Raw genomic sequence first — 56481 nt, forward strand, 5'->3', positions numbered from 1 at the left:
CTCCATCCCCGCACCCCGCCACCCAGTCGGCAAGAAACGCAATAAAAAGGACACACTCAAGCGCGACGGAGCACAGCAGCAACCTTAAAGATCAAGCTTAGAGGCCGCGCGAATAGGTGGGGCGGCGTCGCGTGCCGATGGCTCTCGCCTGGCGGCGTTGTCGTCGGTCGACGACGTCCCCCAGCCTGGCGGCTGGGTGGGGGTCCCCCCGGCCGAAGGCTGGGGGAGTGCCCCCACCGCCTTGCCAGACTCGGCCCTCGACACGCTCCTTCCTCCACCCCACCTATCCGCGCGGCCTCCTATTCGTTCGCTCACCCGCGCATGCTGCCATACGTTCGTGACGTGACGACGACGCCCCACATACGGCCGGCGACCCCCGCCGACGCGCCTGCCATCGCCCGCATCCACATCACCTCGCGGGAGGCGACCATGCCGTACCTCCCGCCCCGCAAGCGCAGTGACGCCGAAGTGCATTGGTGGGTGGAGAACATCGTGCTCAAGGAGTGCCGCGTCTGGCTCGCCGAGCGGGACAGGCAGGCCCTCGGCTTCGCGGCGCTGGAGGACGGCGAGCTGCTCGACCAGCTCTATCTGCTCCCGGACGCCCGCCGCCAGGGCATCGGCACGCTGCTGCTGGACGGGGTCAAGCGGCACAGCCCGGACGGGCTGTCCCTGCACGTGTTCCGGCAGAACACCGATGCCCGCGCCTTCTACGAAAGCCACGGCTTCACCGTCACCGAGACCAATGACGGCAGCGCCAACATGGAGAACCTCCCCCAGCTGACCTACCGCTGGACGCCGTCCTCCCAGACCTGAACGCGCACCTCGTCGCCCACTGCGATCGTGCTGGCCCGCAGCACCGTCGCCTTGGTCGCGAAGCTCACCTTTCCGTCGTACTCCGGCTCCTGCCGGTAGCAGGCCAGCGTACGGATCGGCTCTGGGCGCACCGAGTAGCCCAGCCGTGCCGTGCCGAGCGTCATGTGGCGGAAGCGGTCCTCGGTGTGGGCGTCGGGTCGCGCTGCCGCGGAAGGAGCCGTCGGCCTCGTCCACGACCATGAAGGTGCGGTCGTGGGCCAGTCCGGTCTCGGTGACCTCGGCGCTGGCCGCGCTGACACCTGCGACGCCTTTGACCGGACTTCTTGAGCGCAAGCCCGGGCGTTCACGCCCGGGTTGGCTCATCCGTGACACGGAGCCGTAGCGGCGGAGGTCGCTTCTCCGTCTGGTCGGTCCCGTTGTGGTGTCGGTTTGTCAGTGTTGGGTTGTAGTCTTTCAATGTGGCGCTGACCTGCGATCACTCTGACTTGTGGGCTGTGTTGGCGGTTGCGGGTTGTGGCTTTGCCAGGACTGTCGGGGCGGGATGTGGGGGGGCAGTGTCGGAGGACGTCGAGGACGTCGTTGCCGCTGGAGCCCGGGTTGTTCCGCCGGCCGTTGCTGCGCGCCTGGCGTCGATGCAGGCCCGGAAGGACGCAGGCCTGGTTGGGCGGACGGCAGTTGTGCCGGTTTGGCTCAGCCGCACGGATCACGTGCGGGCGCATGAGGCGTGCCACGCTGCGGCCGGCCTGTGGAACCAGACGGTGTCGTGGCTACGTGGTGAATGGACCGAGGGTGCCCAGCCGGGTAAGGAGGACGTACGACGGTTCGTCACCTCACTGCGCTCTGACCAGAGGCCGTTCCACGCGCATACGGCGCAGGCGGTGGCGTACGACGTGTGGGACGCCGTCGCGACCTCCCGGGCGAACCGTGCACAGGGTTTGAAGGCCAGGGCACCGTGGCGGGAGAAGCAGTACCGCCCGTTGTCGCTCAGCGCCGGCTTCGGGTGGCGTGTCACGCCGAAGGGCCGACTGGCCCTGTCGCTGGGCCGGGGCCGCGACCGGATTGTGCTGGCGCTGCCGCAGGTCACCTCACGCGACGGCAGGCCGGTGGGCCCCGCGTCCTGGGGCGAGATCCGCCTGTGCTGGGACCGGAACGCCAGGTCCTGGGCGCTGCATATTGCGTACTCCACCCCGGGTGACGCACTCCCTGGACCGGCGGCCGACCGGCCGACGGTGACGGTGGCGATCGACGAAGGCGTCATCAACCCGATGACGCTCGCCGCGCCTCTGCCTGACGGCAGCATGTCGGTGCTGGTCATCAACGGCCGCGCTGGGCGCGCAGCCAAGCGTCAGCGGAACAAGACGGTCGCGAAACTCACCTCTCGGATGGCCCGCTGCAAGAACGGCTCCCGCAAACACCGCAGGCTGCTCGCGGCGAAGAAGAAAGTGGAGGCGAAGACGGAGCGTCGCCTGCACGACTTCGACCACCAGGTCACCGCGAAAGCTGAGAAGTTCACCCGCGGGATCCATGCCACGTGGACGAAGCACCGCCGGGAGGTATCCGGCCCGGACACGATCGTCGGGGTGCGTCTGGTCGCGGGGGACGTGGGCGGCATCGAGCGGAACGCCAACAAGAAGCGGCGGGCTTCACGCTCGACGCGGCAGCAGCTGTCGCAGTGGTCCCGCGGCCGGCAGGAAGACTTCCTGCAGTACAAGACCGGACTGGTACTCGAGCACATCAACGAGGCGTACTCCTCCCAGACCTGTCCGGTGTGTAACCACCGCACGAAGGTCCGCGGGCGCGAGTACGTCTGCAGGAACACCACCTGCGGTTTCCGGCTGCACCGGGACGCAGTGGGCGGCGTCAACATTCAGACGCTTGCCGTCAACGACGGGCGATTCCGTCCGGACCCCGACCTCCGCGTGGAGGTCATGTATCGCCGAGCCCAACCCGGCTGGAGTCCGCTCCAGCGGACACTGCACGCCTACCACCAGGACGTCCTCGGACGCGCCGGCTGGGAAGCATGCAGGGAAGCACGGCGTAGCGCCCAGAACCGGGCCACCCGCGGCACGACCGCGGGCGTAGCTGTCGTCCCTGCACCACGGGACAGCACTGACCAGACAGCCGGCACCACCACCCTCGCGGGTGCTGGCCGGACACCCGTCCACGCCGCCTAACCAGTCAGCGCAAGACAGAAGCCCCGGCCAGGCCGGGGAGGTTCACGGGGTAGTACGTCAGGCCATCGCGGCAGACATGACAGTGACCGTACCGAAGGAAGCGTCGGTGACCAACAGCACACGTACCGACCAGTAACGTAATCGACCCGGCGGCCATAAAGTGTCGGCCGTACGCTCCCCACCCTCGAACCGACCTGGGAGATCGCATGCGTTCCGCGAAGGACTTCTTCCGACCACTGGCCGTGGGGGCTCCGGACCCCGTACGCGAGGTGCCGTTCCGGCCGTCGCGGATGATCCACTTCTTCGACCCGAGCAACGAGAAGATGGCGGCGAAGGTCCCCTCCATCGCGGCGAAGGTGGACGTCCTGCTCGGTAATCTGGAGGACGCCGTCTCGGCCGACCGCAAGGAGGCCGCGCGCGAGGGCCTGGTGCGGATCGCCAAGGCCACCGACTTCGGCGAGACGCAGCTGTGGACGCGGATCAACAGCCTGGACTCGCCGTGGGCGCTGGACGACCTGCTGACGCTGGTCACCGAGATCGGGGACAAGCTGGACGTCGTGATGGTGCCCAAGGTGGAGGGCGCCGAGGACATCCACTACGTGGACCGGCTCCTCGCCCAGCTCGAGGCGAAGGCCCGCATCGACCGCCCCATCCTGGTCCACGCGATCCTGGAGACAGCCGGGGGAGTGGTGAACGTCGAGGAGATCGCCGGGGCCAGCCCCCGCATGCAGGGAATCTCCCTCGGCCCCGCCGACCTCGCGGCCAGCCGGCGTATGAAGACCACCCGCGTCGGCGGCGGGCACCCGGGCTACCTGGTCCGCGAGGACCCCAAGGACCCCGATATGGAACTGCCGCGGCTGACCTACCAGCAGGACCTGTGGCACTACACGATCGCCCGGATGGTCGATGCCTGCGCCGCCCACGGGATCCTGCCCTACTACGGCCCCTTCGGGGACATCAAGGACACCCTGGCCTGCGAGGACCAGTTCCGCAACGCCTTCCTCCTGGGGTGCGTGGGCGCCTGGAGCCTGCACCCGGTGCAGATCGACATCGCCAAGAAGGTCTTCTCGCCGGACCCCGCCGAGGTCGCGTGGGCCCGCAGGGTGATCGACGCCATGGGCGACGGCACCGGCGCGGTGATGATCGACGGCAAGATGCAGGACGACGCCACCTTCAAGCAGTGCCGGGTGGTCGCCGAGCTGGCGGACGCACTTTCCGCCCGCGACCCCGAGCTGGCCGAGGCGTACGAAGCCGCGTACAAGGAGCAGAGCTGACATGACCGACGCCAACGCCATCCTCCGGCCCCGCCGGTCCGTGCTCTACATGCCCGGCGCCAACGAGCGCGCCCTGGAGAAGGCCAAGACCATCCCCACCGACGCGCTGATCCTCGACCTGGAGGACTCCGTCGCCCCCGACGCCAAGGGCGACGCCCGCAAGCGCGTCGCGGCCGCGGCCGCCTCCGGCGAGTACGGCTACCGCGAGGTGACCATCCGGGTGAACTCCCCCGGCACCCCCTGGCACGACGATGACCTGCGGGCCGCCGCCGAGGCCGGGCCGGACGCCGTGGTGGTCCCCAAGGTGGACTCGCCGGAGACGGTGCACGCCGTCGAGCGCGCCCTCGAAGCCGCCGGAGCCCCGGACCGTACCGCGATCTGGGCCATGGTGGAGACCCCGCAGGCCATGCTGGACGCCCGCGCGATCGCGGCGGCCAGCCGGCGGCTCACCGTCCTGGTCATGGGCACCAACGACCTCGCCAAGGAGCTGCACGCCGAGCACGTCCCGGGCCGGGCCCCGCTGCTCACCGGGCTGTCCCTCGCCCTCCTGGCCGCCCGGGCGAACGGGAAGGTGATCCTGGACGGGGTCTACAACGACGTCACCGACCTGACCGGCTTCGAGGCGGAGTGCGTACAGGGCCGGCAGTTCGGCTTCGACGGCAAGACACTGATCCACCCCAAGCAGGTGGAGATCTGCAACAACGCCTTCGCGCCGTCGGAGGAGGAAGTCGACAAGGCCGGCCGCATCATCGCCGCCTTCGAGGAGGCCCAGGCGGAGGGCCGGGGCGTCGTCACGGTCGACGGAAAGATGATCGAGAACCTCCATGTGGAGGACGCTCGCCGTGTCCTCGCACTTGCCGCGGCTGTTGCCGGGAGGTAACGCCCAGTAGGACGAACGATACAAAGAATCGGCCCCACGCCCGTCGCGCGGGGCCTTTCTTGTGTTGGTTCTGTCCAGATGCTCCATGAAGTGGGGTCGGAGTCTGTGCGGAGTCGACGCCGATTTTTGAGGCGCATCGCTCGTAAGGTCGATGTCATGACCGTTTTGGACGAAGTGCCGGCCGAGCCCGCAGCCGAGGCGAACGACGCCCGTGGCCGGGTGGCAGAACTGCACGCCATCCGCGAGCAGGTCCGGCGTGGACCCAGCGACCGTGCCACCGAGGCCCAGAAGGCCAAGGGCAAGCTGACGGCTCGTGAGCGTATCGACCTGCTCATCGACGAGGGTTCGTTCAACGAGGTCGAGCCGCTGCGCCGGCACCGCGCCACCGGCTTCGGCCTGGAGGCGAAGAAGCCGTACACCGACGGAGTGATCACCGGCTGGGGCACCGTCCACGGCCGCACCGTCTTCGTATACGCACACGACTTCCGGATCTTCGGCGGCGCGCTGGGCGAGGCCCACGCCACCAAGATCCACAAGATCATGGACATGGCCATCTCGGCCGGTGCCCCCCTGGTCTCGCTCAACGACGGCGCCGGCGCCCGTATCCAGGAGGGCGTCTCCGCGCTCGCCGGCTACGGGGGCATCTTCCAGCGCAACACCCGCGCCTCCGGTGTCATCCCGCAGATCAGCGTGATGCTCGGCCCATGCGCGGGCGGCGCGGCCTACAGCCCGGCGCTGACCGACTTCGTCTTCATGGTCCGCGAGACCTCGCAGATGTTCATCACCGGTCCGGACGTCGTCCAGGCCGTCACCGGCGAGAAGATCTCCCAGAACGGCCTCGGCGGCGCCGACGTCCACTCCGAGGTCTCCGGCGTCTCGCACTTCGCGTACGACGACGAGCAGACCTGCATCGAAGAGGTCCGCTACCTGCTGTCGATGCTCCCGCAGAACAACCGGGAGAACCCGCCCGCCGCCCCCACGTCCGACCCCGCCGACCGGCGCGGCGACGTGCTGCTGGACCTGGTCCCGGCGGACGGCAACCGCTCCTACGACATGCACAAGGTGATCGAGGAGCTCGTCGACGACGCCGACTACCTGGAGATCCACGAGCGCTGGGCGACCAACATCATCGTCGCCCTGGCCCGCCTCGACGGCCAGGTCGTCGGCATCATCGCCAACCAGCCCGCCTCACTCGCCGGTGTTCTCGACATCGAGGCCAGCGAGAAGGCCGCCCGCTTCGTGCAGATGTGCGACGCCTTCAACATCCCGCTCGTCACTCTTCTGGACGTCCCCGGCTTCCTTCCGGGCGTCGACCAGGAGCACGGTGGCATCATCCGGCACGGCGCCAAGCTGCTGTACGCGTACTGCAACGCCACCGTGCCCCGGATCTCGCTGATCCTGCGGAAGGCCTACGGAGGTGCGTACATCGTCATGGACAGCCAGTCCATCGGTGCCGACCTCACCTACGCCTGGCCCACCAACGAGATCGCGGTGATGGGCGCCGAGGGCGCCGCCAACGTCATTTTCCGCAAGCAGATCGCCGAGGCCGACGACCCCGACGCCATGCGGATCGCGATGGTCAAGGAATACAAGAGCGAGCTCATGCACCCTTACTACGCCGCTGAGCGCGGCCTGGTGGATGACGTGATCGACCCGGCGGAGACCCGAGAGGTCCTCATCCGCTCGCTCGCGATGCTGCGCACCAAGCACGCCGACCTGCCGTCGCGCAAGCACGGCAACCCGCCCCAGTAAGGGAGAACGACCACTGTGAGCACCCCTACTGACAGCACGTTCGTCCGTGTCGAGAAGGGCCAGGCCAGCGACGAGGAGCTGGCGGCCCTGACCGCCGTCCTGCTGGCCCGCGCGGCGGCGACCGGCCAGGACACCGAGGACTACGTCAAGCCGCGCTCCGTGGCCGGCTGGCGTCGGCTGGAGCGGCAGTCCGGCTTCGCCGCCCCGCACAGCTGGCGCAGCTGACCATCACCACAGCAGCGCGAAGGCCCCGCACACGGTGTGCGGGGCCTTTCGCGTCGTACCGCCGGGGCGCTAGCGCAGCCGCGCCATCAGCGCGTGCTCGACCAGCGTGATCAGCGCGCTCTTCGCCTCGCCGCGGTGGCGGGCGTCGGTGATGATGATCGGCGCCTCGGGCCCGATCTGCAGGGCCTCGCGGACCTCTTCGGGCTTGTAGGGCTGCTGGCCGTCGAAGCCGTTGAGGGCGATGACGAACGGCAGGCCGCTGTTCTCGAAGTAGTCGACAGCCGGGAAGCAGTCGGCGAGCCGCCGGGTGTCTACGAGCACGACCGCGCCGATCGCGCCACGCACCAGGTCGTCCCACATGAACCAGAAACGGTCCTGGCCCGGGGTACCGAACAGGTAGAGGATCAGGTCCTCGTCGAGCGTGATACGGCCGAAGTCCATGGCCACGGTGGTCGTGGTCTTGTCCGGCGCGTGCGTCAGGTCGTCGATACCGGCAGACGCCGACGTCATCACGGCTTCGGTGCGCAGCGGGTTGATCTCCGATACGGCACCGACGAACGTGGTCTTGCCCACGCCGAAGCCGCCCGCCACCACAATCTTCGCGGAGGTGGTTGAGCGAGCTGGAGGACCGCTAGAGCTTGCGAAGTCCACTGAGCACCCTTTCGAGCAGTGTCACGTCTGGCTGGCCGCCCGAGGCTTCGTCGCCACCGGGCTGGTGGATAGTGACGAGGCCGGCCTCGGCCAGGTCGGCGACGAGGATTCGGGCAACGCCGAGGGGGATGGAGAGGAGCGCGGAGATCTCCGCGACCGACTTGATCTCCCGGCAGAGGATGCAGATCCGCTGGTGCTCCGGCAACTGCCCCCGCAGTTGCACCGGTTCGGCCGTGGTGCTGACCAGTGCCTCGATGGCGAGCTGGTAGCGCGGCCGGGTCCGGCCACCGGTCATGGCGTACGGCCGTACCAGCGGCTGCTGGTCGGAACCGAGCGGTGTGGGGCGGCCCGCCCGGGACGACCCGACCCGTGAGGTGGGAGGAGTCGACTGCGGAGGCGGGGCCTGCGGAGGCTGATACGGCTGGATTCTCGGCTGCCGGTGTTGTGGCTGGCGTGGCTGGGCACCAGGAGCACCGGGGACGGACTCCTGGCTGGGAGCCGAGGGGAAGTTGAACCGCTTGTAGGGCGGCTGCTGTTGCGGGTTGCCGTACTCATCTCCGCCTGGGGGCGTTGCCACGGTTCCTCCTCCAGCTGGGTCGACGCGTCTGAGCACCCTATGGGTACTCAGACACGTCCGCATGCCTGTCCGTTAGTTGAGCAGGCTGCCCTGCAATTCAGCGCGCAGATCGGGGGTGAGTACGGACCCTGCCCGGTCGACGAGCAGAGCCATCTCGTAGCCCACGAGGCCGATGTCGCACTCGGGGTGTGCGAGCACGGCCAGTGACGAACCGTCGGAGACGGACATGATGAAGAGGAAGCCACGTTCCATCTCCACGACTGTCTGGTTGACGCTGCCGCCCTCGAAGATGCGGGAGGCGCCGGCGGTCAGCGAGGTCAGGCCCGAGGCGACCGCGGCGAGCTGGTCGGCCCGGTCCCTCGGGAAGCCCTCGGACATCGCGAGAAGCAGGCCGTCGGCAGAGACCACAACCGTGTGGGACACCCCGGGGGTGTTGTCCACAAAGTTGGTGATCAACCAGTTCAGGTTCTGTGCCGCCTGGCTCATCGGACTCAACTAACGCTCCTGGTGATTGGGGCCGAAGCCCTGGCCGTTCGTGTCAGTTCCCGCAGTGCGTCCCTGCTGGACGCCGCGCCGCAGATTGCTCAGCCGGCCACGGACGTCCTCCGGGTTACGAGAGACCTGGGGGCCGCTCTGCGGAGTCTGCTGGGCGGTGCCCGGGACCAGGTTGGCCTTGGGGACCCGCCGGGGCAGGCCGGAGGGGGTGACCCCGCCGGCCTTGGGCTCACGGGCCTGTTCGGCCCGCTGCCAGTTCTGGTCGTTCGTCGAACGCCACGCCGAGGTGTCGTCCTGCACCTGCGCCGGGACGGCCGTCGTCGCCTCCTCGGGCTGCGTCCAGCCGCTGCGGTCACGACGCGGCAGGCCGGCGTCGGTCAGCGAGTTGGACACGCTCGAGGTGGGTCCCGGTCGCTCGAAGCCTATGCTCTCCGGGGCCCCAAAGGGGGCGCTGGGGGAGGAATCAGCGGCCTGCGGCTGGTAGGGCTGCTGCGGCGTCTCCCCCCGCGGCTGCTCCTGGTAGCCGTAGCCGTTGGACTCGTAGGGCTGGGTCTGCGGCTGGGGCTGGGGCTGCGGGTCGGCGTACGGCTGCTGGACCTGCGGTGTCGGCTGCGGCCAGTCGTCCTGGTACGCGGCGGCCGCGGGCTCCTCGTAGGCTTGCGGGGCGGCGTACGGCTGCTCGCTGTAGGAGTGCTCGCTGAAGCCGTTACCCTCGTAGCCGCCCGAGGCGTGGGCCTGCGGCTCGTAGGGCTGGTCGAACGACTGGCCGTACGGGGGCTCCTCCGGCTCGCGCTCGCCGGTGGCGGCCTCCAGCTGGGCGCGGCGCTCCTCGCGCATCAGGGAGCGGCCCACGGGGTCCAGGGCACGGGCGTCGTCCGGTACCTGGATGGCGTCGTAGCGGGAGTCGTCGAAGCCGAGCTCGGCGGCGGTCGGCCCGTAGGAGGCGAACTCCTGCGTCGAGTCGTGCTGGGGGACGATCTGGGAGACCGTGAAGTCGTCCTCGCCCTCGGGGAAGCCGACCTCCTCGCCGCCGCCACCGTGGGTGATCGGCTCGGGGAGCATGACCAGCGAGGTGGTGCCGGCCTGCTCGCCGGAGGGGCGGAGCTGGACGCGGATGTCGTGCCGGTCGGCGAGGCGGCCGACCACGAACAGGCCCATGCGCTTGGAGATCGAGGCGTCCACGGTCGGCGGGTCGGCCAGCTTGTGGTTGATGTCCGCGAAGTCCTCGGCGGTGAGGCCGATGCCCTTGTCGTGGATCTCGACCATTACCCGGCCGTCGGGCAGCCGGGTCGCGGTGACCCGGACCTTGGTCTGCGGGGAGGAGAAGGTGGTGGCGTTCTCCAGCAGCTCGGCCAGCAGGTGGACCATGTCGGTCACGGCTGTGCCGTGGATCTCGGTCTCCGGAATGCCGACCAGTTCGATGCGCTCGTAGCTCTCCACCTCGGAGGCCGCCGCGCGGAGCACGTCGACCAGCGGGACCGGCTGGTTCCAGCGGCGACCGGGCTCCTCGCCGGCGAGGACCAGGAGGTTCTCGCCGTTGCGCCGCATGCGGGTGGCGAGGTGGTCCATCTTGAAGAGGTTCTCGAGCTGGTCCGGGTCCGCCTCGTTGTTCTCCAGCTCGGTGATCAGGGTGAGCTGGCGCTGGATGAGGCCCTGGTTACGACGCGAGAGGTTGGTGAAGATCGCGTTGACGTTGCCCCGCAGCAGAGCCTGCTCGGCGGCGAGCCGGACGGCCTCGCGGTGCACCTGGTCGAAGGCGCGGGCGACCTCGCCGATCTCGTCCTGGGAGTTGATCGGGATGGCCTGGATGCGGGTGTCGACCCGGCCGGGCTCCGTACGCGAGAGCTGGTCGACCAGTGCGGGCAGGCGCTGTTCGGCGATGTCGAAGGCGGCGTTGCGCAGGCGGCGCATGCTGTTGCTCATCGAGCGGGCCATCATGGCGGCCACGATGAAGGCGATGATCAGCGCGACCAGCACGACGGCCGAGTTGACGATGGCGTCGGTGCGGGCGCTGTTCGCGATGTCCTGCGAGTCGTTGTAGGCCGCGTCGGCCAGGTCCTTCTGGATGTTGCGGTAGGCGTCGAAGCCGAGGGTCGAGGCGGCGAACCAGGACTCGGCGGTGACGCCCTGGGCCTTGAGGGCGCTGGGCGATGCGCCGGAGGCGATGAGCGTGATCATCTTCGTGATGCTCGGCGGGGCGACGAAGGTCTGGCCCGCGGCGGCGGCCTGCTCGGCGGCCTGCTTGGCCTGCGCGGTGCCCTTCTTCGTGGCCGCGGCCTCTTCGGTCGTCAGCCGCTGCAGGTCGGCGGGGGTGCCGCCGCCCTGGTACTCCTGGATCGCGATCTGCTGCAGATAGGCGTACGAGGCGAAGGAGGTCAGCTGGGTGCCGAGTTCAACCTTGGAGAGCTTGCTGCGGTCCTCGACCAGGAGGTGCGTGCCGATCGCGCGGGTCAGCGACTCGGCGGCCTGGGTGAGCGAGATGGCGTAGAGGGTGCGGCCGTAGGCGGCGATGTTCGTGGTGCCGAAGCCGAGTTCGTTGGCCAGCTCCATCAGAGGGTGCTGGACGGCGACGTAACCCTCTTCGGTCTGTACGCCGGACACCTTGTTGGTGAAGGCGACGGCCCGCAGCGGGGCCAGCTTCTTCTCACCGTCCCGGACGGCCTGGATACGGCGCTTGAGGCTGGCGGTGTTCGGCATCTGCGCGACGGCCTTGTCGAAGGTCACCTTGGCTGCGTCGGTCGCCGCGCGGACCTGGGTCACCGTCGTGTTCTTGGTGTCGCCCTGCAGCAGGGGAACCACGGTGAGGTCGCGCTCGTTGTTCAGCGCGTTGCCGTACGTGGCCGCTGTGCGGACCACCTCGGCCGTACGGACCGCGTCATCGGCCAGTTGCCAGGTCTGCACCGAGCTCTGTACACGGAAGCCGCCGAAGACCAGGGCGACGAGCACGGGGATGAGGAGGATGGCGTTCAGGCGCGTGGCCACCCGCCAGTTGCGCATGGCAAAGCGGCTGCCCGGATCGCCCGGCGCCTCACTGACCGGCTCGGACGCTGCGGCAGGGGCCGTCGTCCCGTATCGCGCAGGCGGGGTGAAGTTGCCGCGCGGATGGTCCGCGGGGCCCGGCTCTGCTCGCCTTGTGTTCCTCACTCGACCAACAACCTCTCGGCGACGGCACTGATGGGGCCGTTACTACTGTCGGGTTCCACGAATTCCAGCACGTCATGGGGGTGCTCTACAAACCTCGTACAGGAAGTCCCACGTGCGGAAATCGCGCTTTGCAAAACGGGCATAAGGGTAAAGCAATGGCAAATTGAGCAGCGATAAGTGCTCTGTGAAACCGACCGGGCGCAGCTTGTGTTCATGGCCGGGTTGATTCTCTGTCGAAACGTTATGAACACAAGGACCGGCCGTGTCAAAAGACACAGCCGGTCCGTGCCACAACTGGCAAACTGGAGTGCTTACTTGAGGCGAGCGAGCAGCGCGTGCTCCACGAGCGTGATCAACGCGCTCTTCGCCTCGGCACGGTGCCGGGCGTCCGTGGTGATGATCGGGGCGTCGGGACCGATCTGCAGGGCCTCGCGCACCTCCTCCGGACGATAGGGCTGGTGTCCGTCGAAGCCGTTGAGGGCGATGACGAACGGCAGGCCGCTGTTCTCGAAGTAGTCGACCGCCGGAAAGCAGTCGGCGAGACGGCGGGTGTCGACCAGCACCACGGCGCCGATGGCACCGCGCACCAGGTCGTCCCACATGAACCAGAAACGGTCCTGACCCGGCGTACCGAACAGGTACAGGATCAGGTCGTCGTCCAGCGTGATACGGCCGAAGTCCATGGCCACCGTGGTGGTGGTCTTGTCCGCGACATGGCTCAGGTCGTCGATCCCGGCCGACGCGGAGGTCATCACGGCCTCCGTGCGCAGCGGGCTGATCTCCGAGACCGCGCCCACGAACGTGGTCTTGCCCACGCCGAAGCCGCCCGCCACCACGATCTTGGCCGAGGTGGTGGAACGAGCCGCAGGCGGACCACCGTACGCCGCCTGCTGCCCGGGCCTAGAGCTTGCGAAGTCCACTGAGCACCCTTTCGAGCAAGGTCACATCGGGCTGTCCGCCGGCCTCGCTGCTGCTCGGCTGGTGGATGGAGACCATTCCGGCCTCCGCCAGGTCGGCCACCAGAATCCGGGCCACGCCGAGCGGAATTGCCAGCAGCGCCGAGATCTCCGCGACCGACTTGAGCTCGCGGCACAGATGGCAGATGCGCTGGTGCTCGGGGAGCAGCCCTTGGTACGCACCCGGGTCGGCGGAAGTGCTGACCAGCGCCTCGATGGCGAGCTGGTAGCGCGGCCGGGTGCGGCCACCGGTCATGGCGTACGGCCGCACCAGCGGCTGGTCGCCTTCGCCCCCGTACGGCGCATGGTGGGGCGCGCCGTACGGGCCGGGCGAGGCGGGCGGCGGTGTCATCAGGGTCCTCCGGATCGAGCGGAAGCGGTCGCGAATCGTCGGGCAGTACGTGCTGGTGGTACGTCAGGCTTGCTCAGCCCATCAGGCTGCCTTGCAGTTCTGCGCGCAGGTCGGGGGTGAGAACGGCGCCCGCCCGGTCGACGAGCAGGGCCATCTCGTAGCCCACGAGGCCGATGTCGCACTCCGGGTGTGCGAGCACGGCCAGCGAGGAACCGTCGGAGACGGACATCAGGAGAAGGAAGCCGCGCTCCATCTCGACCACGGTCTGGTTGACGCTGCCGCCCTCGAAGATCCGCGAGGCCCCCGCGGTCAGCGAGGTCAGACCGGAGGCGACGGCGGCCAGCTGGTCGGCGCGGTCACGGGGGAAGCCCTCGGACATCGCCAGCAGCAGGCCGTCGGCGGAGACCACGACGGTGTGGGACACCCCGGGGGTGTTGTCCACGAAGTTCGTGATCAACCAGTTCAGATTCTGTGCCGCCTGGCTCATGGTGCTCAACTAACGCTCCTGCTGGTGAGTGTTGCCGCCCCACTGACTATCGGGGGCACGGTCGCCGGGGCCAGGTGTGGCCTGACGTCCTTGCTGGATACCGCGTCGGAGGTTGGTGAGGCGTCCGCGCACGTCGTCGGGCGCCCGCGAGACCTGCGGACCACCCTGGGGGGCCTGCTGGGGAGCGGCGCCCCCCGGGACCAGGTTGGCACGCGGCACGCGGCGCGGCAGACCGGACGGGGTGATCCCGCCGGCCGACGGTTCGCGGACCTGCTCGGCGCGCTGCCAGACCTCGTCGTTCGGCGTAGGACGCCAGGCCGGGGTCTCGCGGCGCGGGGGCTGCGTGGGCTGGTAATGCTGCTGGTTGTTCGGCTGACCGTTGTGGCTCTGATTCTGGTTCTGGTACTGCGGTGCCGAAGTACCGGGGCGCTGCAGCGGCTGGGTGTGCTGCTGGGGCTGAGCCTGCTGCGTCGGCTGGGGCTGCGGCGGCTGCTCAGCGCGGGTCCGCTGCGGCGGCGCCTGCTGGGGCCGGGACTGCTGGGGTCGCTGCCGGCTCTGCGCCGGGGCGGCCGGCTGTCCCCCAGCCTGGCGGCTGGGAGGTGCCCCCAGCTGGGGCGCGGGGGCGATCGGGCCGCTCTCCACGTGTACCTGCTGCATCCGCTCGACCCGGCCGCTGCGGAACCAGTCCGACTCCAGCGCCTCGAATATCGGGCTGCGCTCGTCACCGCGCATCGGCGCCGGCGGCAGGGCCATCGGCTCCGCCACGGGCGGCAGTTGGGGCTCCACGCCACGGTTCGGCTGGGGCCGCTGCTGCTGCTGCGGGGCAGGGGCTGGGGCCGGAGTCGGCGCCTGCGGCATCGGGGCGGGGGCCGGACGGCCGCCGCTGCCCGGCTGCTGGAACACATCGCTGCGGGTGAAGCCGCCCTGGCCCTGACCGCCCTGCTGCGGCCGGCCCTGCGGGATGGTGCCGAAGTCCGGGAGCGGGGCCGGACCCGACTGCGCCGCCGAAGCGGGCGCGGGCACGGGAGCCGGACGCGGGCCGCTGCCCGGACCGCGCGTCTGCGGGCCGGTGGTACCCCCGCCGTAGGCAGGGGGCGTGTGCGGAAGGCTGTCGAAGTCCGGGCGCTCGAAGGCCTGTGTGGACTCGACGTCCTCGTGACCACGCGCCCGGTCGGCCGCGGCCGACACCGGCTGCGGGGCGTTGCCGCCGCGCTGGGGCTGCTGGGGTGCGGTGCGGCCGTTGTCCTGGCCGGAGTCCGCCCAGCTCGGGTTCGTACGCTGCGGAGCGTGCCGCCCACCGGAACCGCCGGGGCCGGGCGCCGGACGGGACCCCGCAGGACGGCCCTGCGGCGAACCGGGGCCTCCCGGGCCGGAGTTGAGAGCGGGGCGCGGCTCGGAAGCCGGCACCTGACCGCGCTGCGGCGGACGGCCGACCTGGCCGTTGCCGGGACCGGCGCCCATACCCGCGGCGACCGGGCCACCGGAACCACCGGGCATGCCGGGCTGCTGACCACGGCCGGCCGTACCGGGCTTGGTCTTGCCGCCACCCTGCGTGACGTCCACCGGCAGCATGACGAGCGCCGTGGTGCCGCCGGAGTCGGACGGGCGGAGCTGGATCCGGATGCCGTGGCGCAGGGACAGCCGGCCGACCACGAACAGGCCCATGCGGCGGGAGACGGAGACGTCCACCGTCGGCGGGTTGGCCAGCCGCTCGTTGATGTCGGCCAGGTCCTCCGGGGACAGGCCGATGCCGGTGTCGTGGATCTCGATCAGTACGCGGCCGTCGGGCAGCGCGTGACCGGTGACTCGCACCTTGGTCTGCGGGGAGGAGAACGACGTGGCGTTCTCCAGCAGCTCGGCGAGCAGGTGGACGAGGTCGTTGACGATGCGGCCGGTGACCTCGGCGCCGGGCACCGAGGTCAGCTCGATGCGCTCGTACTGCTCCACCTCGGAGGCCGCGGCGCGAAGCACGTCGACCAGCGGGACCGGCCGCGTCCAGCGGCGGCCCGGCTCCTCGCCGGCGAGGACCAGGAGGTTTTCACCGTTCCGGCGCATACGGGTCGCGAGGTGGTCCAGCTTGAAGAGCGAGGACAGCTGGTCCGGGTCGGCCTCGCGGGACTCGAGCTCGGAGATCAGGCTCAGCTGGCGCTGGATGAGGCCCTGGCTGCGGCGCGAGAGGTTGGTGAACATCGCGTTGACGTTGCCTCGCAGCAGCGCCTGCTCGGCGGCCAGTCGGACCGCCTCACGGTGGACCTCGTCGAAGGCGCGGGCCACCTGGCCGATCTCGTCGCGGCTGGTGATACCGATCGACTCGACCGAGGTGTCCACGTCCTGCGGATCGGACTCCGACAGGTGCTTGACCAGCTCGGGCAGCCGCTTCTGCGCGACGTCCAGCGCACCTTCCTGCAGCCGGCGCAGCGAGCGGATCATGGAGCGGGCCACCACAAAGGCGCCGACGACCGAGATGCCCAGCACCAGCAGGATGATGGCGCCGTTGAGGTACGCCTCCTGCGAGGCCGCGTTCTGCAGCTTCAGACCCTGCTGGGTCATGTCGTTGAGCAGCTGGGCTTCGATCTTCTGCATCGTCTCCAGCTTGGTCCGGGCGTTGTCGTCCCAGTCCAGGTAGGAGCCGTCGATGTTCTTGATGCCCACTTCGGTCGCCGCGACGCGGTCCTGCTGGTCGTCGACGGCCTTGATCGTGTTGTTCTTCGCGGGGTCCAGGGGCGACATCAGGTCCGTGTAGGCGGCGTCGCCGTAGATCTGCCGGAACTGGTTGAGCGCGGTCGCCTCGGCCGAGTTGACGTCGTTGAGGTAGCGCCAGTCGTTGGGCTGGAGGTTGTTGCCGTTGGCGAGGGCGGCACTGATCACGGCGCGCTGGATGGAGTCGTACTCCTTGGCCGCCGAGAAGGCGGCCAGCGCGCGGGTGCTCTGGATCATTTCCGAGTTGCCGGAAGCCTGGGCCATCTCGGAGGAGAGGTTGAGCAGCTGGGTGATCAGGTCGTCGTACTGGGCGACCGTCTGCGAGATGTAGTTCGGGTCGGTGTAGGCGGTCGCGCGGATGTCCTTGAGCGTACCGAGCTGCTTGTCGATCGCGACCAGCGAGGCGCTCACACCGGTGAGGTCCTGTGGGATGCCCTTGTTGCTGGCGGCGATGAAGGCAGTCTTCGCCCGATCGGTCGCCTCCTGCGTGGAGATGACCGCGTCGTTCTTGGGGTTGCGGTTCTGGCCGCTCAGCGGTCCGGCAGAGCTGTCGCGCTCTTCCTGCATCGCGGCGGCCAGCTTGGTCGCCTGCTCGGTGAGATCGGTCAGCGTCTGCACATTGCCGAGCTGGGTGACGTTGTCCAGCGAGTTCTGGATGCGCAGGGCACCCAGAGACGTCGCCGCGACGACCGGCAGCGCGAGCAGCGACACCAGACGGGTGCTGATGCGCCAGTTGCGCATGGCGATGCGCGAGCTGTGCTTGGGGCCCGTACCCGTGCCGCGGAGCGGGCCCGCGCTGGGTTGCGCGCCCGTGGTCCCGGCTTCTGCGGTTTCGTTCGTCCGGCGCGGCGATGGGCCGTGATCGGTCCCACCGCGCTGCTCCGGGTCGCCGCCCGCAGCGCCGTCATCCCTCTTGAAACGTCCCTGCACTAGCGTCGCAACCTCTGGACCAGGCGTCCCCCGCGCGGGCGGCAGGACGGTGTCGAGTTCGGGAGCCCCACCCTCCCCGGCGGGTGCCCTGTTCGCCGCCGCTGGGTGGCCGAACGCGCCCCCTGCGCGCCGGATGATGCGGCGGTCCGGGGAATTCCAGCACAGTGCCTGATCCTGCAACAAGGCTCGAGCCAGATTGAACGGAATGTGTGACTCAGCGCATTGGACGGGTCACCCGTTGTCGGTGACGCTACCGGGGATAGTCGGCTAATTCGGACGTTATTCCCGCGAGTCGCGAGGGGGGTTCGAGGGCCCCTTCGCCACCTCTCGTGGGTGAAGAATCCACTAAAGTCCCGGATGCCGGATTGGATGACCTTGATCCACTGTCCGACTCGGTTGATTTGTCCATGTCCTGGTGAGGAATATCACAGCCCGTCGGTCGTCTTGGGCGCCGAGTGGTGGGAATGGGCGCCACTAACCTGATCGCTTTACACCGTGTTGCAAGCCGTCAATCGGCGCGATAGTGCGCCCTGAATACCCGAGGTTCAGACCGGCCCATGAAGACGACCATGCTGATGCGTCCCATAGCCAACCCGCGCCGCACCACCCTGGCCCACCTGAAGGACGCGGAGCCGCTGCTCGAGGCCGAGCCGGCCACGGACGCGGAAGCGGTGGAGGTACGTCCACTGCCTCAGCAGACGGCGAACCCCCGCCGTACGACGCTCGTCAACCTGCCGGGTCAGGGCTGAGCCGCCGCAGGTTCGCCGGCTCGCGCGCCCGCGTCAAATAGGCTGGGGCTTCCATCTCCGGTCACCCCAGTGAGGGAAAGCGTGCGCATCGCCAGGTTCTCCATCGACGGCAATGTCGCCTTCGGCGCGGTCGAGGGCACGGACTCCGTGCCCGACGGCCTCGTCCTCGACATCATCAAGGGCGTCCCGTTCGCCGAATTCGAGCTCTCCGGTACGAAGGTCCCGCTGAGCAAGGTCCGGCTGCTGCCGCCCGTACTGCCAAGCAAGGTCGTGGCCATCGGCCGCAACTACGCCGAGCACGCCGCGGAGCTGGGCAACGAGGTGCCGCCCTCGCCCTGGGCGTTCTTCAAGCCGTCCACATCCGTGGTCGGCCCGGGCGACCCGATCGTGTACCCCACGTTCTCCAGCGAGGTGCACCACGAGGCCGAGCTGGCCGTGGTCATCGGCCGCATGTGCCGCGAGGTCCCGCGCGAACGCGTCAAGGACGTCATCCTCGGCTACACCTGCGGCAACGACGTCACCGCCCGCGACACCCAGCGGGCCGAGAAGCAGTGGGCACGGGCCAAGGGCTTCGACTCCTCCTGCCCGCTCGGCCCCTGGATCGAGACCGGCGTGGACCCCTCGGACCTGGCGATCACCGCGACCGTCAACGGCGAGCTGCGGCAGGCCGGCCGCACCAGCCAGATGATCAACTCCATCGAGGACCTGATCGTCAACATCACCGAGGCGATGACCCTGCTCCCGGGTGACGTCATTCTCACCGGTACCCCGGCCGGGGTCGGACCGCTCAACGTCGGCGACGAGGTCGCCGTCACCATCGAAGGCATCGGCACTCTCACCAACAAGGTGATCAAGCGTGGCTAGCGCAGCAGTTTCCCCCGGTTCCCCCGTACGCGTACGTTTCTGTCCCTCGCCGACCGGCAACCCCCACGTGGGCATGGTGCGCACCGCCCTGTTCAACTGGGCCTTCGCCCGCCACCACAAGGGCACCCTGGTCTTCCGCATCGAGGACACCGACGCGGCCCGCGACACCGAGGAGTCGTACAACCAGCTCCTCGACGCGATGCGCTGGCTCGGCCTCGACTGGGACGAGGGCCCCGAGGTCGGCGGCCCCCACGCGCCGTACCGCCAGTCGCAGCGTATGGACATCTACGCGGACGTCGCCCGCAAGCTCCAGGACGCCGGCCACGCCTACAAGTGCTACTGCACCACCGAGGAGCTCGACGCCCGCCGCGACGCCGCCCGCGCCGCCGGCCGTCCGTCCGGCTACGACGGCCACTGCCGGGACCTCACCCCCGAGCAGATCGGCGCGTACGAGGCCGAGGGCCGCACCTCCATCGTCCGCTTCCGGATGCCCGACGAGCCGATCACCTTCACCGACCTGGTGCGTGGCGAGCTGACCTTCACCCCCGACAACGTGCCCGACTACGGCATCGTCCGGGCCAACGGCGCCCCCCTCTACACCCTGGTCAACCCGGTCGACGACGCGCTCATGGAGATCACCCACGTGCTGCGCGGCGAGGACCTGCTGTCCTCCACCCCGCGCCAGATCGCCCTGTACGCGGCCCTCGCCGAGATCGGCGTCGGCAACGGGCGGGTGCCCGAGTTCGGCCACCTGCCGTACGTCATGGGCGAGGGCAACAAGAAGCTGTCCAAGCGCGACCCGCAGTCCTCGCTCAACCTCTACCGCGAGCGCGGCTTCCTGCCCCACGGTCTGCTGAACTATCTCGCCTTGCTGGGCTGGTCGTTCTCCGCCGACCAGGACATCTTCACGATGGACGAGATGGTCGCCGCGTTCGACATCAAGGACGTCAACGCCAACCCGGCCCGCTTCGACCTCAAGAAGGCCGAGGCGATCAACGCCGACCACATCCGCCGGCTCGACCTCAAGGCCTTCATCGAGGCCTGCGACCCCTGGCTCAAGCCCCCGCACGCCCCCTGGGCGCCCGAGGACTTCGACCAGGCGGGGTGGGAGGCCATCGCCCCGCACGCCCAGACCCGCCTGACGGTGCTGTCCGACATCACGGCCAACGTCGACTTCCTCTTCCTGCCCGAGCCGGTCGAGGACGAGGCCTCCTGGCAGAAGGCGATGAAGGAGGGCGCCGCGGACCTGCTCCGCACGGCCCGGGAGAACCTCGCCGCCGCAGACTGGAACGCGGAGTCGCTCAAGGAGGCCGTCCTGGCCGCCGGCGAGGCCCACGGCCTCAAGCTCGGCAAGGCCCAGGCCCCGGTCCGCGTCGCCGTCACAGGCCGCACCGTCGGCCTGCCGCTCTTCGAGTCCCTCGAGGTACTCGGCCGCGAGCGCACCCTGGCCCGCATCGACGCCGCCCTCGCGAAGCTCGGCGGCTGACGGCGGTGCCGATCCGCGCCGTGTTCTGGGACATCGACGACACGATCTTCGACTACACCGGGGCCGAGCGCGACGGCGCGCTGGCGCACTTCAGGGCCGAGGGCCTGCTCGACGGGTACGAATCCGCCGAGCAGGCCCTCGGCCTCTGGCGCGAGGTGATGGAGTTTCACTACGGCCGTTTCATCGCCGGCGAGCTGACCTTCGCCGAGCAGCGCCGCGAGCGGGCCCGGGACTTCCTGGGCCGCCGCTCCATGGGCGACGCCGAGGCGGACGCGTGGTTCGCCGGCTACCGCTCGCACTTCGAGGCGTCCGCCGCGACGGCCTTCCCGGACGTCCTGCCGGCCCTGAACGCGCTGACCCCCGGCTACCGGCACGGCGTGCTCTCGAACTCCAGCGTGGCCCAGCAGGAACCCAAGCTCCGCCGGCTCGGCCTCCGCGACCGCTTCGAGTGCCTGCTCTGCTCCGACGAACTCGGCCACGCCAAACCCTCCCCCCGGGCCTTCCTCGCCGCCTGCGACGCGCTCGGGCTGCCGCCGCGCGAGGTGGCGTACGTAGGTGACAAACCCGACACCGACGCCCGCGGCGCCGACGCGGCCGGCCTCTTCGGCGTCTGGCTGGACCGGGCGGGCCGGGCGCCCGCCCCGCCCGACCTGCGGCGTATCACGGACCTGGGGCAACTGCCCGCGCTCCTGACGGCCGATACCCGTTTTGGAGCCCCGTCTCCGATCGGGTAATGTTCTTCCTGCGCCGCCCGAGCGGGCCAAAAGGCCGGACCGGGAAGCGTAACCAAAGGAAACCCCCCAGAGTGGGGGTTGAGTTTTGGTGGGGTATGGTGTAATTGGCAGCACGACTGATTCTGGTTCAGTTAGTCTAGGTTCGAGTCCTGGTACCCCAGCGCATCGCTTTCGCAGTGCAAGCCCCCGTTGTGTAGCGGCCTAGCACGCCGCCCTCTCAAGGCGGTAGCGCCGGTTCGAATCCGGTCGGGGGTACTGGTCCCGTACGGGACTTCGCTAGGGCCCCCGTTGTGTAGCGGCCTAGCACGCCGCCCTCTCAAGGCGGTAGCGCCGGTTCGAATCCGGTCGGGGGTACTTGACACACCATGGGGTATGGTGTAATTGGCAGCACGAGTGATTCTGGTTCATTTAGTCTAGGTTCGAGTCCTGGTACCCCAGCACAGCATCTGTAGTACAGCTCAGCTAGCCCCCGTTGTGTAGCGGCCTAGCACGCCGCCCTCTCAAGGCGGTAGCGCCGGTTCGAATCCGGTCGGGGGTACGCAACAAGTAGGGCCCGACGCCACTGGCGCCGGGCCCTTCCTGCTATTCGCCCTTCTTGCCCTCTCCGAAGCGCCGGTTCGACTCCTCGGCCTCGGCCAGGCGCCGCAGGCTCAGCAGCACGGGTTCGTAGAGCACCGTCAGCATCACGGCGGCCTCGACCTTCTCCAGCGGGGTCGCGTACTCCTCGATCAAGTCCAGGTCGTGGACGGACAGTTGGCGGGAGATGTGGGCGTAAGCGGTCAAATACTGGACGTCGCAGGGGTATCCGAGCCGCGTCAGGGCGGCGACCGCGGAGACCAGCATCCGGTAGGCGGGGGAGAGGGCGGCGACGGCGCGGCTGAAGCCCCAGTCCAACTCTTCTAGCAGGCGGTCGACTTCGCGCCGTGCGGTCTCGGTGGCCGGATCGTCCTCCGCCGGCTCGGGGCCGTGCGGCAGGGACCACACCGCCGCGCCGATCCGCATGTGCTGGTCCAGGGAGTCGTCCTCCACCGCGGTCAGCACTTCGCGGGCGGTGGCCACCGGCACCCGGCCGACCTGGATCAGGGCCCGTACGAGCCGGAGTCGGCGCAGATGCTCCTCGCTGTACTCGGCCTGGGTGGCGGTGACGCGGCGGCCGGGCGGTAGGAGCCGCTCGCGCAGGTAGTACTTGATCGTGGCGGTGGACACCCCGCTGCGCTCGCTCAACTCCGCCAGTCGCATTCCTCTTGCACCTTCCGTTGGGGAGTGTCACTATCCAAGCATGGATAGCGATGCTATCCAACGTGTCGATCACGCCGCACAGGGGGATCCACCATGAGCGCCAAGCCGATACCGGGCCGCCAGACCGCCGCCGCCGAAGGCGACATCGTCGTCTTTCACATCGGGATGCGGATCAACCACTTCCGGGCGCCGCGCAGCTGGTTCCCGGTCTTCCAGGCCATGCCGCGCATGCTGCGGGAACTGTCCAAGGACAAGGCCGCAGGCCTGCTCGGCTACCGCCTGCTGAGCGGCGGCCCGAGGATCTTCTACGTCGTCCAGTACTGGGAGTCCAAGGAGAAGCTGCTCGCCTACGCCGCCGACCAGGACCAGCAGCATCGCCCCGCCTGGACGGCCTTCAACCGCTACGCACGCGTCGGCAAGGGCCATGTAGGCATCTGGCACGAGACGTATTTGGTCCCCGCGGGCTCGTACGAGGCGATCTACGCGGACATGCCCGCCTTCGGCCTCGCGGCGGTGACCGGCGTCATCCCGGTCGGCCGGCGCGGCGAGCGCGCCAGGGACCGCCTGGCCGCCGCATAACCGGCCCTAGCCGTTGCGCCGCAGGGCCTCGGAGAGCCGCCCGGCGGCGTCGATGACGGCCTGGGCGTGCATACGGCCCGGGTGGCGGGTCAGCCGCTCGATGGGCCCGGAGACGGAGACGGCGGCCACGACGCGGTTGGAGGGGCCGCGCACGGGCGCCGAGACCGACGCCACGCCCGGCTCGCGCTCGCCGATGGACTGGGCCCAGCCACGGCGGCGTACGCCGGAAAGCGCGGTGGCCGTGAAGCGGGCGCCCTGGAGGCCGCGGTGCAGCCGCTCGGGCTCTTCCCAGGCCATCAGGACCTGCGCGGCGGAACCGGCCTTCATCGGCAGCGTGGAGCCGACCGGGACCGTGTCCCGCAGGCCGGACAGCCGCTCGGCGGCGGCCACGCAGATCCGCATGTCGCCCTGGCGGCGGTAGAGCTGCGCACTCTCGCCGGTGACGTCCCGCAGGTGCGTGAGAACGGGGCCCGCCGTGGCGAGCAGGCGGTCCTCGCCGGCCGCCGCGGCCAGCTCGGACAAGCGCGGCCCGAGGATGAATCGACCCTGCATGTCCCGCGCGACCATACGGTGGTGCTCCAGGGCGACCGCCAGTCGGTGCGCCGTGGGGCGGGCCAGGCCGGTGGCGCCCACGAGCCCGGCCAGGGTGGCCGGGCCGGACTCGAGTGCGCTGAGCACCAGAGCCGCCTTGTCGAGAACGCCGACGCCACTACTGTTGTCCATGCAACGATACTCGCGTCTCACTCTGTGAAACGCAAGTTCAATTTTCCGTAGAACGCGTCAGGCTTGAAGCACAGAGCTTTGGCACCCACCCCCACAAGGGCCGGAGAGCCACGGCATCGGACGAGTTGGCCGGCAATGCGGCCGGTCGGAGGGACAGCGATGGGTAGGACACTCGCGGAAAAGGTCTGGGACGATCACGTCGTCCGGCACGCCGATGGCGAGCCCGACCTCCTCTACATCGACCTGCACCTCATCCACGAGGTCACCAGCCCCCAGGCTTTCGACGGCCTGCGGATGAACGGCCGCCCGGTGCGCCGTCTGGACCTCACCATCGCCACCGAGGACCACAACACCCCGACCCTCGACATCGACAAGCCGATCGCCGACCCGGTCTCGCGCACCCAGCTGGAGACGCTGCGCAAGAACTGCGCCGAGTTCGGCGTCCGTCTGCACCCGCTGGGCGACGTCGAGCAGGGCGTCGTGCACGTCGTCGGCCCGCAGCTGGGCCTGACTCAGCCCGGCATGACGGTGGTCTGCGGCGACAGCCACACCTCCACCCACGGTGCTTTCGGCGCGCTGGCGTTCGGCATCGGCACCTCGCAGGTCGAGCACGTACTGGCCACCCAGACGCTGCCGCTGGCGCCCTTCAAGACCATGGCGATCACCGTCGACGGCGAACTGCCCGCGGGCGTCACCGCCAAGGACCTGATCCTGACGATCATCACCAAGATCGGCACCGGCGGCGGCCAGGGTTACGTCATCGAGTACCGCGGCTCGGCCATCGAGAAGCTGTCGATGGAAGCCCGGATGACCATCTGCAACATGTCGATCGAGGCCGGTGCCCGCGCGGGCATGATCGCCCCGGACCAGACCACCTTCGACTACCTCGAGGGCCGCGACCACGCGCCCAAGGGCGAGGACTGGGACGCCGCCGTCGCGTACTGGAAGACCCTGAAGACCGACGAGGACGCCGTCTTCGACACCGAGGTCGTCATCGACGCCGCCGCGCTCTCCCCGTTCGTCACCTGGGGCACCAACCCGGGCCAGGGCGCCCCGCTGAGCGCCATCGTCCCGGACCCCGCCTCCTTCGCCGACCCCAGCGACCGCATGGCCGCCGAGAAGGCCCTGGAGTACATGGCGCTGTCCGCCGGTACGCCGCTGCGCGAGGTCAAGGTCGACACCGTCTTCCTCGGCTCCTGCACCAACGGCCGTATCGAGGACCTGCGCGCCGCCGCCGCCGTCGTGGAGGGCCGCCAGGTCGCCGACGGGGTACGGATGCTGGTCGTGCCGGGTTCCGTACGAGTCGCGCTGCAGGCCGTCGAAGAGGGCCTGGACAAGGTGTTCAAGGCCGCCGGCGCCGAATGGCGGCACGCGGGTTGCTCGATGTGTCTGGGCATGAACCCCGACCAACTCGCCCCTGGCGAGCGCTCCGCGTCCACGTCCAACCGCAACTTCGAGGGACGGCAGGGCAAGGGCGGCCGCACCCACCTGGTCTCCCCGCAGGTCGCGGCCGCCACTGCGGTACTCGGCCACCTGGCCTCGCCCGCTGATCTCACTGCCGAATCGGGCCTGGAGGCCTGAGCAGTCGTGACTCCTCCCCCGAAGGGGCTTCTCGCTCAGCTTGTACGGCTTCGCGACGGACAAGCCCTGCCCGTGTTGCGCTGAGCACATTACCGCAGTGAAGGAAGAGCAGATGGAAGCGTTCACCACCCACACCGGCCGGGCTGTGCCGCTGCGCCGCAGCAACGCCGACACCGACCAGATCATCCCGGCCCACTGGCTGAAGAAGGTCACCCGCAACGGCTTCGAGGACGGCCTGTTCGAGGCCTGGCGCAAGGACCCGTCCTTCGTCCTCAACCAGCCCGAGCGCAAGGGCGCCACCGTCCTGGTCGCCGGCCCCGACTTCGGCACCGGCTCCTCCCGCGAGCACGCCGTCTGGGCCCTGCAGAACTACGGCTTCAAGGCGGTCATCTCCTCCCGCTTCGCCGACATCTTCCGCGGCAACTCGCTGAAGAACGGCCTGCTCACCGTCATCCTCCCGCAGGAGACCGTCGAACAGCTCTGGAAGCTCACCGAGGCCGACCCCACCGCCGAGATCACCGTCGACCTCGAATCCCGCGAGGTACGCGCCGCAGGCATCACGGCCCCCTTCGAATTGGACGACAACGCCCGCTGGCGGCTGCTGAACGGCCTGGACGACATCAGCCTCACGCTCGGAAACGAGGCCGACATCTCCGCGTACGAGGCGAAGCGGCCCTCCTTCAAGCCGCGGACTCTGCACGTCTGACCTGGCACATAACGCAGCGCCCCCTGCCGACCGGCAGGGGGCGCTGCTGCTTGTTCGGCCCCGTCCTGGGCGACAACTCACCCCAGATGACACAATCGGCACATGGAACGCGAACACCAACTCACGCTGTACGCGTCCCTCGCTGCCAGGTTGAAGCAGGCCCACACCCGAGTGGCGGGTCTGCAAGTGTCCGAGGAGATCCGGGTGCAGTTGAGCCGGAAGCTCCTCGTCATCACCGCTGCCGCGAAGCACGATCTCGCAGGTGCGGCAAGGCGTCTGGATGCTCTGATGAAGGACCTCGATGAAGGCCGATTCCCCGATCAAGGCCCTTCCTGAGCGCCGAGTTCGTTGCGGCACAAGGGTGATTCGCCCGTTTCGTATTTGATTTGCGGTATATATCCGCCTAGCGTGCGAAAAAGCCCGAACTCAATCGCCGGGCAAGTTTCCGAAGGGGAAGACGTGAACAAGGCGCAGCTCGTTGAAGCGATTGCCGACAAGGTCGGCGGTCGGCAGGCCGCCGCCGAAGCGGTGGACGCGGTCCTGGACGCGATCGTCCGCGCGGTTGTCGCCGGGGACCGGGTCTCGGTCACCGGATTCGGCTCGTTCGAGAAGGTCGAGCGTCCGGCCCGCTACGCCCGCAACCCCCAGACCGGGGAGCGGGTCCGGGTCAAGAAGACCTCGGTGCCGCGCTTCCGCGCGGGCCAGGGCTTCAAGGACCTGGTCAGCGGTACGAAGAAGCTCCCCCGCGGCGGCGAGGTCTCGGTCAAGAAGGCGCCCAAGGGCAGCCTGACCGGCGGCGTCACCGCCAAGGCCACCATGAAGAAGGCGGCCGCGAAGAAGACCACCGCCGCCAAGAGGACCGCCGCGAAGAAGACCACGGCGGCCAAGACCACCGCCGCGAAGAAGACCACGGCGGCCAAGACCACGGCCAAGAAGACCACGACGGCCAAGAAGACCACGGCCAAGAAGGCCACGGCCAAGAAGGCCACCTCCAAGCGGACCGCCCCGGCCAAGAAGGCCACCGCCAAGAAGGCCCCGGCCAGGACCTCCGCGCGCAAGTCCGCCAGCAAGCGCACCGCCAACCGCTAGCCCTCCGGGAGTTCCCCTACCCCGCAGGCCGCGACGGACCGGGTCACCGATCCTCGACGCCGACCTCGCCCCGCTTCGCGGGCTTCGGGACGGCTGCGACGGACTCTCTCCCCCAGACTCCGTCCGGGGGCGCCCCCACCAGCCTGGCGGCTGGGAGGTGCCCCCATCCGTCGAGCCGGGGGCACCCTCCGCAGGCCGCGACGGGCCGGGCTCCTCACTGGAGCTCGGCCCGCGGTGCGTTCGGGCTCCAGCTCCAGCCCAACCCGGCCGCACCCGGCGACGGGCGCGCACCACGGCGGTGGGCGGCCGGCTCAGTTCTGCGGGTCCGGGAAGGTCTGCAGGGTCAGGAAGACCACGCGGCGACCGTCACCGCTTCCCTCGGTACGGATCCGGACCCGCTGACCGGGCCGGAGCAGCCGCAGGCCGCCGGCGTCAAAGGCCGCCGCGTCGAACGGCAGCGGCGTGCCGTCGTCGAGCAGCACACTGCCTTCACGGCTGTCGGGGTCGTACGTATACGCGGTCGCCTGCATGCGGTTCAGCCTAGCCGCTGGTCCTCGAACTCCAGCCGTGCCGCCGTGGCGGCCGTACGGGGCCCGACGCCCAGCAGGAGCGCGGCGCGCAGATCCGCCGGCGTATCCACGTCCTGGCGGACGGAGTCCACGCCGGACAGGCCGATCTCGCGGGCCCCGGAAGCGCGGTGGCGGGCGCGCGAGGGGCCGGAGAAGCCGGGAGCCAGCGACACCCAGGGGGCGGCGGCCAGCAGGGTCGTCCCCACACCGGCCGCGTCGGCCAGAAAGGCCCGCCCGGCGCCCGCCGCCGCGTCGTCGAGCACCCGGCGCAGCTCCTGGGGCCGGAGGGCGGGGAGATCGGCGTTGAGGGCCGCCACGGCGGCACCGGGCCGGGCCGCCCGCACGGCATCCGCACCGTGCCGCAGGGCGGCGTTGAGGCCCGCCGCCGGGTCGTCAGGCAGGACGTACGCACCGAGGGCAGCCAGTTCCGTACCGGCCAGCGGATCGTCGGTGACCACAGTCACATCCCGCACCGCCGCGCAGACCAGCGCCGCGGCCACCGTGTCCTGGGCGAACGCCAGCGCCAGCCCGGCCCGCACCGGCCCCGCCGAGTCTGCGAGGCGGCTCTTGGCGACGGCGAGCGGCTTGAGCGGGACCACCAGGGACCATGTAGACACCGAACTATTGTGCTCGCGCCAACCGGGTCGGGGGCGACCGGCGCCCCTGGCGTTACGGTGGGCGTACGGGCGACACTTGTGCGGCTGCGCCACCCGCACATGGCGCAGCCGTACACAGTGGCCGCGGCCCGGAGACCCCGGGCAGGCGGCGGAACGAGGAGGATGTTCTGGTGTCCCGCCGCAGAATCGGCTTCTGGTACCGGCTCGCAGCCGTCATCGCGAAACCGCCGCTTGTTCTCCTCTTCAAGCGGGACTGGCGTGGAATGGAGAACATTCCGGCCGACGGCGGATTCATCACCGCGGTGAACCACAACTCCGCCCTTGACCCTCTGTCGTACGGGCATTTCCAGTACAACACCGGACGCGTTCCGCGCCTGCTCGCGAAAGCCACCCTCTTCGACGTCTTCTTCGTCGGCATGATGCTGCGCGGCACCGGCCAGATTCCCGTCTTCCGCGAGTCCACGGACGCCGCCAACGCCTTCCGCGCCGCCGTCGACGCCGTCAACCGCGGCGAGTGCGTCGCCTTCTACCCCGAGGCCACCCTCACCCGGGATCCCGACTTGTGGCCCATGGTCGGCAAGACCGGTGTCGCCCGGGTCGCGCTGATGACGAAGGCCCCGGTCATCCCCGTCGCGCAGTGGGGTGCCAACGAGGCGCTGCCGCCCTACGGCAAGCTGCACCTGCTCCCGCGCAAGACCCTCAAGGTCATCGCGGGACCGCCGGTCGACCTCGGCGCGTACTACGGGCTCGACCCCACCCCCGACGTGCTGAGGGAAGTGACCGACGTCATCATGGCGGCAATCAGCGCGCAACTCTCCGAACTGCGCGGCAAGCCCGCGCCCGCCGTACGGTTCGACCCGCGCAAGCAGAAAGGGATCTCCAAGTGACTACGCGTTGCGCGGTGTACGGAACCGGCTCCTGGGGCACGGCCTTCGCGATGGTGCTCGCCGACGCCGGCGCCGAGGTGACCATGTGGGGCCGCCGCCCCGAAGTGGCGGAAGCCGTCAACACCACCCACACCAACCCCGACTACCTGCCGGGCATCGAACTGCCGGCCTCCATCCGGGCCACCACCGACCCCGCCGAGGCTGCCCGCGACGCCGAGTTCGTGTTCCTCGTCGTACCGTCGCAGACGCTGCGCGGCAACCTGGCGGAGTGGGCGCCGCTGATGCCGCCGGACTCGGTCCTGGTCAGCCTGATGAAGGGCGTCGAACTCGGCACCGCCAAGCGGATGAGCGAGGTCATCGAAGAGGTCGCCAAGGCCGGCCCCGAGCGCGTCGCCGTGCTGTCCGGCCCCAACCTCGCCAAGCCGATCGCCGCCCGGCTGCCCGCCGCCTCGGTGGTCGCCTGCCGCGACGAGGCGGTGGCCCGCAGGCTGCAGGCGGCCTGCCACACCGCGTACTTCCGCCCGTACACCAACACCGACGTCGTCGGCTGTGAACTCGGCGGCGCCGTCAAGAACGTCATCGGCCTCGCCGTCGGCATCGCCGACGGCATGGGCCTGGGCGACAACGCCAAGGGCTCGCTGATAACGCGCGGCCTCGCCGAGACCACTCGCCTCGGCCTCGTCCTCGGCGCCGACCCGCTCACCTTCTCCGGTCTGGCCGGGCTGGGTGATCTGGTCACCACCTGCTCCTCGCCGCTGTCCCGCAACCACACCTTCGGTACGAACCTGGGGCGCGGGATGAGCGTGGAGGAGACCATCGTGGCCACCAAGCAGACCGCCGAGGGCGTCAAGTCCTGCGAATCCGTGGCCGATCTGGCGCGCCGGCACGGCGTCGACATGCCGATCACCGAGACCGTCGTCGACATCGTCCACAACGGCAAGTCGCCCGCGGTCGCCGTCAAGGAGCTGCTGTCCCGGTCCGCCAAGTCGGAGCGCTGAGACGGTAGGGTCAACGCGACATGAGCAACCAGCCTTCTTCGAACAGCAAGCCGCGGGTCGCGGTCGTCTTCGGCGGCCGCAGCTCCGAGCACGGCGTCTCCGTCGTGACCGCCGGAGCCATTCTGCGCGCCATCGACCGTACGAAATACGACGTGCTGCCCATCGGCATCACCACAGACGGCCGGTGGGCGCTGACCGCCGACGACCCCGAGCGGATGGCCATCGCCGACCGGCGCCACCCCAGCGTCGACCAGCTCGCCGAAGCCGATGAAGGCTCCGTCCTGCTCCCGGTCGACCCAGGCAACCGCGAGGTCGTCTACGCCGAACCCGGCTCCGTGCCCAAGGTCCTCGGCGAGGTCGACGTCGTCTTCCCCATGCTGCACGGCCCGTACGGCGAGGACGGCACCCTCCAGGGCCTGCTCGACCTCTCCGGCACGCCGTACGTCGGCTCCGGCGTCCTCGCGTCGGCCGTCGGCATGGACAAGGAGTACATGAAGCGGGTCTTCACCTCCTTCGGGCTGCCCGTCGGCCCGTACACGGTGATCCGCCCCCGCGAATGGGAGAACGATCCCGCCGCCGCCCGCAAGAAGATCGTCGACCTCGCCGGCGAACACGGCTGGCCGCTCTTCGTGAAGCCCGCGCGGGCCGGCTCCTCCATCGGCATCAGCAAGGTCGACGACCTCTCCGGTCTCGACGACGCGATCGAGGAAGCCCGCCGCCACGATCCCAAGGTCATCGTCGAAGCGCTGCTGCGCGGCCGCGAGATCGAATGCGGCGTCCTCGAGTTCGAGGACGGCCCCCGCGCCAGCGTCCCCGCCGAGATCCCGCCGGTCAGTGCCCACGCCTTTTACGACTTCGAGGCCAAGTACATCGACTCCGCCGAAGGCGTCGTCCCCGCACCCCTCACCCCCGAGCAGACCGCCGAAGTCCAGCGCCTCGCCGTCGCCGCCTTCGAAGCCGCCTCCTGCGAGGGCCTCGTCCGCGCCGACTTCTTCCTCCTGGACACCGGCGAGTTCGTCATCAACGAGATCAACACCATGCCCGGCTTCACGCCCATCTCCATGTACCCCCGCATGTGGCAGGAATCCGGCGTCTCCTACCCCGAACTCGTCGACCGCCTCATCCAAGCCGCTCTGCGTCGCCCGACCGGCCTGCGCTGACGGCTCCGCCGGCGGGTTGGGGGTAGGCCGTCCTCCCCCACCCAAGGAAGCTTTGGGGGAGGACGGCCCAACCCGCCCGCACCCGGCAACGGCGCGCACCCAGATGGTGGGTGGCCGGGGTCCCGGTTAAAGCTCGGTCGGCACCGACCGCTTCACCGCCGCCGCCAAATCCGTCAGCGGATTGACCTCCGGCGCGTACTTCGCCGGCACCGTCACCTCGACGAAGGTCTTCCGCCCCGTAGTCGTGAACCGGTATCCATCGTCGAGCTTCTGGATGAGCCAGCTCACCCCATTCACATCGGCCGCGTCCGAGGTCGGGTCGTACGTCTTGTCGCCCGGGGTCAGGACGGCCGGCCGGGCCACGCCGCACCGCAGCACCACCGTAGGATCGCCCCAGCCGGCGGTGAGCCGGGACGCCGGCGAGAGGGTGCGCCGGGGAAGCCCGTCGACCTTGGCCGGGAGGGCGCTGTGGAGCTTGCCGCACATCGCGGTGGCCGCCGCCGAAGGCTTCGGTACGGCGACATTGCCGCCCCCGTCCCCGCCGGAGACGAAAACGTAGACCGCCGCCGCGGACAGGCACGCGACGGCGGACACGGACAACAGCACAGCACGACGACTTGGAAGACCGGGGCGGCGAACTATCACCCGCTGAGTCTAAAGGGGGGACCGGAGAGGACTCAGAGGTGGACCACCGGACAGGTGAGGGTGCGGGTGATCCCGTCCACCTGCTGTACCTTCGCGACCACCAGGCGGCCGAGATCGTCGACCGTGTCGGCCTCGGCGCGCACGATCACGTCGTACGGGCCGGTGACGTCCTCTGCCTGGATGACTCCGGGGATCTTGGAGATCACCTCCGCTACTGCCGAGGCTTTGCCCACCTCGGTCTGGATCAGAATGTACGCCTGTACCACGGAACCTCCAGGGCGGCTACGAGGATCATGTGGGAGGGGACGCTACGGTACCGCGTCGCCGCACGTCACGGGGAGACCCGCGCGGGCACGGCGTGCGGCGGTCCTGGCCGGACGGCCCATGGCAAGGGGAATGACCAGGTGAAGGGGACAAAGAGATGAAGGGGACCGTGGGCGAGTTGGGGGAGTTCGGGCTGATCAGGGAGTTGACCTCCCGGCTCACCTCCAGCCCCGCCGTACGGCTCGGACCCGGCGACGACGCGGCCGTGATCGCCGCGCCGGACCGCCGGGTGGTGGCCACGACGGACGCGCTGATCGAAGGCCGGCACTTCCGCCGGGACTGGTCCACCGCCTACGACGTGGGCCGCAAGGCCGCCGCCCAGAACCTTGCGGACATCGCCGCGATGGGCGCGGTCCCGACCGCCGTGCTGCTCGCCCTGGTCGTCCCGGCCGACCTGCCGGTCACCTGGCCGGTCGAGCTGATGGACGGCATCCGCGACGAGTGCCAGGTCGCGGGGGCCGCTGTGGCCGGCGGCGACGTCGTACGCGGCGACACGATCATGGTCTGCATCACGGCGCTGGGCGACCTGCGCAGCCGTGAGCCCGTCACCCGCTCCGGCGCCCGGCCGGGCGACATCATCGCCGTGACCGGCTGGCTCGGCTGGTCCGCGGCCGGCTTCGCCGTCCTGTCACGCGGATTCCGTTCCCCGCGCGCCTTCGTCGAGGCCCACCGGCGGCCCGAGCCCCCGTACCACGCGGGCCCGGCGGCCGCCGAGCTCGGCGCGACCGCCATGACCGACGTCAGCGACGGCCTCGTCGCCGACCTCGGGCACATCGCGGCGGCCAGCGGCGTACGGATCGACCTGAAGTCCGCCGACATAGACGTCCCCGCGCAGATGTCCGACATCGGCCAGGCCGTCGGCGTCGACCCCCTGCACTGGGTGCTCACCGGGGGAGAGGACCACGCGATCGTCGCCGCCTTCCCCCGCGACGTGAAGCTCCCGGCGCGGTGGCGGATCATCGGTGAGGTCCACAAGGCCGCCGGTACCCCGCAGGTCACCGTCGACGGCGCCCCCTGGGACAAGGCCGGCGGCTGGGACCACTTCGGCGGCGACGCATGAGCGCCCTGCCCCCGCCCAGAGTCCTGACCATCGCCGGCTCCGACTCCGGCGGCGGGGCCGGCATCCAGGCCGACCTCAAGACGATGCTGTCCCTCGGCGTGCACGGCATGAGCGTCATCACGGCCGTCACCGCGCAGAACTCTGTCGGCGTCCAGGGCTCCTGGGAGCTGCCCGCCGGAGCCGTCCGCGCCCAATACCGCGCCGTCGTCGACGACATCGGCGTCCAGGCCGTCAAGACCGGCATGCTCGCGTCCCCCGAACTGGTGGCGGTCGTCGCCGATCTGCTCGCCGACCTGGACGCCCCGGTCGTCGTCGACCCGGTCGGCGTCTCCAAGCACGGCGACGCGCTGCTCGCGCCCGAGGCCCTGGAAACCGTACGTACGCGGCTGCTGCCGCTGGCCACCGTCGCCACCCCCAACCTCGACGAGGTCGCGCAGCTCACCGGCGTCACCGTGGACAGCGAGGACGACATGCGGGATGCCGCCGCGGCGATCCTGGCGTACGGCCCGCGCTGGGCCCTCATCAAGGGCGGCCACCTCACCGGCGACGCCGTCGACCTGCTCTCCGACGGCACCCGGGAGCACTGGCTGCACGCCCCCCGCCACGACAACCGGCACACCCACGGCACCGGCTGCACCCTGGCCAGTGCCATCGCCTCACACCTGGCACGCGGCCTCGACGTCCCCGACGCCGTCCACGCCGCCAAGCACTACGTCACCGGCGCCATCGCGGCCGGCTTCCCCCTGGGCGCCGGCATCGGCCCCGTCGACCACACCTGGCGCCTCCCCGGGGCCTGAGGACACAGCGAGAAGCCGGCCCACCACGAGGGTGGGCCGGCTTCGAGTAGCCGCAAGGCTGCGCTACGACGTGTACGTCAGCGCGCGACCTTGCCGGCCTTGATGCACGAGGTGCAGACATTGAGGCGCTTCGGCGTCCGACCGACCACAGCACGCACCGTCTGAATGTTGGGGTTCCAACGACGGCGAGTACGGCGGTGCGAGTGCGAAATGTTGTTGCCGAAGCCCGGCCCCTTGCCGCAGACGTCGCAGTTGGCAGCCACGGGTCACTCCAAAGACTTCAGATGCACGTACGGTGAAATCCCTGCGGTGTCCGAACGCCATAACTGATGACCGGGTTGATCCGAGGGATGGCCCGAGATTGGTCCCGGGCAACCGGAGCAGCATACTACGACCGCTCCTGTGCAACGAAACTACCATGGTCAGCGGGCCCTCCGCCCCGGACAGCCCAGCCCGGGGACCTCCCGCTACTGTGCGTGGCAGCCCGAAGACGCCCGACGCAGTCGGCCCCCTGGAGGATCACGTGCCCGTCACGCACACGCTCGACGCTGCTGCCGTGCGGGCGTGGTGCCGACTGGCCCTGCAGGCCCTCGGCCGGGCCCGCGAGGAGATCGACGCGATCAATGTGTACCCGGTCGCGGACGGTGACACCGGCACGAACCTCTACCTCACCGTCGAGTCCGCCGCGGAGTCGCTGAAAGCGACCGTCGACGGCACCGCCCCCACCGACCTCCCGCAGGCCCTGCGAGCCATGTCCCAGGGCGCCCTCATCGGTGCCCGCGGTAACTCCGGCACCATCCTGGCCCAACTCCTGCGCGGCATGACCGCTGTCCTCGTGAACGGTGGCGGCCTGGGGGAGGCGCTGCGGGAGGCCGCGGATTCGGCGTACCAGGCGGTGGCCCACCCCGTGGAGGGGACGATGCTCACCGTCGCGGCGGCCGCGGCGGAGGCTGCCGCCGGTCAGGGCGACGACCTGGCTGTGGCCCGGGCCGCGTACGAAGCTGCTCGCGGCGCGCTCGCCGCCACGCCGGGACAGCTGGCCGAACTCGGCCGCGCCGGAGTCGTGGACGCCGGCGGGCGCGGGCTCGTGGCCGTACTCGGCGCCCTCACGGACGCGCTGTCCGGCCGGGAGCCGGCCGCTCCGGCAGTCACGGAACCCATCGGGACCGTCGTCCCCTTCGGCTGCGGATCCGACGGCGATCCGCACGTCACGCCGGGCGGTCCCGCGTACGAGGTGGTCTACCTCCTGGAAGCGGCAGACCCGGCCGTCCCTGCCCTGCGGGAAGCCCTTGACGGCCTCGGCGACTCCTTGGTCGTGGTCGGCGGCGACGGGCTGTGGAACGTCCACGTCCACGTGGACGACGTCGGCGCCGCCGTCGAGGCCGGCATCGCCGCCGGCCGCCCCTACCGGATCAAGGTCACCCACTTCGGCGACCAGGTCCGGGCAAGTGCCCCCCGGGGCGAGCGGGTGCTGCGCGCGGTCGTCGCCGTCGTACGCGGCGACGGACTGGCCGCGCTTTGCGCCGACGCCGGCGCGGTCGTCGTCGCCTCCGGCGAGGAGATCCCCGACGCGATCCGCCGCGCCAACGCCCGCGAGGTCGTCCTCCTCCCCAACGACGCCGACCTCCGCGCCGGCGCCGCCGCCGACCAAGCCCGCGCCGAGGGCGTCCGTGTCGCCCTCATCCCCACCCGCTCAGCCGTCCAGGGCATCGCCGCCCTCGCCGTCCACGAGCCCGCCCGTCGCTTCGACGAGGACGTCGTCGCCATGACCTCGGCGGCCGGCGCCACCCGTTACGCGGAACTCGGCGTCGCCGAGCACGAGTCCTGGACCTCCGCCGGCATCTGCCAGGCCGGCGACATCCTCGGCCTCATCGACGGCGACGTCGCCGTCATCGGCGGCAACCTCGTCGAGACCGGCGCCATCGTCCTCGACCGCATGCTCGCCGCCGGCGGCGAAATGGTCACCCTCGTCCTCGGCTCCTCCGCCCCTCCCGACCTCGCCGAGCGCCTCGAAACCCATGTCCGCGACGGCTACCTCGCCGTCGACACCGTCGTCTACCACGGCGGCGAAGCCGGCTGCCCGTTGCTCATCGGCGTCGAGTAGCGCGCCCTGTCCGTTGTGGGGTCGGGGCACCCCCGGACGAAGTCCGGGGGAGGTGGCCCGGCGGCGGCCCCGACCAACCGGCAACAGAACGCGCCCCCCGGCACACCGCCCGACAGGGCATGCGCACGCAGATTGTCCGCGCCGTGCGCAAAGATGGACCCGATGTCTGCCCTGGACGAATCCCTCAAGAAATCGGTCGGCGGCCGCACGGCAAAGGTGCTGGCCGACCATCTCGACCTGCACACCGTCGGCGACCTGCTGCACCACTACCCGCGCCGTTACGCCGAGCGCGGGGAGTTGACGCGCCTGGCGGACCTGCCGCTGGACGAGCACGTCACCGTGGTCGCGCAGGTCGCGAAGGCGACGAAGAAGACCTTCAACGGGGGCAAGGGCGTACGTCTGGAAGTGGTCGTCACCGACGGCAGCGGGTCGCTGACGCTGGTCTTCTTCGGCCGGGGCGTGTTCAAACCGGAGCAGGACCTGATCCCCGGGCGGCGCGGGATGTTCGCCGGCAAGGTGTCGGTGTTCAACCGGACGCGGCAACTGGCGCATCCGGATTACCAGTTGCTGGACGCCGAGGCGGGCCGGGACGCCGTGGACGCGTTCGCGAACCAGCTGATCCCGCTGTATCCGGCGTGCAAGCAGTTCGCGTCGTGGCAGATCGCCCAGTCCGTCGAGGTGGTCCTCGACTCGCTGAACGCGGCCGGATGGGCCGGTGTCGGCGAGCCGTTGCCGGCCGCCCTGCGAGAGGCGCGCGGCCTGGCGCCGTTGCCGGAGGCGCTGGAGAAGGTCCACCGGCCGCGTACGAAGGCGGACGTCAACGACGCCAAGGACCGGCTGAAGTGGGACGAGGCGTTCGTGCTGCAGGTGGCGCTGGCCCGGCGGCGGGCGGCGGAGTCCGCGTTGCCGGCGGTGCCGCGCGTGGCGGCGAAGGACGGCCTGCTGACGGACTTCGACGCACGGCTGCCCTTCACGCTCACCGAGGGGCAGCGCAAGGTCACCGGGGAGATCTTCGGAGACCTCGCGACGGATCACCCGATGCACCGTCTGCTCCAGGGCGAGGTCGGTTCGGGCAAGACACTGGTGGCGTTGCGCGCGATGCTGGCCGTCGTGGACGCCGGAGGGCAGGCGGCGATGCTGGCGCCGACCGAGGTGCTGGCCCAGCAGCACCACCGGTCGATCACGGAGATGATGGGCGACCTGGCGCAGGGCGGAATGCTCGGCGGGGCGGAACACGGCACGAAGGTGACGCTGCTCACCGGCTCCATGGGCACCGCCGCGCGCCGGCAGGCGCTGCTGGACCTGGTGACCGGTGAGGCCGGCATCGTCGTGGGCACCCATGCGCTGATCGAGGACAAGGTGCAGTTCCACGACCTGGGCCTGGTCGTGGTGGACGAGCAGCACCGCTTCGGGGTCGAGCAGCGGGACGCGCTCCGGGCGAAGGCGGGACAGCCGCCGCATCTGCTGGTCATGACGGCGACGCCGATTCCGCGCACCGTGGCGATGACGGTCTTCGGTGACCTGGAGACCTCGGTCCTGGACCAGTTGCCGGCCGGGCGTTCGCCGATCGCCACCCATGTGGTCCCCGCCAAGGACAAGCCGCACTTCCTGGCCCGTACGTGGGAGCGGGTGCGCGAGGAGGTCGAGGGCGGCCACCAGGCGTACGTGGTCTGCCCCCGGATCGGGGACGAGGAGGCCGACCCGAAGAAGAAGTCCGCCGAGGACGAAGCAGAGCGCCGCCCGCCGCTGGCGGTGCTGGACATCGCCGAGCAGCTGGTGAAGGGACCGCTGGCCGGGCTCCGGGTGGAGGTCCTGCACGGCAGGATGCACCCGGACGCCAAGGACGACGTGATGCGGCGCTTCACGGCCGGCGAGGTGGACGTCCTGGTGGCGACGACGGTCATCGAGGTCGGCGTGAACGTCCCGAACGCCACCGTGATGGTGATCATGGACGCGGACCGCTTCGGCGTCTCCCAGCTGCACCAGCTGCGCGGCCGCGTCGGCCGTGGCACCGCCCCCGGTCTGTGCCTGCTGGTCAGCGAGATGGCCGAGGCCAGCCAGGCCCGCGCCCGCCTCGACGCGGTGGCGGCCACGCTGGACGGCTTCGAGCTGTCCCGTATCGACCTGGAGCAGCGCCGCGAGGGCGACGTGCTGGGCCAGGCCCAGTCCGGCACCCGGTCGTCGCTGCGCATGCTCACCGTGATCGAGGACGAGGACGTGATCGCCGCCGCCCGCGAGGAGGCCACCGCTCTCGTCGCGGCCGACCCGGAGCTGACCGGGCACCCGGACCTGCGCAGCGCCCTGGAGAGCCTGGTGGACGCCGACCGCGAGGAGTACCTGGACAAGGGGTAGGGCCTGGCCGGTGGATCTCCGTGGCGTCGCGTGCCCTGGCACTGGGGGTCCCCGCAGCCTTCGGCCGGGGGGACCCCCCCACCCGGCCGAAGGCTGGCCAGACCCCGCTCCTTCTCCCACGGAGATCCACCGGCCAGGCCCTCGCCGTATCGTGGTTGAGCCAGAACGTCGCCTCAGCCCCTCAGGACGTGACATGACCCGCGTGATCGCCGGAGCCGCCGGTGGCCGCCGCCTCGCCGTACCGCCGGGGACGGGGACCAGACCGACCTCGGACCGGGCGAAGGAGGGGCTGTTCTCCACCTGGGAGTCGCTGCGCGGCACCCTGCGCGGGGCCCGGGTGATCGACCTGTACGGCGGATCGGGCGCCGTGGGCCTGGAGGCGCTGTCGCGCGGGGCGGAGCACGTCCTGCTGGTCGAGGCCGAGCCGCGCGCCGCCCGCGTCATCAGGGAGAACGTGCGGGCGCTGGGCCTGCCCGGCGCCGAGGTGCGGGCCGGCAGGGCCGAGAAGGTCGTCGCGGGGCCGCCGCCGGCCCGGCCGTACGACCTGGTCTTCCTGGACCCGCCGTACGCGGTGGAGGACGACGAGCTCCGCGAGATTCTGCTCACACTCCGTACCGGGGGGTGGCTGGACGAGGACGCGGTCGCCACCGTGGAGAGGAGCACCCGGGGCGGGGAATTCCGCTGGCCCGAGGGATTCGAAGGACTGAGGGCCCGTCGCTACGGCGAGGGGACGTTTTGGTACGGTCGCGCCGCCCAGGTTACCGACGAGTCATGACGCACCCGCAGAGCGAGGAGTTTCCATTGCGCCGCGCAGTCTGTCCGGGGTCCTTCGACCCCATCACCAATGGACACCTCGACATCATCGCCCGCGCCTCCCGGCTGTACGACGTGGTGCATGTGACCGTGATGATCAACAAGGCCAAGCAGGGCATGTTCACGGTCGACGAGCGGATCGCCCTCATCGAGGAGGTCACCGCGGAGTTCGGCAACGTGCAGGTGGAGGCCTTCCACGGGCTGCTGGTCGACTTCTGCAAGGAGCGCGACATCCCGGCCATCGTGAAGGGCCTGCGCGCGGTCAGCGACTTTGACTACGAGCTGCAGATGGCGCAGATGAACAACGGTCTGTCGGGCGTCGAGACCCTCTTCATCCCCACCAGCCCGACCTACAGCTTCCTGTCCTCTTCTCTGGTCAAGGAAGTCGCCCAATGGGGCGGCGACATCTCGCACTTGGTGCCGCCAACGGTCCTCGACGCCCTCAATCGCAAGCTCGGGCAGCGCTAGGCTCTTCGCTGTGGACGTCCAGAAGAAGCTCGATGAGATCGTGGCCGCCGTCGAGGCCGCCCGGTCGATGCCGATGTCGGCCTCCTGTGTGGTCAACCGCGCTGAGCTGCTCGCCATGCTCGGTGATGTGCGGTCCGCGCTCCCCGACTCCCTCTCGCAGGCCGAGGCGCTGCTCGGCGGTCGCGAGCAGATGGTCGAGGAGGCCCGTGCCGAGGCGCAGCGGATCATCGAGTCCGCGCACGCCGAACGCGGCTCCATGATCTCGGACACCCAGGTCGCCCGGCAGTCGCAGGAGGAGGCCGAGCGGATCGTCGCCGAGGCCCGCCGCGAGGCCGAGGAGATCCGCGCCGAGGCCGACGACTACGTCGACAGCAAGCTGGCGAACTTCGAGGTGGTCCTCACGAAGACCATCGACTCGGTCGACCGCGGCCGCGAGAAGCTCCTCGGGCACGGCCCCGGCCTCGACGAGCAGGGCTACGTAGACGAGGACGCCCCCGAGCGCTCCACCGACCCCGAAACCCTGCGCCGCCGCGCGGACGACTACGTCGACGCCAAGCTCGGCGCCTTCGAGGCGGTGCTCAGTAAGACCCTGGAGGCCGTCGGCCGCGGCCGCCTCAAGCTCACCGGCCACAGCGCCACCGACGACCTGGGCGCCCACATGGCGGCCCAGGACGCGGCCGGCGTGCACGCCGAGCAGACCGACGCCGAGTACATGGCCGGCCTCGCCGCCCCGGTGCCCGCCCAGCAGCAGCCCCTGCAGCCCCAGCAGCCGCAGCAGCTTCAGCCGGCGGAGTACCAGCAGCAGTACGACCCGAACGCCGGCTACGGCTACCCGCAGCAGCAGGACCCGTACGGCCAGCAGCAGTACGTGCCGCAGGACCAGTACGCGGCCGACCCCTACGCGGCCCAGCAGCAGGGCTACCAGGACCCGGCGTACGGCTACCAGCAGGACCCGTACGCGCAGCAGCACCAGCAGCAACAGCCGCAGTACGGCTACCAGCCGCAGCAGCAGCCCGCCCTGGACGAGACCAGCTTCTTCGACACCGGCATGATCGACCTGGACCGGCTCCGTGAGCTGGAGAGGGAGCGCGGTTTGGGCTGAGCCCAGGGGACCGGTATCCTGATCCCTCAGCCGTGTAATCCGCCGGCGCTTTGGCGTGCCCGCCACCGTGAAACGGGTGGTGCACGCCGCACCGATGAAAGAGGAAGCCCTGAACACCCGCCTCGACCACCGCGACCCTCTCGTGTTCGACACACACGAGCTGGGCCGTCGTCCTGGGTCGATGCGGAAGGTCTCCCGCACGGTGCCTGCGCCCAAGGACCTCGGCATCGAGGTGATCGGCGTCCGCGAGGGCGCGGACATCCAGCTTGACCTCCGCCTGGAGTCGGTCATGGAGGGGGTACTCGTCACGGGTACCGCCAGTGCGACGCTCTCGGGGGAGTGCGTAAGGTGTCTGGAGCCGATCGAGCGCGAGCTCGACACGGAATTCCAGGAGCTGTACTCCTACCCCGACGCCGACACCCGGACCGGTGGGCACATCAAGCCCGCCGACGCCGGTGACGACGCCGAGGAGGAGGACACACTCCACCTCGAGGGCGACCTGTTCGACCTCGAACCTGTGCTGCGTGACGCGGTGGTTCTCGAACTGCCGCTGCAGCCGGTGTGCCAGGACGACTGTCCGGGCCTGTGCTCCGAATGCGGGGCGCGGCTCGCGGAAGACCCGGACCACCACCATGAGGTCACCGACATCCGTTGGGCGGCCCTGCAGCAATTTCAGAAGAGCGGCGCCGACCAGGGTGCCGACGAGAACCAGGAGAAGTAGCCGTGGCTGTTCCGAAGCGGAAGATGTCGCGCAGCAACACGCGCCACCGCCGTTCGCAGTGGAAGGCTGCGCCCGTGAGCCTGGTGGCGTGCGAGCGTTGCCACGAGCCGAAGCAGCAGCACATCGCGTGCCCGAGCTGCGGCACCTACAACCGTCGTCAGGTCCTCGAGGTCTGATCGGCGGGTGACGGGCTCCATGTCAGATACGGCAGCCTCGTCCCACACGCTTCTGGAAGGGCGGCTCGGCTACAAGCTTGAGCCCGCCCTTCTGGTGCGTGCGCTGACGCATCGCTCCTACGCGTACGAGAACGGTGGCCTGCCCACCAACGAGCGGCTCGAGTTCCTCGGGGACTCCGTCCTCGGCCTGGTGGTCACGGACACGCTCTACCGCACCCACCCCGACCTCCCGGAAGGTACTCTCGCCAAGCTCCGGGCAGCGGTGGTCAACTCGCGTGCCCTCGCGGGGGTCGGCCGTGGCCTCGACCTCGGCAGCTTCATCCGCCTGGGCCGCGGCGAAGAGGGCACCGGCGGCCGCGACAAGGCGTCGATCCTCGCGGACACCCTCGAAGCGGTCATCGGCGCGGTCTACCTGGACCAGGGTCTCGAAGCCGCGTCCGAGCTGGTCCACCGGCTCTTCGACCCGCTCATCGAGAAGTCCTCCAATCTCGGTGCCGGCCTGGACTGGAAGACCAGCCTCCAGGAGCTCACGGCAAGCGAGAGTCTCGGCGTCCCCGAGTACGTCGTCACCGAGACAGGCCCCGACCACGAGAAGACCTTCACGGCTGCCGCCCGCGTCGGTGGTGTCGAGTACGGCACCGGCACCGGCCGCAGCAAGAAGGAAGCCGAACAGCAGGCCGCGGAAGCGGCCTGGCGAGCCATCTCAGGGCTCAGCCTCTGACGGTCCGGGTTGGGGGCAGGCCGTCCGCCTCAGGCGGAGGGCCTGCCCAACCCGGCCACCGGAACCCGAAGGGAACGGCACGTGCCCGAGCTGCCCGAGGTCGAAGTCGTACGACGCGGCCTCGCCCGCTGGGTGAGCGGCCGGACCGTCACGGAAGTCGAGGTACAGCACCCCCGCGCCGTACGACGCCACCTCGCCGGCGCGGAGGACTTCGCGGACTGCCTCAAGGGGGCGGCCCTCGGCGAGGCGCACCGCCGGGGCAAATACCTGTGGCTGCCGCTCAACGGCGAAGCCGCACTGCTCGCCCACCTGGGCATGAGCGGCCAGCTCCTCGTCCAGCCGGAGCACGCACCGCCCGAGACCCACCTCCGGATCCGGATGCGCTTCGCGGACGACCTCGGTACGGAGCTGCGCTTCGTCGACCAGCGCACCTTCGGCGGCCTGTCGGTACACGGCACCACGCCCGACGGGGCGCCCGCCCCGCTCGCGCACATCGCGCCCGACCCGCTCGACGACGCCTTCGACGAGGGCGCCTTCCACGCGGCGCTGCGCCGTCGCCGTACGACGATCAAGCGGGCGCTGCTCGACCAGTCGCTGATCAGCGGGGTCGGCAATATCTACGCCGACGAGGCGCTGTGGCGCACGCGACTGCACTACGAGCGTCCGACGGCGACCCTCACCCGCCCCCTCACCGCCGAGCTGATCACCCACATCCGCGAGGTGATGGGCGACGCGCTCGCCGCCGGGGGCACCAGCTTCGACAGCCTGTACGTCAACGTCAACGGCGAGTCCGGCTACTTCGACCGGTCTCTGGACGCGTACGGCCGCGAGGGCGAGCCCTGCCGCCGCTGCGGGACGCCGATCCGCCGTCGGCCGTGGATGAACCGCTCCAGCTACTACTGCCCGCGCTGTCAGCGCTCGCCGCGCGCGTCGTAGCGCCGCTGGGCCTCGATCACCTGTGGCATCCGCTGCTCGACCAGCTCGATGAGTGCTCTCAGCCGCTCGGCGGTCTCCTGCCCCAGCAAGGTGAGGCTGTAGTCGACGCGCGGCGGATTGGTCGGCTGCGCGTCCCGGTGTACGAGGCCGGTCGACGACCTCGACGCTGACCAGGGTGCGGTGCACGACCGTGCCGGTGCCGGGGTCGTCGCCAGTTTGGAAGATCCCGTATGCGCCCGGTGGCTGACGTGGCAAGACGCTGATCTGCATGATCGTGTGCGACTCGCCGCTCTTTCCCCGTGGCTCCCCGTGGCGTGCCCTCCCACGGGCACGCCACGGGCAACGGTCACCTTCTGATCCGTAGCTCTAGCCGGAAGGGGCGCCTGCGGTCATTGAAGTCACCATGTGACCGGTGGCGGACGATACCGGCCGTGGTCGGTCGTGGGGGTTGTTGTACTTCACTGCTGTACCGGGGGTGTGAGTTCCTGTTCGGCCCATACGGTTTTGCCGTCGGGTGTGTAGCGGGTGCCTCGTCGGTGGGAGAGCTGGGCGACGAGGAAGAGGCCGCGGCCGCCCTCGTCGGTGGTCCGGGCGTGGCGCAGGCGGGGGAGGCTGTTGCTGGTGTCGGAGACTTCGCAGGTCAGGACCTGGTGCCGGATCAGGCGCAGACGGACGGGGCCGGTGCCGTGGCGGATGGCGTTGGTGACCAGTTCGCTGACGATCAGCTCGGTGGTGGTGGCCAGGTCCTCAAGTCCCCACTGGGCCAGTTGGCGGAGGGTCAGGGACCGGGCGGTGCTGACGATGGCCGGGTCGGTGGGCAGGTCCCAGGAGACCACCTGGTCCGGGCTGAGGGTGCGGGTGCGGGCGAGGAGCAGGGTGACGTCATCGGACGGCGCCCGGGTCGGCAGGGTGTCGAGCACGGCCGAGCCGAGGTCTTCCAGCGGGAGGCGGGGGTGGGCGAGGGTGGTGGCCAGGCGGTGCATCCCGGTGTCGATGTCCTGGTCGCGGGTTTCGACCAGGCCGTCGGTGTAGAGGGCGAGCGTGCTGCCTTCGGGAAGTTCCAGCTCGACGGACTCGAAGGGGACCATGCCGAGGCCGAGTGGGGTTCCGGTGGGGAGGTCGGGGAAGGTGACGTGGCCGTGCGGGTCGATGATCGCGGGCGGGGGGTGGCCGGCCCGTGCCATCGTGCAGCGCCGGGTGACCGGGTCGTAGACGGCGTACAGGCAGGTGGCACCCGCCACCGCGGTGGCCAGGTCCTTCGTGTCGGCGTCCTCCTCGGTGAGGCGGATGACCAGGTCGTCCAGGTGGGCCAGCAGTTCGTCCGGGGGCAATTCCATGTCGGCGAGGGTGTGCACGGCGGTGCGGAGCCTGCCCATGGTCGCCGCGGCGTTGATGCCGTGGCCGACCACGTCGCCGACGACCAGGGCCACCCGGGCGCCGGACAGCGGGATCACGTCGAACCAGTCACCGCCGGCGCCGTGGTGGATGTCGGCCGGCAGGTAGCGCGAGGCCACCTCAACCGCGGACCCGCCCGTCAGGCGCTGTGGGAGCAGGTTGCGCTGCAGGGCAAGGGCCGCGGTGCGTTCGCGCGTGTACCGGTTGGCGTTGTCCAGAGACAGCGCGGCCCGGGAGACGAGTTCCTCGGCCAGGAGCAGGTCGTCCTCCTCGAACGGCACCGGGTCCTCCGTACGGATGAAGACCGCTATGCCCAGCACCGTGCCGCGCGCGTGGATCGGCACGACCATCGCAGAGTGCATTCCGTACTCGCGGATCTTCTCCGCCCGTCCCGAGTCCTGGTCCAACCACGTGCCGGGGGAGGTGTCCACGACCGGCTCCAGGTAGGACTTCCCGGTCGACAGGACGCAGGTATACGGCGAGGTCGGTGGAACGAAGACCGCCTCCCCCCGGGCGCACCAAGCGTCCGGGGCCCCGGGGTGGATCGATGCCAGGCCCGCGCGGCGGAAGGCGGGGATGTGCCGGCCCGTCGACCCCAGCCGGGCCAGGGGCTCCTCGCCGAGCGGGACCGACTCCGCCAGGTCGACGGCGACGAGGTCGGCAAGAAGGGGCACTGCCAGGTCGGCGAGTTCCTGCCCGGTCTGCATGACGTCCAGGGTGCTGCCGATCCGCGCGCTCGCCTCGCTGAGGATCGCCAGGCGCTCACGCGCCCGCTCTCTGTCGGTGACGTCCACCCACATGGCGCACACGCCCAGCGCGTGGCCGTCCGCGTCCTCGATACGGAAGTAGGAGACCGAGAACGCGCGTTCCCGGCGCGGGTCCAACGGCACCCATGCCCGGAAGTCGTGGTCGACCGCCGGGGTGCCGCTGTTCAGAACCTGCCGCATCACCCTCTCGGCCGCTTCGGCCTCGGCGCCCGGCAGTGTCTCCGTCAGCCGGCGCCCCAGCCGCTGTTCACGGGGGATGCCGTCCTGGATCTCCATAGAGCCGTTCACCCAGGTGCAGCGCAGCTCCTGGTCGCGGACGGCGATGCCGATCGGTGCGCGGGTGAGCAGCGACTCCAGCACCAATCCGTCGGCCGCCCCCGAGGAGACCGTGGCCATGTCGGTCGCCGAGATCAGCCAATGAGCCCTGCCGTCCTGGCCCGACAAGGGGGAGACCCGCAGCCTGACATCGAGCCTGCGGCCGTCGCGGTGGCGCAGCGCCGCAAGACCGGACCAGCCACCCCGGGCACGGCACCGCTCGGCGAACACTGATGCATTCGGCACGTCCCCGGCAGGGAGCAGCATGACCGCGGCCGGTCGGCCCACCACCTCCGCAGCCGAGTAGCCGGCCAGCCGCTCGGCGGCCTGCGACCACCCGGCCACCGCCCCTTCCGCGTCGAGCACGGCTATCGCCGCGCCGGCCGGCCCCACCGACCCCTGCACCGCGTCGGGCACCATGCACTCAGGACCATCCACCGCGGCCGTCCCGCCTGCGAGGTGTGTTCCGGACCGGCCGGACGCATCGTTCGCGTCGGCCATGCGGTCGAGCCAATCGGCCGGCAGCGCGCGCTCAGAAAACATCGTTCGAAAATACATGGTTTAGGGACATATACAGTGTTGTGCAAATCACACACGGATCCGGACGATTTGACCTCCCTCGCCGTCATCGCGAATCTGGGCTCCGGCTGCTGGCCCAGCCCGCCCGTGCTGCGGAGCGAGCGTGCTCGAAGAGGGAGGGCCGCGCGGTGGGACCCCGCCGATCCCATGAGGGAGCGAGTTGGCCGGTCCGTTCTGGCGTGGCCCCGCTGTCGCCGGCGCACTCGCGCTGTTCGTTCCGGACTCGCAGATGCGTTATCAGCGCTCCCGTGACCGGTACGCCGCGCCCGCGACCAGTACGTCGAGGTCGTCATGGATGCGGTCGCCGATCTAGCCACCACGCGACAGGCCCGAGGCCAGCTGACCGCACGTGCGGGCGAGAGCATCAAAGCGTTGAGCGAGTACCTGGGGCATCACGATCCGGGCTACACCCTGCGGACGTACACGCACCTCATGCCGAGCAGCGAGACCCGTACGCGGGCAGCCGTTGATCGCGTCCTCGGAGGTGAGGGGCGCACGGATGACGGCCTCGACACGGCCCAGAGCGCTGGATAGGCCCCTGACCTGCGTCTATCTCAGTAGCCGAAGTCCTGGGTCCACCAGGGGCCGCCGGTGCCGAGGAAGGCGCCGACGCCGATCGTCTTGAAGTTGCAGTTGAGGATGTTGGCACGGTGGCCGGGGCTGTTCATCCAGGCGTCCATGACGGAGGCGGCGTCGGGTTGGCCGCGGGCGATGTTCTCGCCGCCGAGGCCGGTGATGCCGGCGGCTTCGGCTCGGTCCCAGGGGTCGTTGCCGTCGGGATCGATGTGGTCGAAGAAGTCCCGCTTGGCCATGTCGGCGCTGAAGGTCTCGGCCAGCTTGCCCAGGTCCGGGTCGGCGGTCAGCGCGGCGCAGCCGATCTTGGCGCGCTCGGCGTTGACCAGCGCCAGTATCTGCTCCTCGGCGGTGGTGCCGGTGCCGGTGCTCGGGGACGCGGTGGCGGTGCTGGACGCGGTGGCGCTCGGCGGGGCCGTGGGCGGCGTGCTGCTGCTGGACGGGCTGGGCGTCGCAACCGGCGCCGAGGCGCTGGGGGTGGCGGCGGGGGCCGAGGGCGTGGCGACGGGCGCGCTGGAGCGGTCGTTGCCACGGCTGGCGGGCTCGGAGGCGCGGTCGGTGGGCGTCGCGGAGGCGCCGCCCTGGACGCCGGTGTTCTCGGACTGGCCGCCGGCCTGGACTTGTCCTGCGTTACTGCCGGGGAAGGCGTACCCTCCCGACCCGTTCGGCGCCGGCAGCAGCCCCGCGGACACCGCGATCGCGCCGACCGCCATCGCCGCCGAGGTCGCCAGCAACCCGGTGCGTACCGGGTGGTGGCGGCGCCGCTTGGCGTTGACCAGGCTGGCACGGTTGTTCGTGCGGCGGCGCCGACCCCCGCTCGGTTTGACCACGGGCGGTGGGGCAGTACGTGAATGGCGACCCATCCGGTGCTGTCCTTGCGTCGTCGGGGATCACCCGAACGGGTGAGTCCTTTGCGGCGCGACTGTATCGAATGACGCACGGGACTGTGGTGAACCTGTGAGAACTGCCGGGATAACGTGCGGACATGAACGAGAATGTCCGGCTCACCGCCTGGGTGCGCGGCCGGGTCCAAGGAGTCGGCTTCCGCTGGTGGACCAGGGCCAACGCACTGGAGATCGGCGGTCTCTCCGGCTATGTGAGCAATCTCGCAGACGGCCGGGTGCAGGTCGTCGCCGAGGGGCCCCGAGCCACCTGCGAGCGCCTTCTGGCATGGTTACGCGACGGGGACACGCCCGGGCGGGTGGACGGTGTCACCGAGATCTGGGACGTACCCAGGGGTGGCTACGAGAGCTTCGAGATCCGCTGACCGCCGACACGTCATCGCAGGTGGACGCGCGGAGCGCGGGTAGGTGGCAATCGCATGAGGCAAGGTCTACGGGGAGGTTGCCTTTTGCGGAACGGCATGCAAGGCTGCCGTAATCGAGGGCGATCACCAGCCTCGCGGTACGCAACCGGCGCCATGTCCGCGCCGTGATTTCTTAGGCGTGCCCGACGAGTGGGCTGTGATCGTGTTGACCCTCAAACCATTTGGTGAGACGCTGGAACCCCCGCCCAACGAGGCTGTTATGGCTTGAAAACGGCAGCTTCGGCGCTACAGGGCGCGGGTGCCAAACCCCTCACTCACGACCCACACCGCTCCGGTTCGGTCACTCAGCGTGGAGGACCATCCATCATGGCAAAGGCGCTTCTCGGTTACGTCGGCGGCCCCGACCCGCGACTCCTCGCCGAGATGCGAAGGCTGCAGCAGCGTGTTCAGGACCTGGAGTCCGAGCTTGTACGGATCCAGGCCCAGAACGATGCGCTTGCTGCCGCGTCGCACGAAGAGTCGCTGCTCAGCAGCATCGACGTACACCACGCGGAGCCCGTTCTCGCTTGATCCTGCCTTTCGGCAGATCAGTGGCGACGTGCCCGCTTGGGATGTGCAAGGGACGCTTCGGCGTCCCTTCGTCGTTTCCGCCCCTGCCCTCGACCTCCCGTGATCTCCACCCTTACGCTCTCAATGCCCTGCGCGTCCTGCCGTGAAACGCCGGGGATAGACCCAAAGCGACGGGCAGGCGAAGGGTAGGGTTCTCTGGCGTGCACCTCAAGAGCCTGACCCTGCGCGGGTTCAAGTCCTTCGCCTCGGCGACGACCCTCCGATTCGAACCTGGGATCACCTGCGTCGTCGGCCCCAACGGCTCCGGCAAGTCCAATGTCGTGGACGCACTGTCCTGGGTCATGGGCGAGCAGGGCGCGAAGTCACTGCGCGGCGGCAAGATGGAGGACGTCATCTTCGCCGGCACCACCGGGCGCCCTCCGCTCGGCCGGGCCGAGGTGTCGCTGACCATCGACAACAGCGACGGTGTGCTGCCCATCGAGTACGCCGAGGTCACCATCACGCGGATCATGTTCCGCAACGGCGGCAGCGAGTACCAGCTCAACGGCGACACCTGCCGGCTGCTCGACATCCAGGAGCTGCTGTCCGACTCCGGCATCGGCCGCGAGATGCACGTCATCGTCGGCCAGGGCCAGCTCGACTCCGTACTCCACGCCGACCCGATGGGCCGCCGCGCCTTCATCGAGGAGGCCGCGGGCGTACTTAAGCACCGCAAGCGCAAAGAGAAAGCGTTGCGGAAGCTCGACGCCATGCAGGCCAACCTCGCGCGCGTGCAGGACCTGACCGGTGAGCTGCGCCGACAGCTCAAGCCCCTGGGACGGCAGGCCCAGGTGGCCCGCCGGGCAGCGGTCATCCAGGCCGATCTGCGCGACGCGCGGCTGCGACTCCTTGCCGACGATCTTGTCACACTGCGGGAGGCGCTGCGTACCGAAGTCGCCGACGAGGCCGCCCTCAAGGAGCGCCGGGACACCGTCGAGTCCATGCTCGCCGAGGCCGTCAAGCGCGAGGCCGGCCTGGAGGAGCAGGTCAGGGCGCTCGCCCCACGGCTCGCCGACGCGCAGGCCACCTGGTACGGACTCTCCCAACTCGCCGAACGGGTACGCGGCACCATCGGCCTCGCCGAGCAGCGCGTACGCCACGCCACCAGCCAGCCCGCCGAGGAACGGCGCGGCCGCGACCCCGAGGACATGGAGCGCGAGGCTGCCCGCATCCGCGAACAGGAGGCCGAGCTCACCGAGGCTCTGGACGCCGCCCAGCGCGCCTTGGACGACACCATCGGCCACCGCGCCGAACTGGAGCGGCAGCTCGCCGACGAGGACAAGCGCCTCAAGGCGGCCGCCCGCGCCATCGCCGACCGCCGCGAAGGCCTCGCCCGGCTCAGCGGCCAGGTCAACGCCGCCCGCTCCAGGGCATCCTCCGCCGAAGCCGAGATCGGCCGCCTCTCGGCAGCCCGCGACGAGGCCCGGGACCGCGCCGAGTCCGCCCAGGAGGAGTACGAAGAGCTCAAGGCCCAGGTTGACGAGCTCGACGCCGACGACTCCGAACTCGACGACCGCCTCGAAGCCGCCAAGCGCGACATGGCCGCCGCCGACGAAGCGTTCTCCTCCGCCCGCGAAGCCGCCACCGCCGCCGAACGCCAACGAGCCGCCGTCACCGCTCGCCGCGACGCCCTGGCCCTGGGCCTGCGCCGCAAGGACGGCACCGGCGCCCTCCTCGCCTCCGGCGACCGGCTCACCGGCCTCCTCGGCCCGGCCGCCGAACTGCTGAGCGTCACCCCGGGATTCGAGGTCCCCGTCGCCGCCGCCCTGGGCGCCGCCGCCGACGCCGTCGCCGTGTCCGGCCCCCCGGCGGCCGCGGAGGCGCTGCGCCTGCTGCGCGCGGACGATGCAGGGCGGGCAGCCCTGTTGGTCGCCGGTGGTTCAGCCCCTTCGGCGTTTGAGCAGCTGGGGTCTGGGGGCTCGGCCCCCAGTGGGGCCACGGTTTCGGGAAGGGGCGGGCTGGTGGGGGCACCTCCCAGCCTCCAGACTGGGGGAGAGATTCAGGCCCTGCCCACGATCCCGCACCCGGCAACGGCGCCCGGCCCAGAGGCAACCGCGCCCCTTCCCGTCCCGCACGCCCGCATCGAGGCGGAGGCCCCGCCCGGGGCACAGCACGCGGCAGCGTTGATCAGCGGCCCGGAAGAACTCCTGCCCGCGGTACGGCGACTCCTCCGGGACTACGCGGTGGTCGGCACCCTCGCCGATGCCGAAGCCCTGGTCGCCGCCCACCCCGACCTGATCGCCGTCACCGCCGAGGGTGACACCCTGGGCGCGCACTTCGCCCAGGGTGGCTCCGCCGGCGCCCCGAGCCTCCTCGAGGTGCAGGCCGCCGTCGACGAGGCCGCCGCCGAGCTCGAACGCCTGGCCAAGAGCTGCACGTCGCTCACCGAGGAGCAGGGCGCCGCCAAGGAGCGCCGGGCGGGGGCCGCTCGCCTCGTGGACGACCTCACGCAGCGGCGCCGTGCGGCGGAGAAGCAGAAGTCGTCGGTCGCCCAGCAGCTCGGCCGCCTCGCCGGCCAGGCCCGTGCCGCCGGCGGCGAGGCGGAACGTACCGCCGCAGCCGTCGGCCGGGCCGAGGAGGCGCTGGCGGCCGCCACCGAGGAGTTCGAGGAGCTGTCGTACCGCCTGGGCGAGGCCGAGGCCGCCCCCGCGGAGGAGGAGCCGGACACCTTGGTACGGGACCGGCTGGCCGCCGACGGCGCCAACGCACGCCAGACGGAGATGGAGGCCCGGCTCCAGGTCCGTACGCACGAGGAGCGGGTCAAGGGCCTGGCCGGCCGGGCCGACGGCCTGGACCGCGCCGCCCGCATGGAGCGCGAGACCCGGGCCCGGGCGGCCCAGCGCAGGGCCCGCCTGGAGTACGAGGCCAAGGTCGCCTCCGCCGTGCTGGCCGGGGCGCGCGGGCTGCTCGAATACGTACAGGTCTCCCTCGCCCGGGCCGAGGAGGAGCGCGCGGCGGCCGAACTGGCGAAGGCCGAGCGCGAGGCCGAACTGGCCGAGGAACGGCGGCAGGGCCGGGAGCTGAAGTCGGAGCTGGACAAGCTCACCAACGACGTCCACAAGGGCGAAGTCCTCGGCGCCGAGAAGCGGATGCGGATCGAGCAGCTGGAGTCCAGGGCGCTGGAGGAGTACGGCGTCGAGCCGGCAGGGCTGGTCACGGAGTACGGCCCCGAGAACCTGGTCCCGCCGTCCCCGCCCGCCGAGGGCGAGGAGCTTCCGGAGGACCCGGAGCACCCGCGCAACAAGCCCCGCCCCTACCACCGCGCCGAGCAGGAGAAGCGGCTCAAGGCCGCCGAGAAGGCGTACGCGCAGCTCGGCAAGGTCAACCCGCTGGCGCTGGAGGAGTTCGCGGCGCTGGAGGAGCGGCACCAGTTCCTCAGCGAGCAGCTGGAGGACCTGAAGAAGACCCGGGCCGATCTGCTACAGGTGGTCAAGGAGGTCGACGAGCGGGTCGAGCAGGTCTTCACGGCGGCGTACCACGACACGGCCCGCCAGTTCGAGGGCGTCTTCTCGCGGCTCTTCCCGGGCGGCGAGGGCCGGTTGATCCTCACCGACCCGGACAACATGCTCACCACCGGCGTCGACGTCGAGGCCCGCCCGCCGGGCAAGAAGGTCAAGCGGCTGTCGCTGCTGTCGGGCGGCGAGCGCTCGCTGACCGCCGTCGCCCTGCTGGTGTCGATCTTCAAGGCCCGGCCGAGCCCGTTCTATGTGATGGACGAGGTCGAGGCGGCCCTGGACGACACCAACCTGCAGCGGCTGATCCGGATCATGGAGGAGCTGCAGGAGAGCTCGCAGCTCATCGTGATCACCCATCAGAAGCGCACGATGGAGGTCGCCGACGCGCTGTACGGGGTCTCCATGCAGGGCGACGGCGTGTCCAAGGTGATCAGCCAGCGGCTGCGCTAGAAATATGGTGCTTACATTCAACTCATAAAGCCAGGTCGTAAAGCCGTGTGGTCGAAGACAAGCCGCAGGCTCCGCCAGCCCTCGTCGACCGGCATGCCGCCGCACAGCGGATGCAGGACGAGGCTCGCCTGCTCACCGCCCGCCTCGGCGAAGGCCACGCACTCGTCCGGCGTGAGGATCCGGTAGACGCCCTCGCACCGCAGCTCCTCCACCGTCCCTGCCGTCGACCGGACCGCCGACCGAATCCCGCCGTTCTGCCAAAAGGCGTACGTGAGCGCCTCCCGCAGGAAGTAGGAGCCGTATTCCGCCCAGGCCCGGTCCGGGTCATTCGCGATGTGCAGCAGGGGGACCTCGGCCGGAGGCATCAGGCACCAGCCTTCGGTGCCGTACTCCTCCATCCGTGCGTAGTAGTAGGCCTCCAGCTCGGGCAGATGCGCGCTGGGGAAGAACGGTAGGCCCAGCCGGGCCGCCCGGCGGGCGGCGGCGCGCGAGCTGCCAGCCACCAGCAGCAGCGGATGCGGCCGGGTGTACGGGAGGGGGGTGACCCGGACCGTACGGCCCCGGAAGGGGAAGGGCTCGCCGGTCCAGACGGCGAGGAGGGTCTCCAGGACCTCGTCCTTGAGGGCGCCGCGCCGCCGCCAGTCGTGACGCAATGTCAGATTTACAGAGGTGTGGCTCGCGCACTCGTCGGAACGAACGACCACCTACCGGGTCCCGCATACTGGTGTGCGTTATGGAAACCGTCATCCTTGCCGTAGTCATCGCCCTGGTCGCGGTCATCGCGGCCGGCGGCCTCGTGGTCGGCAGTCGTCGCAAGAAGCGGCAGCTGCCCCCCGCGCCGCCCGCCGCGCCGACGATCACCACCCCGCCCGCCGAACCGCACGTCGGTGAGGACGCCGAGGTCCCCCGGGACGAGCCCCGGCGGACCATCGAAGAGGTCGATCTCCCCGACTCCACCGCCGCCCCTGAAGCCCCGGTCCTGGAGCTCGAGAAGCCCGAGCCGACCGCCGGGCGGCTCATCCGGCTGCGCTCACGGCTGTCCCGCTCCCAGAACACGCTCGGCAAGGGGCTGCTCTCGCTGCTGTCCCGAGAGCACCTCGACGAGGACACCTGGGAGGAGATCGAGGACACCCTCCTCACCGCCGACGTCGGCGTCGCCCCCACCCAGGAGCTGGTCGAGCGGCTGCGCACCCGCGTGAAGGTGCTCGGCACCCGTACGCCCGCCGAGCTGCGGGAACTGCTGCGCGAGGAGTTGCTCGCCCTGCTCGGGACGGACTTCGACCGCACCCTGCACACCGAGAGCCACGAGGAGCAGCCGGCCGTCATCATGGTCGTCGGCGTCAACGGCACCGGCAAGACCACGACCACCGGCAAGCTCGCCCGTGTCCTGGTCGCGGACGGCCGCAGTGTCGTCCTTGCCGCCGCCGACACCTTCCGCGCCGCCGCCGCCGACCAGCTGCAGACCTGGGGCGAGCGCGTCGGCGCCCGTACGGTGCGCGGGCCCGAGGGTGGCGACCCTGCGTCGGTGGCCTACGAGGCCGTAAAGGAGGGCATCGCCGAGGGCGCGGACGTCGTCCTCATCGACACCGCGGGGCGCCTGCACACCAAGACCGGCCTCATGGACGAGCTCGGTAAGGTCAAGCGCGTCGTCGAGAAGCACGGCCCCGTCGACGAGGTCCTGCTCGTCCTCGACGCCACCACCGGCCAGAACGGCCTCGTCCAGGCCCGCGTCTTCGCCGAGGTCGTCGACATCACCGGCATCGTCCTCACCAAGCTCGACGGCACCGCCAAGGGTGGCATCGTCATCGCGGTCCAGCGCGAGCTGGGCGTGCCGGTGAAGCTTGTCGGGCTCGGCGAGGGTGCGGATGATCTGGCGCCGTTCGAGCCGGGGGCGTTCGTGGACGCGCTGATCGGCGAGGCGTAAGTGCAGGCCGTCGGACGGAGTCTGGCGCAGCGGTCCGAAGCCTGGGAGGCCCCCCTGGGGCCGAGCGGTGTGAGGGGCGCGTCGAGGGATGGGTCGGCACCGCCAAGGGTGGCATCGTCATCGCGGTCCAGCGCGAGCTGGGCGTGCCGGTGAAGCTTGTCGGGCTCGGCGAGGGTGCGGATGATCTGGCGCCGTTCGAGCCGGGGGCGTTCGTGGACGCGCTGATCGGCGAGGCGTAACCCTAACCTTTACGCCCGGCCCCGATGGCAGACGTACGCCAGCGTTCCCAGCAGCAGCCGGGCTTCCGGGGGCTGCTGGGCGCCGTCGAGGGCCGGGGGGCGGAGCCAGCGGACGGGGCCGTGGCCGCCGAGGTCGGAGGGGGGAGCGGTGACGTAGTCGCCGGGGCCGAGGCAGCGGAGGTCGAGGTCGGCGTCGTCCCAGCCCATGCGGTAGAGCAGGTGCGGCAGCTCCGCGGCGGCGCCCGGGGCGACGAAGAACTGGGCGCGGCCGGTGGGGGTGGCGATGACCGGGCCGAGGCGCAGCCCCATGCGTTCGAGGCGGACCAGGGCGTGGATCCCGGCGCGTTCCGCCACGTCGATGACGTCGAAGGCGCTGCCGACGGGCAGCAGCACGGCCGCGCCGGGCACCTGCTCCCACGCGGCGGTGGCTTCCTCCAGCGTGGCGCTGGCCGGGATCTCCTCGGCGAAGGGGAGCGGATGCGCGCCGGGGGCTGCGCAGTGCGCGTCGCCGCAGGAGCATTCACCGCCGCCTCGCGAGGCGCGCGCGCCCGGCGCGACGGCCCAGCCGCACAACCCCGTGTACTCCGCCACTGTGGTGCACGCCGAGGCTCGCGTGCGGCGGCGTGCGCCCTGCCGCATGTACGGCATGTCGCGAATGGTCCGCATGCTGCCGATAGTGAAGCCCATGACACCCCCAACGGATCGCGGTCTCTGATGGTTACGCCCACTCCTGAACTGCCGACTCCGATGCAATCGGCATGTGTCAAGTGAATCGTCTGCGGCGGGGGAGTAGTTCATTCGAAGGGGTGGCGAATGGTGGCGATTCCGCAGTGAGGGTCGCCGGATGGGTGATCGTAGGATTACTTTCGGTGCACAAGCTCGCAGGAACCGCCGCCGCAGACGGGTATGCCGAAGGCAAGCGCGGGGCCGCGGGAATGATCAAGCTCTATCGTTGACAACAGTTCTGGTTGGCAGCGGTGTTGGGCGACTCGGGATGTACTCGGGATGGGGGCATTGCGGTGGGCGGCACACAAGACAAGCAGCCCAATGCGCAGTTGAACTCATGGTTCGTGCGCAGCGGCTGGTCCAAGGGCGAGTTGGCGCGCCAGGTGAACCGCCGGGCCCGCCAGATGGGTGCTCTCCACGTCAGCACCGACACCTCGAGGGTGCGCCGCTGGCTCGACGGTGAGCAGCCGCGTGAGCCGATCCCGAGAATCCTGTCCGAGCTGTTCTCCGAGCGCTTCGGCTGTGTGGTGCCGGTCGAGGACCTGGGTCTGCGCTCGGTGCACCAGCCGACG

Annotated in this window: 52 protein-coding genes, 5 tRNA genes and 6 pseudogenes (1 of these 63 only partly in view); 41 read left to right on the top strand and 22 right to left on the bottom strand. The window is 70.3% G+C overall.

Annotated elements, in window-relative coordinates:
• The first annotated feature begins 342 nt into the window (after positions 1-342).
• Entirely contained in the window at positions 343-813 is a 471-nt protein-coding gene (locus EFK10_RS16310; RefSeq protein ID WP_240677252.1) for a GNAT family N-acetyltransferase, read from the top strand.
• On the opposite strand, the gene EFK10_RS16315 is transcribed toward EFK10_RS16310, so the two are convergent.
• Both EFK10_RS16315 and EFK10_RS52090 read right to left on the bottom strand, forming a co-directional pair.
• A complete protein-coding gene (locus tag EFK10_RS16315; protein ID WP_206305471.1) occupies positions 783-977 on the bottom strand; it encodes a hypothetical protein in 195 nt (64 codons plus the stop codon). The two genes, EFK10_RS16310 and EFK10_RS16315, sit on opposite strands and share 31 nt — an antisense overlap.
• 94 nt (positions 978-1071) lie before the next feature.
• Positions 1072-1176, bottom strand: a pseudogene (locus tag EFK10_RS52090) (hypothetical protein); the annotation flags it as partial.
• Between the two features lie 395 nt (positions 1177-1571).
• Here EFK10_RS52090 and EFK10_RS16325 point away from each other — a divergent pair.
• The 5 genes from EFK10_RS16325 (at position 1572) to EFK10_RS16345 (ending at position 7118) form a co-directional block, all read left to right on the top strand.
• On the top strand, positions 1572-2987 hold the full coding sequence (locus EFK10_RS16325) for a zinc ribbon domain-containing protein (protein ID WP_164836021.1): 1416 nt from the start codon (positions 1572-1574) through the stop codon (positions 2985-2987).
• Positions 2988-3193: 206 nt separating this feature from the next.
• Positions 3194-4261: an HpcH/HpaI aldolase/citrate lyase family protein gene (locus EFK10_RS16330; protein ID WP_127356421.1), complete on the top strand. Its 1068-nt coding sequence runs from the start codon at positions 3194-3196 to the stop codon at positions 4259-4261.
• Between the two features lies 1 nt (position 4262).
• Entirely contained in the window at positions 4263-5141 is an 879-nt protein-coding gene (locus EFK10_RS16335) for an HpcH/HpaI aldolase/citrate lyase family protein (RefSeq protein WP_127356422.1), read from the top strand.
• Positions 5142-5297: 156 nt separating this feature from the next.
• On the top strand, positions 5298-6893 hold the full coding sequence (locus EFK10_RS16340; protein ID WP_127356423.1) for an acyl-CoA carboxylase subunit beta: 1596 nt from the start codon (positions 5298-5300) through the stop codon (positions 6891-6893).
• Positions 6894-6908: 15 nt separating this feature from the next.
• Positions 6909-7118, top strand: a complete 210-nt coding sequence (locus EFK10_RS16345; RefSeq protein WP_127356424.1) for an acyl-CoA carboxylase epsilon subunit — start codon at positions 6909-6911, stop codon at positions 7116-7118.
• Between the two features lie 69 nt (positions 7119-7187).
• Here the strand turns inward: EFK10_RS16345 and EFK10_RS16350 are convergent, their stop codons facing one another.
• The 8 genes from EFK10_RS16350 to EFK10_RS16385 all read right to left on the bottom strand — a co-directional run bounded on the left by EFK10_RS16350 (position 7188) and on the right by EFK10_RS16385 (position 17410).
• Positions 7188-7769 (bottom strand): GTP-binding protein, encoded by a 582-nt coding sequence (locus EFK10_RS16350; RefSeq protein WP_127356425.1) that lies wholly within the window; start codon positions 7767-7769, stop codon positions 7188-7190.
• Positions 7750-8346, bottom strand: coding sequence for a DUF742 domain-containing protein (locus tag EFK10_RS16355; protein ID WP_127356426.1), 597 nt, complete (start codon positions 8344-8346; stop codon positions 7750-7752). Before EFK10_RS16355 ends, EFK10_RS16350 begins: the two co-directional genes overlap by 20 nt.
• A gap of 72 nt (positions 8347-8418) precedes the next feature.
• Complete coding sequence (locus tag EFK10_RS16360; protein ID WP_098749732.1) at positions 8419-8832, bottom strand: roadblock/LC7 domain-containing protein; 414 nt, start codon at positions 8830-8832, stop codon at positions 8419-8421.
• A 9-nt stretch (positions 8833-8841) separates the two neighbouring features.
• The gene (locus EFK10_RS16365; RefSeq protein WP_240677253.1) at positions 8842-11838 is read right to left on the bottom strand and encodes a sensor histidine kinase; all 2997 of its coding nucleotides are present in this window, start codon (positions 11836-11838) and stop codon (positions 8842-8844) included.
• Positions 11839-12296: 458 nt separating this feature from the next.
• Positions 12297-12905: a GTP-binding protein gene (locus EFK10_RS16370; RefSeq protein WP_127356428.1), complete on the bottom strand. Its 609-nt coding sequence runs from the start codon at positions 12903-12905 to the stop codon at positions 12297-12299.
• Positions 12886-13293 carry a DUF742 domain-containing protein gene (locus EFK10_RS16375; RefSeq protein ID WP_127356429.1) on the bottom strand — a complete coding sequence of 136 codons (408 nt, stop codon included), beginning with the start codon at positions 13291-13293 and terminating at the stop codon, positions 12886-12888. Before EFK10_RS16375 ends, EFK10_RS16370 begins: the two co-directional genes overlap by 20 nt.
• Positions 13294-13366: 73 nt before the next feature.
• Positions 13367-13780, bottom strand: a complete 414-nt coding sequence (locus EFK10_RS16380) for a roadblock/LC7 domain-containing protein (protein ID WP_018562063.1) — start codon at positions 13778-13780, stop codon at positions 13367-13369.
• Positions 13781-13789: 9 nt separating this feature from the next.
• Positions 13790-17410, bottom strand: a complete 3621-nt coding sequence (locus EFK10_RS16385) for a sensor histidine kinase (RefSeq protein ID WP_127356431.1) — start codon at positions 17408-17410, stop codon at positions 13790-13792.
• A gap of 557 nt (positions 17411-17967) precedes the next feature.
• On the opposite strand from EFK10_RS16385, the gene EFK10_RS16390 reads away from it, so the two are divergent.
• The 9 genes from EFK10_RS16390 (at position 17968) to EFK10_RS16430 (ending at position 21781) form a co-directional block, all read left to right on the top strand.
• Complete coding sequence (locus EFK10_RS16390) at positions 17968-18159, top strand: hypothetical protein (RefSeq protein ID WP_127356432.1); 192 nt, start codon at positions 17968-17970, stop codon at positions 18157-18159.
• Between the two features lie 81 nt (positions 18160-18240).
• Positions 18241-19023: a fumarylacetoacetate hydrolase family protein gene (locus EFK10_RS16395; RefSeq protein WP_127356433.1), complete on the top strand. Its 783-nt coding sequence runs from the start codon at positions 18241-18243 to the stop codon at positions 19021-19023.
• A complete protein-coding gene (gene gltX / locus EFK10_RS16400; RefSeq protein ID WP_127356434.1) occupies positions 19016-20509 on the top strand; it encodes a glutamate--tRNA ligase in 1494 nt (497 codons plus the stop codon). Before EFK10_RS16395 ends, gltX begins: the two co-directional genes overlap by 8 nt.
• A 5-nt stretch (positions 20510-20514) precedes the next feature.
• Complete coding sequence (locus EFK10_RS16405) at positions 20515-21243, top strand: HAD family hydrolase (RefSeq protein ID WP_127356435.1); 729 nt, start codon at positions 20515-20517, stop codon at positions 21241-21243.
• A gap of 89 nt (positions 21244-21332) precedes the next feature.
• Positions 21333-21404: transfer RNA gene (locus tag EFK10_RS16410), tRNA-Gln, on the top strand.
• 21 nt (positions 21405-21425) lie between these two features.
• Positions 21426-21498, top strand: a tRNA-Glu gene (locus EFK10_RS16415).
• A 26-nt stretch (positions 21499-21524) separates the two neighbouring features.
• Positions 21525-21597: transfer RNA gene (locus EFK10_RS16420), tRNA-Glu, on the top strand.
• 12 nt (positions 21598-21609) lie between these two features.
• Positions 21610-21681, top strand: a tRNA-Gln gene (locus EFK10_RS16425).
• A gap of 27 nt (positions 21682-21708) precedes the next feature.
• Positions 21709-21781 (top strand) — tRNA-Glu (locus EFK10_RS16430).
• 44 nt (positions 21782-21825) lie between these two features.
• On the opposite strand, the gene EFK10_RS16435 is transcribed toward EFK10_RS16430, so the two are convergent.
• Positions 21826-22482, bottom strand: a complete 657-nt coding sequence (locus EFK10_RS16435; protein ID WP_127356436.1) for a MerR family transcriptional regulator — start codon at positions 22480-22482, stop codon at positions 21826-21828.
• Between the two features lie 93 nt (positions 22483-22575).
• Here EFK10_RS16435 and EFK10_RS16440 point away from each other — a divergent pair, with 93 nt between their 5' ends.
• Complete coding sequence (locus EFK10_RS16440) at positions 22576-23061, top strand: DUF4188 domain-containing protein (RefSeq protein ID WP_127356437.1); 486 nt, start codon at positions 22576-22578, stop codon at positions 23059-23061.
• A 6-nt stretch (positions 23062-23067) separates the two neighbouring features.
• Here EFK10_RS16440 and ndgR read toward each other — a convergent pair whose 3' ends face one another.
• On the bottom strand, positions 23068-23784 hold the full coding sequence (gene ndgR, locus EFK10_RS16445; protein WP_127356438.1) for an IclR family transcriptional regulator NdgR: 717 nt from the start codon (positions 23782-23784) through the stop codon (positions 23068-23070).
• Between the two features lie 159 nt (positions 23785-23943).
• On the opposite strand from ndgR, the gene leuC reads away from it, so the two are divergent.
• The 4 genes from leuC to EFK10_RS16465 all read left to right on the top strand — a co-directional run bounded on the left by leuC (position 23944) and on the right by EFK10_RS16465 (position 27160).
• On the top strand, positions 23944-25365 hold the full coding sequence (gene leuC / locus EFK10_RS16450; protein ID WP_127356439.1) for a 3-isopropylmalate dehydratase large subunit: 1422 nt from the start codon (positions 23944-23946) through the stop codon (positions 25363-25365).
• Positions 25366-25477: 112 nt separating this feature from the next.
• Positions 25478-26071: a 3-isopropylmalate dehydratase small subunit gene (leuD, locus tag EFK10_RS16455; protein WP_127356440.1), complete on the top strand. Its 594-nt coding sequence runs from the start codon at positions 25478-25480 to the stop codon at positions 26069-26071.
• A gap of 102 nt (positions 26072-26173) precedes the next feature.
• A complete protein-coding gene (locus EFK10_RS16460) occupies positions 26174-26407 on the top strand; it encodes an SCO5555 family protein (RefSeq protein ID WP_127356441.1) in 234 nt (77 codons plus the stop codon).
• A gap of 123 nt (positions 26408-26530) precedes the next feature.
• A complete protein-coding gene (locus EFK10_RS16465; protein ID WP_127356442.1) occupies positions 26531-27160 on the top strand; it encodes an HU family DNA-binding protein in 630 nt (209 codons plus the stop codon).
• A 311-nt stretch (positions 27161-27471) separates the two neighbouring features.
• Here the strand turns inward: EFK10_RS16465 and EFK10_RS50270 are convergent, their stop codons facing one another.
• Positions 27472-27690, bottom strand: coding sequence for a hypothetical protein (locus tag EFK10_RS50270; protein ID WP_240677254.1), 219 nt, complete (start codon positions 27688-27690; stop codon positions 27472-27474).
• Between the two features lie 5 nt (positions 27691-27695).
• A complete protein-coding gene (gene cofC, locus EFK10_RS16470) occupies positions 27696-28346 on the bottom strand; it encodes a 2-phospho-L-lactate guanylyltransferase (RefSeq protein WP_240677255.1) in 651 nt (216 codons plus the stop codon).
• A gap of 170 nt (positions 28347-28516) precedes the next feature.
• Between cofC and EFK10_RS16475 the strand changes: the two genes are divergently transcribed.
• From EFK10_RS16475 to EFK10_RS16485, 3 genes are read left to right on the top strand one after another with little or no spacing between them, the layout of a single operon-like run.
• On the top strand, positions 28517-29233 hold the full coding sequence (locus tag EFK10_RS16475) for a lysophospholipid acyltransferase family protein (RefSeq protein WP_127356443.1): 717 nt from the start codon (positions 28517-28519) through the stop codon (positions 29231-29233).
• Entirely contained in the window at positions 29230-30231 is a 1002-nt protein-coding gene (locus tag EFK10_RS16480) for an NAD(P)H-dependent glycerol-3-phosphate dehydrogenase (protein WP_127356444.1), read from the top strand. Before EFK10_RS16475 ends, EFK10_RS16480 begins: the two co-directional genes overlap by 4 nt.
• A 20-nt stretch (positions 30232-30251) precedes the next feature.
• Entirely contained in the window at positions 30252-31391 is a 1140-nt protein-coding gene (locus tag EFK10_RS16485) for a D-alanine--D-alanine ligase family protein (RefSeq protein ID WP_127356445.1), read from the top strand.
• A 126-nt stretch (positions 31392-31517) separates the two neighbouring features.
• Here EFK10_RS16485 and EFK10_RS16490 read toward each other — a convergent pair whose 3' ends face one another.
• Entirely contained in the window at positions 31518-31985 is a 468-nt protein-coding gene (locus tag EFK10_RS16490) for a DUF3515 domain-containing protein (protein WP_127356446.1), read from the bottom strand.
• A gap of 83 nt (positions 31986-32068) precedes the next feature.
• Positions 32069-32302 (bottom strand): Lrp/AsnC family transcriptional regulator, encoded by a 234-nt coding sequence (locus tag EFK10_RS16495; RefSeq protein ID WP_127356447.1) that lies wholly within the window; start codon positions 32300-32302, stop codon positions 32069-32071.
• A gap of 155 nt (positions 32303-32457) precedes the next feature.
• Here EFK10_RS16495 and EFK10_RS16500 point away from each other — a divergent pair, with 155 nt between their 5' ends.
• Positions 32458-33420 carry a thiamine-phosphate kinase gene (locus tag EFK10_RS16500; RefSeq protein WP_127356448.1) on the top strand — a complete coding sequence of 321 codons (963 nt, stop codon included), beginning with the start codon at positions 32458-32460 and terminating at the stop codon, positions 33418-33420.
• The gene (gene thiD, locus EFK10_RS16505; RefSeq protein ID WP_127356449.1) at positions 33417-34217 is read left to right on the top strand and encodes a bifunctional hydroxymethylpyrimidine kinase/phosphomethylpyrimidine kinase; all 801 of its coding nucleotides are present in this window, start codon (positions 33417-33419) and stop codon (positions 34215-34217) included. Before EFK10_RS16500 ends, thiD begins: the two co-directional genes overlap by 4 nt.
• A gap of 77 nt (positions 34218-34294) precedes the next feature.
• Here thiD and rpmB read toward each other — a convergent pair whose 3' ends face one another.
• The gene (rpmB, locus tag EFK10_RS16510; RefSeq protein ID WP_014628431.1) at positions 34295-34480 is read right to left on the bottom strand and encodes a 50S ribosomal protein L28; all 186 of its coding nucleotides are present in this window, start codon (positions 34478-34480) and stop codon (positions 34295-34297) included.
• Positions 34481-34635: 155 nt separating this feature from the next.
• Here rpmB and EFK10_RS16515 point away from each other — a divergent pair, with 155 nt between their 5' ends.
• From EFK10_RS16515 to mutM, 9 genes and pseudogenes are all read left to right on the top strand, one after another.
• Positions 34636-36321, top strand: a complete 1686-nt coding sequence (locus tag EFK10_RS16515) for a DAK2 domain-containing protein (RefSeq protein ID WP_127356450.1) — start codon at positions 34636-34638, stop codon at positions 36319-36321.
• A 153-nt stretch (positions 36322-36474) separates the two neighbouring features.
• Positions 36475-38673: an ATP-dependent DNA helicase RecG gene (gene recG, locus EFK10_RS16520; RefSeq protein WP_206305472.1), complete on the top strand. Its 2199-nt coding sequence runs from the start codon at positions 36475-36477 to the stop codon at positions 38671-38673.
• Positions 38674-38866: 193 nt separating this feature from the next.
• Entirely contained in the window at positions 38867-39448 is a 582-nt protein-coding gene (gene rsmD / locus EFK10_RS16525) for a 16S rRNA (guanine(966)-N(2))-methyltransferase RsmD (RefSeq protein WP_127356452.1), read from the top strand.
• Between the two features lie 26 nt (positions 39449-39474).
• A complete protein-coding gene (coaD, locus tag EFK10_RS16530; RefSeq protein WP_240677261.1) occupies positions 39475-39954 on the top strand; it encodes a pantetheine-phosphate adenylyltransferase in 480 nt (159 codons plus the stop codon).
• 10 nt (positions 39955-39964) lie between these two features.
• Positions 39965-41056 carry a cell division initiation protein gene (locus EFK10_RS16535; RefSeq protein WP_127356454.1) on the top strand — a complete coding sequence of 364 codons (1092 nt, stop codon included), beginning with the start codon at positions 39965-39967 and terminating at the stop codon, positions 41054-41056.
• Between the two features lie 94 nt (positions 41057-41150).
• Entirely contained in the window at positions 41151-41777 is a 627-nt protein-coding gene (locus EFK10_RS16540) for a YceD family protein (RefSeq protein ID WP_127356455.1), read from the top strand.
• A 2-nt stretch (positions 41778-41779) separates the two neighbouring features.
• Positions 41780-41953, top strand: coding sequence for a 50S ribosomal protein L32 (gene rpmF, locus EFK10_RS16545; RefSeq protein WP_026251550.1), 174 nt, complete (start codon positions 41780-41782; stop codon positions 41951-41953).
• Between the two features lie 19 nt (positions 41954-41972).
• Positions 41973-42656, top strand: a pseudogene (gene rnc, locus EFK10_RS16550) (ribonuclease III); the annotation flags it as partial.
• A gap of 99 nt (positions 42657-42755) precedes the next feature.
• A complete protein-coding gene (mutM, locus tag EFK10_RS16555) occupies positions 42756-43610 on the top strand; it encodes a bifunctional DNA-formamidopyrimidine glycosylase/DNA-(apurinic or apyrimidinic site) lyase (RefSeq protein WP_127356456.1) in 855 nt (284 codons plus the stop codon).
• On the opposite strand, the pseudogene EFK10_RS50275 reads toward mutM, so the two are convergent.
• Both EFK10_RS50275 and EFK10_RS16565 read right to left on the bottom strand, forming a co-directional pair.
• Positions 43586-43759 (bottom strand): annotated as a pseudogene (locus EFK10_RS50275) (winged helix-turn-helix transcriptional regulator); the annotation flags it as partial. The gene mutM and the pseudogene EFK10_RS50275 overlap by 25 nt on opposite strands.
• Positions 43760-44068: 309 nt before the next feature.
• Positions 44069-46588 carry a SpoIIE family protein phosphatase gene (locus tag EFK10_RS16565; RefSeq protein ID WP_407647088.1) on the bottom strand — a complete coding sequence of 840 codons (2520 nt, stop codon included), beginning with the start codon at positions 46586-46588 and terminating at the stop codon, positions 44069-44071.
• Between the two features lie 426 nt (positions 46589-47014).
• On the opposite strand from EFK10_RS16565, the pseudogene EFK10_RS16570 reads away from it, so the two are divergent.
• Positions 47015-47200, top strand: a pseudogene (locus EFK10_RS16570) (site-specific integrase); the annotation flags it as partial.
• A gap of 20 nt (positions 47201-47220) precedes the next feature.
• On the opposite strand, the gene EFK10_RS16575 reads toward EFK10_RS16570, so the two are convergent.
• On the bottom strand, positions 47221-48069 hold the full coding sequence (locus EFK10_RS16575) for a CAP domain-containing protein (protein WP_240677257.1): 849 nt from the start codon (positions 48067-48069) through the stop codon (positions 47221-47223).
• Between the two features lie 155 nt (positions 48070-48224).
• Here EFK10_RS16575 and EFK10_RS16580 point away from each other — a divergent pair, with 155 nt between their 5' ends.
• The 3 genes from EFK10_RS16580 to EFK10_RS16590 all read left to right on the top strand — a co-directional run bounded on the left by EFK10_RS16580 (position 48225) and on the right by EFK10_RS16590 (position 53020).
• A complete protein-coding gene (locus EFK10_RS16580) occupies positions 48225-48506 on the top strand; it encodes an acylphosphatase (RefSeq protein ID WP_127356460.1) in 282 nt (93 codons plus the stop codon).
• Positions 48507-48872: 366 nt separating this feature from the next.
• Entirely contained in the window at positions 48873-49076 is a 204-nt protein-coding gene (locus tag EFK10_RS16585; RefSeq protein WP_127356461.1) for a hypothetical protein, read from the top strand.
• A 200-nt stretch (positions 49077-49276) separates the two neighbouring features.
• A complete protein-coding gene (locus tag EFK10_RS16590; protein ID WP_127356462.1) occupies positions 49277-53020 on the top strand; it encodes an AAA family ATPase in 3744 nt (1247 codons plus the stop codon).
• Between the two features lie 17 nt (positions 53021-53037).
• On the opposite strand, the pseudogene EFK10_RS16595 reads toward EFK10_RS16590, so the two are convergent.
• Positions 53038-53673, bottom strand: a pseudogene (locus tag EFK10_RS16595) (LLM class flavin-dependent oxidoreductase); the annotation flags it as partial.
• 80 nt (positions 53674-53753) lie between these two features.
• On the opposite strand from EFK10_RS16595, the gene ftsY reads away from it, so the two are divergent.
• Entirely contained in the window at positions 53754-54944 is a 1191-nt protein-coding gene (gene ftsY / locus EFK10_RS16600) for a signal recognition particle-docking protein FtsY (RefSeq protein WP_127356464.1), read from the top strand.
• Between the two features lie 95 nt (positions 54945-55039).
• Positions 55040-55183 (top strand): annotated as a pseudogene (locus tag EFK10_RS16605) (signal recognition particle-docking protein FtsY); the annotation flags it as partial.
• 9 nt (positions 55184-55192) lie between these two features.
• Here the strand turns inward: EFK10_RS16605 and EFK10_RS16610 are convergent.
• The gene (locus EFK10_RS16610) at positions 55193-55870 is read right to left on the bottom strand and encodes a bifunctional DNA primase/polymerase (RefSeq protein WP_127356465.1); all 678 of its coding nucleotides are present in this window, start codon (positions 55868-55870) and stop codon (positions 55193-55195) included.
• A gap of 332 nt (positions 55871-56202) precedes the next feature.
• Between EFK10_RS16610 and nsdA the strand changes: the two genes are divergently transcribed.
• Positions 56203-56481 carry the 5' end (the start) of a transcriptional repressor NsdA gene (gene nsdA / locus EFK10_RS16615; protein WP_240677258.1) on the top strand. It continues 1197 nt past the right edge of the window, so 279 of the gene's 1476 nt are visible here — the first part of the coding sequence; its start codon is at positions 56203-56205; its stop codon lies off the right edge, out of view.

Source organism: Streptomyces soli (genome assembly GCF_003999195.1).
GTDB classification, from domain to species: Bacteria; Actinomycetota; Actinomycetes; order Streptomycetales; family Streptomycetaceae; genus Actinacidiphila; species Actinacidiphila soli.

Excerpts from the sequence above, each read along its gene's own strand:
- EFK10_RS16315 (WP_206305471.1), bottom strand. The coding sequence starts at position 977 with ATGACGCTCGGCACGGCACGGCTGGGCTACTCGGTGCGCCCAGAGCCG.
- EFK10_RS16330 (WP_127356421.1), top strand. The coding sequence starts at position 3,194 with ATGCGTTCCGCGAAGGACTTCTTCCGACCACTGGCCGTGGGGGCTCCG.
- EFK10_RS16335 (WP_127356422.1), top strand. The coding sequence starts at position 4,263 with ATGACCGACGCCAACGCCATCCTCCGGCCCCGCCGGTCCGTGCTCTAC.
- EFK10_RS16340 (WP_127356423.1), top strand. The coding sequence starts at position 5,298 with ATGACCGTTTTGGACGAAGTGCCGGCCGAGCCCGCAGCCGAGGCGAAC.
- EFK10_RS16360 (WP_098749732.1), bottom strand. The coding sequence starts at position 8,832 with ATGAGCCAGGCGGCACAGAACCTGAACTGGTTGATCACCAACTTTGTG.
- EFK10_RS16365 (WP_240677253.1), bottom strand. The coding sequence starts at position 11,838 with ATGCGCAACTGGCGGGTGGCCACGCGCCTGAACGCCATCCTCCTCATC.
- EFK10_RS16375 (WP_127356429.1), bottom strand. The coding sequence starts at position 13,293 with ATGACACCGCCGCCCGCCTCGCCCGGCCCGTACGGCGCGCCCCACCAT.
- EFK10_RS16380 (WP_018562063.1), bottom strand. The coding sequence starts at position 13,780 with ATGAGCCAGGCGGCACAGAATCTGAACTGGTTGATCACGAACTTCGTG.
- EFK10_RS16390 (WP_127356432.1), top strand. The coding sequence starts at position 17,968 with ATGAAGACGACCATGCTGATGCGTCCCATAGCCAACCCGCGCCGCACC.
- EFK10_RS16435 (WP_127356436.1), bottom strand. The coding sequence starts at position 22,482 with ATGCGACTGGCGGAGTTGAGCGAGCGCAGCGGGGTGTCCACCGCCACG.
- EFK10_RS16440 (WP_127356437.1), top strand. The coding sequence starts at position 22,576 with ATGAGCGCCAAGCCGATACCGGGCCGCCAGACCGCCGCCGCCGAAGGC.
- ndgR (WP_127356438.1), bottom strand. The coding sequence starts at position 23,784 with ATGGACAACAGTAGTGGCGTCGGCGTTCTCGACAAGGCGGCTCTGGTG.
- leuC (WP_127356439.1), top strand. The coding sequence starts at position 23,944 with ATGGGTAGGACACTCGCGGAAAAGGTCTGGGACGATCACGTCGTCCGG.
- leuD (WP_127356440.1), top strand. The coding sequence starts at position 25,478 with ATGGAAGCGTTCACCACCCACACCGGCCGGGCTGTGCCGCTGCGCCGC.
- EFK10_RS16460 (WP_127356441.1), top strand. The coding sequence starts at position 26,174 with ATGGAACGCGAACACCAACTCACGCTGTACGCGTCCCTCGCTGCCAGG.
- EFK10_RS50270 (WP_240677254.1), bottom strand. The coding sequence starts at position 27,690 with ATGCAGGCGACCGCGTATACGTACGACCCCGACAGCCGTGAAGGCAGT.
- EFK10_RS16485 (WP_127356445.1), top strand. The coding sequence starts at position 30,252 with ATGAGCAACCAGCCTTCTTCGAACAGCAAGCCGCGGGTCGCGGTCGTC.
- EFK10_RS16500 (WP_127356448.1), top strand. The coding sequence starts at position 32,458 with ATGAAGGGGACCGTGGGCGAGTTGGGGGAGTTCGGGCTGATCAGGGAG.
- thiD (WP_127356449.1), top strand. The coding sequence starts at position 33,417 with ATGAGCGCCCTGCCCCCGCCCAGAGTCCTGACCATCGCCGGCTCCGAC.
- EFK10_RS16515 (WP_127356450.1), top strand. The coding sequence starts at position 34,636 with ATGGTCAGCGGGCCCTCCGCCCCGGACAGCCCAGCCCGGGGACCTCCC.
- recG (WP_206305472.1), top strand. The coding sequence starts at position 36,475 with ATGGACCCGATGTCTGCCCTGGACGAATCCCTCAAGAAATCGGTCGGC.
- rsmD (WP_127356452.1), top strand. The coding sequence starts at position 38,867 with ATGACCCGCGTGATCGCCGGAGCCGCCGGTGGCCGCCGCCTCGCCGTA.
- EFK10_RS16540 (WP_127356455.1), top strand. The coding sequence starts at position 41,151 with ATGAAAGAGGAAGCCCTGAACACCCGCCTCGACCACCGCGACCCTCTC.
- EFK10_RS16565 (WP_407647088.1), bottom strand. The coding sequence starts at position 46,588 with ATGGCCGACGCGAACGATGCGTCCGGCCGGTCCGGAACACACCTCGCA.
- EFK10_RS16580 (WP_127356460.1), top strand. The coding sequence starts at position 48,225 with ATGAACGAGAATGTCCGGCTCACCGCCTGGGTGCGCGGCCGGGTCCAA.
- EFK10_RS16585 (WP_127356461.1), top strand. The coding sequence starts at position 48,873 with ATGGCAAAGGCGCTTCTCGGTTACGTCGGCGGCCCCGACCCGCGACTC.
- ftsY (WP_127356464.1), top strand. The coding sequence starts at position 53,754 with ATGGAAACCGTCATCCTTGCCGTAGTCATCGCCCTGGTCGCGGTCATC.
- EFK10_RS16610 (WP_127356465.1), bottom strand. The coding sequence starts at position 55,870 with ATGGGCTTCACTATCGGCAGCATGCGGACCATTCGCGACATGCCGTAC.